At 58.7% G+C, this 57671-nt stretch carries 48 protein-coding genes and 7 pseudogenes; 28 read left to right on the forward strand and 27 right to left on the reverse strand.

Annotated features, from left to right (window positions below; translation table 11 throughout):
* Positions 1-25 precede the first annotated feature (25 nt).
* Positions 26-458, reverse strand: a pseudogene (locus tag AGR2A_RS24975) (IS6 family transposase); the annotation flags it as partial.
* Positions 459-1224: 766 nt separating this feature from the next.
* Here AGR2A_RS24975 and repA point away from each other — a divergent pair.
* The 3 genes from repA to repC all read left to right on the forward strand — a co-directional run bounded on the left by repA (position 1225) and on the right by repC (position 4884).
* Positions 1225-2448 carry a plasmid partitioning protein RepA gene (gene repA / locus AGR2A_RS24980; RefSeq protein ID WP_072492741.1) on the forward strand — a complete coding sequence of 408 codons (1224 nt, stop codon included), beginning with the start codon at positions 1225-1227 and terminating at the stop codon, positions 2446-2448.
* Positions 2445-3473 (forward strand): plasmid partitioning protein RepB, encoded by a 1029-nt coding sequence (repB, locus tag AGR2A_RS24985; RefSeq protein WP_072492742.1) that lies wholly within the window; start codon positions 2445-2447, stop codon positions 3471-3473. Before repA ends, repB begins: the two co-directional genes overlap by 4 nt.
* 196 nt (positions 3474-3669) lie before the next feature.
* Positions 3670-4884 carry a plasmid replication protein RepC gene (repC, locus tag AGR2A_RS24990; RefSeq protein WP_072492743.1) on the forward strand — a complete coding sequence of 405 codons (1215 nt, stop codon included), beginning with the start codon at positions 3670-3672 and terminating at the stop codon, positions 4882-4884.
* Positions 4885-5352: 468 nt separating this feature from the next.
* Here repC and AGR2A_RS24995 read toward each other — a convergent pair whose 3' ends face one another.
* A complete protein-coding gene (locus AGR2A_RS24995; protein WP_072492744.1) occupies positions 5353-5691 on the reverse strand; it encodes a helix-turn-helix domain-containing protein in 339 nt (112 codons plus the stop codon).
* Between the two features lie 2441 nt (positions 5692-8132).
* A complete protein-coding gene (locus tag AGR2A_RS25005; RefSeq protein ID WP_072492746.1) occupies positions 8133-8315 on the reverse strand; it encodes a hypothetical protein in 183 nt (60 codons plus the stop codon).
* A gap of 469 nt (positions 8316-8784) precedes the next feature.
* Between AGR2A_RS25005 and AGR2A_RS30475 the strand changes: the two are divergent.
* The 5 genes and pseudogenes from AGR2A_RS30475 to AGR2A_RS25030 all read left to right on the forward strand — a co-directional run bounded on the left by AGR2A_RS30475 (position 8785) and on the right by AGR2A_RS25030 (position 11930).
* Positions 8785-9089, forward strand: a pseudogene (locus AGR2A_RS30475) (type II toxin-antitoxin system VapC family toxin).
* A 54-nt stretch (positions 9090-9143) separates the two neighbouring features.
* Positions 9144-10187: pseudogene (locus AGR2A_RS25015) on the forward strand (bifunctional transcriptional activator/DNA repair enzyme AdaA).
* 77 nt (positions 10188-10264) lie between these two features.
* Positions 10265-10942 (forward strand): annotated as a pseudogene (locus AGR2A_RS25020) (isocitrate lyase/PEP mutase family protein).
* 329 nt (positions 10943-11271) lie between these two features.
* Positions 11272-11520: a type II toxin-antitoxin system VapB family antitoxin gene (locus AGR2A_RS25025; protein ID WP_072492747.1), complete on the forward strand. Its 249-nt coding sequence runs from the start codon at positions 11272-11274 to the stop codon at positions 11518-11520.
* On the forward strand, positions 11517-11930 hold the full coding sequence (locus AGR2A_RS25030) for a type II toxin-antitoxin system VapC family toxin (protein ID WP_072492748.1): 414 nt from the start codon (positions 11517-11519) through the stop codon (positions 11928-11930). Before AGR2A_RS25025 ends, AGR2A_RS25030 begins: the two co-directional genes overlap by 4 nt.
* A 15-nt stretch (positions 11931-11945) precedes the next feature.
* Here the strand turns inward: AGR2A_RS25030 and AGR2A_RS25035 are convergent, their stop codons facing one another.
* The 3 genes from AGR2A_RS25035 to AGR2A_RS25045 form a co-directional block, all read right to left on the reverse strand.
* The gene (locus AGR2A_RS25035; protein ID WP_072492749.1) at positions 11946-13085 is read right to left on the reverse strand and encodes a site-specific integrase; all 1140 of its coding nucleotides are present in this window, start codon (positions 13083-13085) and stop codon (positions 11946-11948) included.
* On the reverse strand, positions 13085-13372 hold the full coding sequence (locus AGR2A_RS25040) for a DUF7673 family protein (RefSeq protein ID WP_072492750.1): 288 nt from the start codon (positions 13370-13372) through the stop codon (positions 13085-13087). Before AGR2A_RS25040 ends, AGR2A_RS25035 begins: the two co-directional genes overlap by 1 nt.
* Before the next feature lie 225 nt (positions 13373-13597).
* Complete coding sequence (locus AGR2A_RS25045) at positions 13598-14752, reverse strand: site-specific integrase (protein WP_072492751.1); 1155 nt, start codon at positions 14750-14752, stop codon at positions 13598-13600.
* A 122-nt stretch (positions 14753-14874) separates the two neighbouring features.
* On the opposite strand from AGR2A_RS25045, the gene AGR2A_RS25050 reads away from it, so the two are divergent.
* The 6 genes from AGR2A_RS25050 to AGR2A_RS25075 all read left to right on the forward strand — a co-directional run bounded on the left by AGR2A_RS25050 (position 14875) and on the right by AGR2A_RS25075 (position 20827).
* Positions 14875-15810 carry a DUF1403 family protein gene (locus tag AGR2A_RS25050; RefSeq protein WP_072492752.1) on the forward strand — a complete coding sequence of 312 codons (936 nt, stop codon included), beginning with the start codon at positions 14875-14877 and terminating at the stop codon, positions 15808-15810.
* A 3-nt stretch (positions 15811-15813) separates the two neighbouring features.
* Positions 15814-16509 carry an SMC-Scp complex subunit ScpB gene (scpB, locus tag AGR2A_RS25055; protein ID WP_080823499.1) on the forward strand — a complete coding sequence of 232 codons (696 nt, stop codon included), beginning with the start codon at positions 15814-15816 and terminating at the stop codon, positions 16507-16509.
* A gap of 125 nt (positions 16510-16634) precedes the next feature.
* A complete protein-coding gene (locus tag AGR2A_RS25060) occupies positions 16635-17696 on the forward strand; it encodes a L,D-transpeptidase family protein (protein ID WP_072492754.1) in 1062 nt (353 codons plus the stop codon).
* Positions 17697-18017: 321 nt separating this feature from the next.
* Positions 18018-19265 carry a cytochrome P450 gene (locus tag AGR2A_RS25065; protein ID WP_072492755.1) on the forward strand — a complete coding sequence of 416 codons (1248 nt, stop codon included), beginning with the start codon at positions 18018-18020 and terminating at the stop codon, positions 19263-19265.
* A 346-nt stretch (positions 19266-19611) separates the two neighbouring features.
* Complete coding sequence (lspA, locus tag AGR2A_RS25070; protein ID WP_234797292.1) at positions 19612-20133, forward strand: signal peptidase II; 522 nt, start codon at positions 19612-19614, stop codon at positions 20131-20133.
* Positions 20134-20221: 88 nt separating this feature from the next.
* Positions 20222-20827 (forward strand): cation transporter, encoded by a 606-nt coding sequence (locus AGR2A_RS25075; protein WP_072492756.1) that lies wholly within the window; start codon positions 20222-20224, stop codon positions 20825-20827.
* A 137-nt stretch (positions 20828-20964) separates the two neighbouring features.
* On the opposite strand, the gene AGR2A_RS25080 is transcribed toward AGR2A_RS25075, so the two are convergent.
* The gene (locus AGR2A_RS25080) at positions 20965-21372 is read right to left on the reverse strand and encodes a MerR family transcriptional regulator (protein ID WP_072492757.1); all 408 of its coding nucleotides are present in this window, start codon (positions 21370-21372) and stop codon (positions 20965-20967) included.
* A gap of 66 nt (positions 21373-21438) precedes the next feature.
* On the opposite strand from AGR2A_RS25080, the gene AGR2A_RS25085 reads away from it, so the two are divergent.
* The 3 genes from AGR2A_RS25085 to AGR2A_RS25095 are packed head-to-tail and all read left to right on the forward strand — an operon-like array spanning position 21439 to position 24729.
* A complete protein-coding gene (locus AGR2A_RS25085; protein WP_072492758.1) occupies positions 21439-23577 on the forward strand; it encodes a heavy metal translocating P-type ATPase in 2139 nt (712 codons plus the stop codon).
* Positions 23534-24109 (forward strand): copper chaperone PCu(A)C, encoded by a 576-nt coding sequence (locus AGR2A_RS25090; RefSeq protein ID WP_234797293.1) that lies wholly within the window; start codon positions 23534-23536, stop codon positions 24107-24109. Before AGR2A_RS25085 ends, AGR2A_RS25090 begins: the two co-directional genes overlap by 44 nt.
* 2 nt (positions 24110-24111) lie before the next feature.
* The gene (locus tag AGR2A_RS25095) at positions 24112-24729 is read left to right on the forward strand and encodes an SCO family protein (RefSeq protein ID WP_234797294.1); all 618 of its coding nucleotides are present in this window, start codon (positions 24112-24114) and stop codon (positions 24727-24729) included.
* A gap of 191 nt (positions 24730-24920) precedes the next feature.
* Here AGR2A_RS25095 and AGR2A_RS25100 read toward each other — a convergent pair whose 3' ends face one another.
* From AGR2A_RS25100 to AGR2A_RS25120, 5 genes are all read right to left on the reverse strand, one after another.
* Complete coding sequence (locus tag AGR2A_RS25100; RefSeq protein ID WP_080823500.1) at positions 24921-25130, reverse strand: heavy-metal-associated domain-containing protein; 210 nt, start codon at positions 25128-25130, stop codon at positions 24921-24923.
* Between the two features lie 388 nt (positions 25131-25518).
* Positions 25519-26337, reverse strand: coding sequence for an ammonia-dependent NAD(+) synthetase (nadE, locus tag AGR2A_RS25105; RefSeq protein ID WP_139786411.1), 819 nt, complete (start codon positions 26335-26337; stop codon positions 25519-25521).
* Positions 26338-26570: 233 nt separating this feature from the next.
* Positions 26571-29744 carry an efflux RND transporter permease subunit gene (locus AGR2A_RS25110; RefSeq protein WP_072492761.1) on the reverse strand — a complete coding sequence of 1058 codons (3174 nt, stop codon included), beginning with the start codon at positions 29742-29744 and terminating at the stop codon, positions 26571-26573.
* Positions 29741-31177 (reverse strand): efflux RND transporter periplasmic adaptor subunit, encoded by a 1437-nt coding sequence (locus AGR2A_RS25115; protein ID WP_072492762.1) that lies wholly within the window; start codon positions 31175-31177, stop codon positions 29741-29743. Before AGR2A_RS25115 ends, AGR2A_RS25110 begins: the two co-directional genes overlap by 4 nt.
* Positions 31174-31548, reverse strand: a complete 375-nt coding sequence (locus AGR2A_RS25120; protein ID WP_072492833.1) for a FixH family protein — start codon at positions 31546-31548, stop codon at positions 31174-31176. Before AGR2A_RS25120 ends, AGR2A_RS25115 begins: the two co-directional genes overlap by 4 nt.
* 612 nt (positions 31549-32160) lie before the next feature.
* On the opposite strand from AGR2A_RS25120, the pseudogene AGR2A_RS25130 reads away from it, so the two are divergent.
* A pseudogene (locus AGR2A_RS25130) lies at positions 32161-32417 on the forward strand (arsenical resistance protein ArsH); the annotation flags it as partial.
* Here AGR2A_RS25130 and AGR2A_RS25135 read toward each other — a convergent pair.
* Genes AGR2A_RS25135 through AGR2A_RS25145 form a run of 3 tightly spaced genes read right to left on the reverse strand, consistent with a single transcriptional unit; the run spans position 32399 to position 35954 of the window.
* Positions 32399-33424: a TniQ family protein gene (locus AGR2A_RS25135; protein WP_072492764.1), complete on the reverse strand. Its 1026-nt coding sequence runs from the start codon at positions 33422-33424 to the stop codon at positions 32399-32401. The pseudogene AGR2A_RS25130 and the gene AGR2A_RS25135 overlap by 19 nt on opposite strands.
* Positions 33421-34299 (reverse strand): TniB family NTP-binding protein, encoded by an 879-nt coding sequence (locus tag AGR2A_RS25140; RefSeq protein ID WP_072492765.1) that lies wholly within the window; start codon positions 34297-34299, stop codon positions 33421-33423. The genes AGR2A_RS25135 and AGR2A_RS25140 overlap by 4 nt, the downstream gene beginning before the upstream one ends.
* A gap of 5 nt (positions 34300-34304) precedes the next feature.
* On the reverse strand, positions 34305-35954 hold the full coding sequence (locus tag AGR2A_RS25145; protein ID WP_080823502.1) for a Mu transposase C-terminal domain-containing protein: 1650 nt from the start codon (positions 35952-35954) through the stop codon (positions 34305-34307).
* Positions 35955-36062: 108 nt separating this feature from the next.
* On the opposite strand from AGR2A_RS25145, the pseudogene AGR2A_RS25155 reads away from it, so the two are divergent.
* Positions 36063-37130, forward strand: a pseudogene (locus tag AGR2A_RS25155) (RHE_PE00001 family protein); the annotation flags it as partial.
* 39 nt (positions 37131-37169) lie between these two features.
* On the opposite strand, the gene AGR2A_RS25160 reads toward AGR2A_RS25155, so the two are convergent.
* Positions 37170-37637 (reverse strand): gamma-glutamylcyclotransferase family protein, encoded by a 468-nt coding sequence (locus AGR2A_RS25160; protein ID WP_072492769.1) that lies wholly within the window; start codon positions 37635-37637, stop codon positions 37170-37172.
* A 161-nt stretch (positions 37638-37798) separates the two neighbouring features.
* Between AGR2A_RS25160 and AGR2A_RS25165 the strand changes: the two genes are divergently transcribed.
* On the forward strand, positions 37799-38923 hold the full coding sequence (locus AGR2A_RS25165) for an AAA family ATPase (RefSeq protein ID WP_072492770.1): 1125 nt from the start codon (positions 37799-37801) through the stop codon (positions 38921-38923).
* A 341-nt stretch (positions 38924-39264) separates the two neighbouring features.
* Positions 39265-41145: a S8 family peptidase gene (locus AGR2A_RS25170; RefSeq protein ID WP_234797295.1), complete on the forward strand. Its 1881-nt coding sequence runs from the start codon at positions 39265-39267 to the stop codon at positions 41143-41145.
* A gap of 6 nt (positions 41146-41151) precedes the next feature.
* On the opposite strand, the gene AGR2A_RS25175 is transcribed toward AGR2A_RS25170, so the two are convergent.
* The 3 genes from AGR2A_RS25175 to AGR2A_RS25185 are packed head-to-tail and all read right to left on the reverse strand — an operon-like array spanning position 41152 to position 43705.
* Positions 41152-41496 carry a DUF6527 family protein gene (locus tag AGR2A_RS25175; protein WP_072492771.1) on the reverse strand — a complete coding sequence of 115 codons (345 nt, stop codon included), beginning with the start codon at positions 41494-41496 and terminating at the stop codon, positions 41152-41154.
* Positions 41493-42893: a ThiF family adenylyltransferase gene (locus tag AGR2A_RS25180; RefSeq protein WP_072492772.1), complete on the reverse strand. Its 1401-nt coding sequence runs from the start codon at positions 42891-42893 to the stop codon at positions 41493-41495. The genes AGR2A_RS25175 and AGR2A_RS25180 overlap by 4 nt, the downstream gene beginning before the upstream one ends.
* Entirely contained in the window at positions 42890-43705 is an 816-nt protein-coding gene (locus AGR2A_RS25185) for a multiubiquitin domain-containing protein (protein ID WP_187306665.1), read from the reverse strand. Before AGR2A_RS25185 ends, AGR2A_RS25180 begins: the two co-directional genes overlap by 4 nt.
* Positions 43706-43873: 168 nt before the next feature.
* On the opposite strand from AGR2A_RS25185, the gene AGR2A_RS25190 reads away from it, so the two are divergent.
* The 4 genes from AGR2A_RS25190 to AGR2A_RS25205 are packed head-to-tail and all read left to right on the forward strand — an operon-like array spanning position 43874 to position 48073.
* On the forward strand, positions 43874-44218 hold the full coding sequence (locus tag AGR2A_RS25190) for a helix-turn-helix domain-containing protein (protein WP_072492774.1): 345 nt from the start codon (positions 43874-43876) through the stop codon (positions 44216-44218).
* Between the two features lie 4 nt (positions 44219-44222).
* Positions 44223-45185 carry an ImmA/IrrE family metallo-endopeptidase gene (locus AGR2A_RS25195; protein ID WP_072492775.1) on the forward strand — a complete coding sequence of 321 codons (963 nt, stop codon included), beginning with the start codon at positions 44223-44225 and terminating at the stop codon, positions 45183-45185.
* Positions 45186-45201: 16 nt separating this feature from the next.
* Positions 45202-45909, forward strand: a complete 708-nt coding sequence (locus AGR2A_RS25200) for a hypothetical protein (protein ID WP_072492776.1) — start codon at positions 45202-45204, stop codon at positions 45907-45909.
* Positions 45910-45964: 55 nt separating this feature from the next.
* Entirely contained in the window at positions 45965-48073 is a 2109-nt protein-coding gene (locus AGR2A_RS25205) for a CHAT domain-containing protein (RefSeq protein WP_072492777.1), read from the forward strand.
* Between the two features lie 304 nt (positions 48074-48377).
* On the opposite strand, the gene AGR2A_RS25210 is transcribed toward AGR2A_RS25205, so the two are convergent.
* Complete coding sequence (locus AGR2A_RS25210; protein ID WP_072492778.1) at positions 48378-50102, reverse strand: sensor domain-containing diguanylate cyclase; 1725 nt, start codon at positions 50100-50102, stop codon at positions 48378-48380.
* A gap of 401 nt (positions 50103-50503) precedes the next feature.
* Positions 50504-51217: an IS6 family transposase gene (locus AGR2A_RS25215; protein ID WP_080823505.1), complete on the reverse strand. Its 714-nt coding sequence runs from the start codon at positions 51215-51217 to the stop codon at positions 50504-50506.
* A 42-nt stretch (positions 51218-51259) separates the two neighbouring features.
* Here AGR2A_RS25215 and AGR2A_RS25220 point away from each other — a divergent pair.
* The 3 genes and pseudogenes from AGR2A_RS25220 to AGR2A_RS25230 form a co-directional block, all read left to right on the forward strand.
* A pseudogene (locus AGR2A_RS25220) lies at positions 51260-52036 on the forward strand (multicopper oxidase domain-containing protein); the annotation flags it as partial.
* A gap of 31 nt (positions 52037-52067) precedes the next feature.
* Positions 52068-52544, forward strand: a complete 477-nt coding sequence (locus tag AGR2A_RS25225) for a cupredoxin domain-containing protein (RefSeq protein ID WP_072492779.1) — start codon at positions 52068-52070, stop codon at positions 52542-52544.
* Positions 52545-52562: 18 nt separating this feature from the next.
* Positions 52563-52814 (forward strand): copper-binding protein, encoded by a 252-nt coding sequence (locus AGR2A_RS25230; protein WP_072492835.1) that lies wholly within the window; start codon positions 52563-52565, stop codon positions 52812-52814.
* Positions 52815-52852: 38 nt separating this feature from the next.
* Here AGR2A_RS25230 and AGR2A_RS25235 read toward each other — a convergent pair whose 3' ends face one another.
* The 6 genes from AGR2A_RS25235 to AGR2A_RS25260 form a co-directional block, all read right to left on the reverse strand.
* Positions 52853-53182: a hypothetical protein gene (locus tag AGR2A_RS25235; protein WP_139786412.1), complete on the reverse strand. Its 330-nt coding sequence runs from the start codon at positions 53180-53182 to the stop codon at positions 52853-52855.
* A gap of 164 nt (positions 53183-53346) precedes the next feature.
* Positions 53347-53778 (reverse strand): c-type cytochrome, encoded by a 432-nt coding sequence (locus AGR2A_RS25240; protein WP_037094849.1) that lies wholly within the window; start codon positions 53776-53778, stop codon positions 53347-53349.
* 141 nt (positions 53779-53919) lie between these two features.
* A complete protein-coding gene (locus tag AGR2A_RS25245) occupies positions 53920-54354 on the reverse strand; it encodes a c-type cytochrome (protein WP_077546207.1) in 435 nt (144 codons plus the stop codon).
* Positions 54351-55835, reverse strand: coding sequence for a multicopper oxidase family protein (locus AGR2A_RS25250; RefSeq protein ID WP_072492781.1), 1485 nt, complete (start codon positions 55833-55835; stop codon positions 54351-54353). The genes AGR2A_RS25245 and AGR2A_RS25250 overlap by 4 nt, the downstream gene beginning before the upstream one ends.
* A gap of 75 nt (positions 55836-55910) precedes the next feature.
* A complete protein-coding gene (locus AGR2A_RS25255; RefSeq protein WP_139786413.1) occupies positions 55911-56312 on the reverse strand; it encodes a hypothetical protein in 402 nt (133 codons plus the stop codon).
* 70 nt (positions 56313-56382) lie between these two features.
* Entirely contained in the window at positions 56383-57522 is a 1140-nt protein-coding gene (locus AGR2A_RS25260) for a cytochrome D1 domain-containing protein (RefSeq protein WP_225246839.1), read from the reverse strand.
* Positions 57523-57671 lie beyond the last annotated feature (149 nt).

Raw genomic sequence — 57671 nt, forward strand, 5'->3', positions numbered from 1 at the left:
TAGCAAGTTAACCAGAAGAATTTGCGACACGCCCGGTGACAATCCTCTTTGGCGCGAGGGCTTGCTTCTTCAGCAGCCTGATCAGCAATCGCTTGGCAGCCTTGGTGTCTCGACGGGTCTGCACGATCTCGTCGAGAACATATCCGTCCTGGTCGACGGCTCGCCAAAGCCAATGCTTTCGCCCGCCGATCGTTACGACCACTTCGTCCAGATGCCAGATATCCTCTCGCGACGGCGCCTTTCTGCGCAGTCGCTTTGCGTAGGCCGCACCGAATTTCCGGCCCCAGCGCCGGATCGTTTCGTAGGACACGACGATGCCGCGCTCCAGCAGCATTTCTTCCACCAGCCGCAGGCTTAACGGGAACCGGTAATACAGCCAGACGGCATGGGCGATGATCTGCGGTGGGAAACGGTGGTTCTTGTAGCTGATGGTCGGCGTGCTCATCACGTCCGGTTATCCGTCAACCGTTAAGCCACGAACAACGTGACAACGCCCGTCTAGGTCATAGTGACTGGCCCACGTGCCCCTCCGATTTGCCCTGCGAACAACGCTGAACTGAGCGGGCGGATGCTCCCTTCCGTATGATGCCTGCGTAGCGCCATCGTGGCGCTCACGGAGACAAAGCAGATGACACAGGTGGATATCCCTGCGATCGACCTCGCGAAGCGGAGGCTCCAAGTCTGTAGAGCGGATCGCGGCGGGGCGGTTCTATTTAATCGGGTTCTCTCGCGAGCTCGACGATTTTAGCGTTTTTTGAACCAGCAGTTGCCATGCGTTGTCGCGATGGGTTTATGCCACCAGCCATTTCCGGGGCCGTGTTGCAAAAGGGTGTCGCCATAATGTGCGTCTAGTTCCGCCGATCTCTGTGAAACCGTTCGTCAAACGACAAAGGAACAACGCGGCCGATGCAGCGGCGAATCGCGCAGACTGTCCAACGACCGAACATGCATTGTTCTCGCCGATGATGACGGGAGAGAAGCGCATGGACATCATTTATGTGTCGATAAATGACTCTTGAACCAACAAAGATCAAAGCCGGCCTAATGGCTTGAGGGATTGTAGACATTGTAGGATATCTGGATTCTTGTTCCGTTTTTGGTTCAGGGCGCCGGGGCAGCCTTAGGGTTTGTGACCCGTTGGTCTCTGGACGTAAGGCGAGAATCGTGCTGTATCTTTGGCGGGCTTTGGGCGGCAAACCGAACTTTAGCCGCCAAGGGGGCGACATGGCGATAGCGACTAAGATTGAAACGGCAATTGCACAGAAAGAAGATGCAGGTGGCAAGATTGCCCGTCACGCAAGCCTTTTGTCCCAGCAATTGCAGGAATTGCGCACGCGCATGTACCCGCCCAAGTCAGAAAAAAGCCTGCGTTCTTTCCTGACCAACGAAGTTTCGAAGCTCACTTCCATACCTGATTCCACCCTGAAACTCTTGTCGAGCGAGGGGCGCGGTCCGATTCCCGGGCGGCTGGAAAACAATCATCGCGTCTACACCCTGGCCCAGATCAACGAATTGCGGGAGCTTTTCGCAAGCCAGAAGCCTGCCGACGCATTGAGATTCTTGCCCCGGCGCCGCGAGGGTGAACACCTTCAGGTGGTGGCAATCGCCAACTTCAAGGGTGGCAGTGCCAAGACCACGACCTGCGTCCACCTTGCTCACTATCTCGCCTTACAAGGCTATCGTGTCCTCTCACTGGACCTCGATCCGCAGGCGTCACTTTCCGCTCTCTTCGGCGCCCAACCTGAATTTGACGTCGGCGCCAATGAGACTATCTATGCGGCGTTGCGCTATGACGATGCAGAGCGTCGGCCGATCCGCGACATCATTCGCAAAACGTACTTTGACGGCATCGACCTGATACCGGGCAACCTCGAGGTCATGGAATATGAGCACGAGACGCCCAGGGTTCTGGCGCAGAAATCCGGTTCAGGGGCGATTTTCTTCGAGCGCTTGAAACTGGCATTGGCCGAGGTCGATCAGGACTACGACGTCGTCATTCTCGATACCCCCCCTTCCCTGGGGTTCCTCACCCTCAGCGCGATCTACGCCGCCACCAGCATGATTATCACCGTCCATCCGGCAATGCTTGACGTGGCTTCCATGAGCCAGTTTCTGTTGATGATGGGAGACCTGATCAGCGTGCTGAACGAAAGCGGCGCACAACTCGATCAGGATTTCATTCGCTATCTGGTTACCCGCCACGATCCGAACGACGCGCCGCAGTCGCAGGTAGTCGCGATGATGCGTCATCTGTTTGGCACGGATGTCCTCCTGCCAACCTTGATCGAGAGCACGGCTGTAGAAGCAGCGGGGCTTGCGAAGCGCTCCATCTATGAACTCGAAATGGGCCAAATCGGCCGTGACACGCATAAACGCGCTCGCGAGGCGGTTGACGCCGTGAACGAAGCGATCGTGAAACTCATCAATACAAGTTGGGGGCGCAAATGACGGGCAAGTCATCGCGTAAGTCCATCGTGGCGAACTTTGGGCTGCTTTCTGCGGAGTTGGAAAACCGGCTCTCGACCGAGAATTCGGCCCGCGCTCCCCAGCCCGTGCCAACTGCGCGAGTGGGCGCAGGCGTGATCGGTGCGGCGCATCGGGCAATTGACGACATCAAATCTGAACGCGACCGCCTGAGGGCGCTGGTGGAAGCCGGCGGAGGCACGGTCCGCGAACTCGATCCCTTAAGTATCGACCCCTCGCCCTTTCCTGATCGCCTTCCTGACGATGATGCGTCCGATTTCGAGGCTTTCCGGAACTCGATTCGGTCCGAAGGTCAGAAGGTTCCCATACAGGTCCGTCAATCACCTTCGTCTCCTGATCGCTATCAGGTGATCTACGGCCACCGCCGGCTCCAGGCAGCCAGAGACCTTGGAATTCCGGTCAAGGCGATCGAGGTCGAGATTTCCGACATCGAACTTGTTATCGCACAGGGTATTGAAAATGCTGATCGCCAGGATCTGAGCTGGATCGAGCGCGCCCTCTTCGCCCGCCGCATGGATAATGCTGGTGTAAAGCCTCGGGATATCAAGGCTGCGCTGTCTATCGATGACCCCGAACTCGCTCGCATGCGGTCCGTTTACCGTGTCGTACCGACCGAAATCATTGAAGCAATCGGGCGAGCGGGCAAGGTCGGTCGTCCGAGATGGGCGGACTTTGCAAAGAACTATTCTGAAAGGCCGGATCTCCACGATGCATTGAGCAAGGTTTTATCCGGCAGCGCCGAAAGGCGCCTAGGATCGGACCAGAAGTTTCTTGCAGCATTCAATGCTCTTAAACCGAAATCCCCCCCGAAGGAGACTGGCGAGGTGATTGCTGGACCCGCAGGCGAGCAACTGGGCAGGCTTGTGCGTACGGCCAACGAGGTTCGTATTTCAGCGCATAAAGCGTCCGCGAAGGAATTCCTGAGCTTTATTGAATTGGAGTTGCCGGCGCTGGCTGAGCGCTTCAGTCGTGAGAAGTCCAAGAACTGATCGAAGCCGGAAGTGGATTTCGATACGAACTAAGGAAGGAAAGCGCGCAAAAGAAAAAGGCCCCCGAAACGTTGCCGTCATGGAAGCCCTTCTCGTTGTGTGAGAGCTTGAGAATCGCATTTCCATGAATCCTAGTCAAGAGTCTTTGGCACCGTTTTGGTGAGCGTTGTTCTTTTGCCTTTTGAGAGGCGAGGACATGGATGGTGCACAAGTAACGACGCCCTTTGGGCGGCGACAGGTTACCCTTGCGCTTGTGAGGCGGCAAATCGCCACGAGCAGGATCGAGGAAGGTAAATCGGCAAACAAGTGGAAGGTTTTTCGCGACGCATCGGAAGCTCGAGAGGTGCTTGGTCTGCAGGATCGCAGCCTTGCGGTTCTCGATGCCCTTTTGAGCTTCTATCCGGAAAACGAACTGCGCCAAGACGCGCAGCTCGTTGTCTTTCCCTCGAACATTCAGCTGTCAATTCGCGCCCATGGCATTGCAGGCGCGACCTTGCGTCGGCATCTTGCGGTCCTCGTTGATACCGGATTGATTATCCGCAAGGATAGCGCCAACGGCAAACGCTACGCCAGAAAAGGCGGCGATGGCTCGATCGAGCACGCGTACGGCTTCGACATATCACCTCTTCTTATGCGAGCTGAGGAGCTTGCGTGCCTCGCCCAGCAGGTTGCTGCCGATCGGATCGCCTTTAGACAAGCAAAGGAAAATCTGACGATCTGCCGGCGGGATATCCGCAAGCTGATCACTGCAGCTGTTGAAGAAGGGGCAACAGGCGATTGGGAGGGAATAGAGGAGCGCTATATCGCGATCGTGGGAGAAATCCCGCGCAATCCCACCTTGGCTGAACTGGATGACCTCGGTCTCAGGATGAGCAGTCTACGCGAGGATATCGTCAAACTTCTGAATTCTGAAGATTTTTCGTCAAAAATGAACGTCAGTGATGCTCATATTGAGCGTCACATACAGAATTCAAATACCAACACTCCTCATGAACTTGAACCTAGCTCTCGAAAAGAGCAGGGAGCGAAGCCGAATGAGGACAAGCAGCCGCGGCATGTGCCGATCAAGGCTTTCCCAATCGGACTTGTCTTGCGGGCCTGCCCTGAAATTTCAAACTATAGGCCCGATGGCCAAATTCGGAACTGGCGTGAACTCATGACAGCCGCAGTGGTCGTCAGATCCATGCTTGGGGTTAGCCCGTCTGCATATCAGGAGGCCTGCGAGGCAATGGGTCCAGAGAACGCGGCAGTGACGATTGCCTGCATTTTGGAGCGCGGCGGTCACATTAATTCGCCGGGCGGATATCTCAGAGATCTGACAAGCAAGGCGAAGCGCGGTGAATTTTCACTCGGACCGGTCCTGATGGCTCTGCTGCGTGCCGGCGGTCACAACGTCAAAGCCACCGGGTAACATTGGGTCTCATGGATGCGTGCGAGAACAAGAATTGTTCCTCCAGGCAAAGTGAGACCGAACGGACCGTGAATTTTATGCTGAGGGCAGGATATAGTGCTAGTGCCGTCGGTCGAGGAGACATCCTCGGTGAACCCCGAGCCCGGATCGCAGGTGAGGATTGACGCGTAGGATCCTCTTTGAGGGACCAGCACATAGTGCCACGTTCTGTCGCGAACTAGAATGCATCGATGCTAACCACGATGGGTCGATCGCGGACACCCATGAATGTCAGTTCGTCGATACAAGGCGTGCTCGGATGTCGTGCCGTCATTGGTTTCAACATGAGCGAAATCTGCTCCCAGCCCCGACCCCCATAGCCGATCGCTGCGGCGACTCAGTTTGGTAATGTCACGTCGGCATACGGCCGGGCGCTGCTTTGTGACCCGTAGCTATTCTCGCAGGCGCAAGGGCGGCAAGAGTCTCGATCTAAGCCGACCATGCCAGCAGTAAGGCGAGCGAAAAGCCCAAGGCTTCCTCCACCTCCCCTGCCCTTCCACGGCGCGCGTAGCGTTTCTCGATTGGGCTGTCCTTCCCCACCATCAATCGCGGCGTCCACGAGGACTGCCAAGTCCCGTCGTACCGTCGCGGGGCCATGCCGCGGGCGCGGATCGACAGCCGCGTGTTAGACGGGAATGCGATCAGGCCGCGTTTGCCAGATAGCTCGTCGGCTGGATAGAAAGTTACCAGGACGTCAAGTACAGCCGGAACGCGATCTGTCACCCCCGGCGATGGCCGTGCTGCGCATGTCGCCAGAATAGCTTGCATTTATTATGAAATTCCGGCCCGGAGAGTTGCCATTGGCATAGCGCCTTAGGCGCGGCGTCAAAGGTTATGTCTCGTAGCTGGCCTCGTGTTGTCGCTGGTGAGATAATCCAGCTCCCATTCCTTCTTGATGTCCTCGTCAGTCATGCTCGGACCGACCCGTGGCACGACAATTGCTCTGTCGCAGGGCGGCCCTTATTGAACGCGAGGGCATCGAGCACCTGCATGATCTTGTCCTTCTCGTTGTCCTTCCACTAGAAAGGCGCGGTAGGGTCAGGAGCAATCCAACCTAGGCACAATTTGCACCGAGATTACCGCAGATCCCGTTTCGCAACGCATTTCAATGATTGCTATGATATCCATCAGGTTAGCATCGAGGTGCAGCGTCTTCGGTGGACCTCTAATGCGGCCAGCGGCTGCGGTGTGCGCGTTAAGTTCGCTCAGAATTTCGGGAGACAGGGGTTTGGTGATCTCCGCGAGGTCGCATCCTCAATGGGAATTACCGCCCTTGTAAACAGCGCCTATATTCATCTTCAAAAAAGCCGAGATGAGATTGGCAGTTTATCCTCAGGCATTACGAATCCTGACCCCCCACAATGGCCAGAGGCGCTCTGCGGGGCGTGTTTTCTCGCGTCAACCTTGGGGTTTTCGCTTCGAGCGACACACGCAACGGTGGTGAAAGATCGAAATGGCTCCTGTTCATTAAGCGAAAGCCTCTTTTCGTTTTCCTGTTCCGTTATTCAGTCGTCTGGCTGATCCTTGGCGGCGGCATGTCCAGTGAGGGGGCCAAAACTGTTCTCGTAGCAGCTATCATATCTGTGGTAATCCCCGGCGACGATGGCGCGCCAATTGCTGGTTTCGACGTCAAGGTGACGTCGATGATCTTATGGGGAAGAAGATCGGGTTCTCAAGGATGTCGCTGGCCTGGTAACCTCGTTCCGATAACCGAGAGGATTGCATACGACAGGGGTGCAAAGAACGGTGTAGTCGAAGCCGGTACGCCTGTGGCCGGCGTCGGATTTTCGATCTCTGTGCCGAAGTCCAAAGCGAATGCAGGCGTCAGCGGGGTGGTCACTTATTTCTCTGCAAACGAAATGATGTGCGATGGTGGGTACGTAGGCACGACAGGACGACCGTCAAAGCCGTCGGAAAGAGGATCCCGAAACCGTGCTCGGTTCTCGGCATTGATAGACCAGCTATGCTTGGGCGTAAGACGGCGGAACCGCCCGCAGCGTGCACGCGATCAGAGACGTCACCCGCGACGAGGGCGTGTTCAATGTCATCCGGGAGGTCGAATTGGTAGGCAAGGATGCCGTTATACGGTAGATACAACTTCGTGGAGACGGCGCCTTTCAAGGTCTCCATGTCAGTATTCCAGAAGCCGGTGACATCGCCGCCGCGATTCTCGCCAGCGGCCTAGGCTGTGACGATCAGGTCGACTGTTCCGCGTCATCTGAGTCGTGATTGACTCCGCCAAAGCGGCGTCATCAAATCATTCTAGACCGCTTCAAGATCGAATTCCTGAGGAAGCTCTGTGGGGAAGTTACGGCCGACAATACCGTGGCCACCTTCTCCTGCCCTGTATCCATGGCATCGCGGCCGACCAAAAACGGTGATCGCCTTCTTACCGAGGATTAGGACTCACTGGCGGGCGTGAAGTCGCCGAACATCCTGTTCGCAGGCACCGGAAAACGGAAGAATTCAGCTACACTGCAGCCCATTCTGCGGCCATCGCACCTCTCGATCTTCAGGGTGGTGGCTTTGACGCGCTTTACCAACTTCGGGGAATGAAACGAGATCCCCCCTCCCCTTCTCCGCAACAACGGCTTTGCAATATCGCGCAGTTCCGACGCTTTGTGCGCAAGATCAGTGTGAACATTATCTCGTCGGCAGTGCATTTCCGATCATACCCCAAAGCTTTGTTGTCGAAAGCATGGGACTTGCTTGGCGCCTTGAAATTGAAATTGGCTCTGGTCTTATGGGGAATAGGACCGAGTAGCAACGTTGAAGGCAACCAGCCCCATTCCCTGGCGGACCATCCGCAACCTTCCAGAGTTGGTACTCTAGTGTAAAAGAGTATCGAAGTCCCGCCCGGTTACGATCCGGCTCATGCCAGACGGTGGAAAACCTTGTCAGCTGACAAGGTTTACGGCGGTAGTCGTGTCCGGGGTGCACCATCAGAGAATCGAGCACCGGCGAACTTTTCGCATCGCTTCAGTTGAGAATGCCCTGCCAGCTGACAACGTTTCGCAGTGACAATCTGCTTGAGGCTTGTCGAAGTACCACTGTTTCACGGAGTGGTGCGTTTCGGATCAGACGAAAAACCTTGTCAGCTGACAAGGTTTTGGTGCTCGGCCTTGGTCAACAGGCACGCCGTGGCTGGGGCCGCTGGCGCGCCTTTGGACATCCCACGGTGGTGAGCAGCCCATCTAAGCATTAGCGGCTCAGGCGCCGACAGGGTAGGGAATGCCGCTGGAAGCAAGATCCAAGACAGCAAGGTAGGCGAGATCAGAGGTCAGCGCCCACAGCGTGTTGTCGCCAATGCCCTCGCTGACGAAATGGCGTAGTGCCTCGACGAACTGGACGGTCAGAAGTTCGGAGAGTTCACCCCTGGGCTCACATGGCACACAGATGGTGGCCGTCTATAGAGGAAGTTGGCCGAAGCATGGCGTTCAGAACGGATGTGCTAGTCTCCCCGCCGAGCCTTGCATGACAGCAAAACACAGGACGAAAAATTTGAAACAAGAAGTAGCCGCTAGTTTACTTTGGACCCATAATGAAGGAGCACTCAGCGGTACCCTCGCAACTATTTGTCCGTAGTTCGAAATCCGCGCCCTTGCTACATAAGCCTACCGGGCGAGAGAATCGCGCGACTGACGACGTCGAGTGCGCGCTCGAAACATAGGAGGCCCGAGAGCCGGGGACCGAACTTGCTGCGAATTGCTATAGTCGTCTTTCGTCTCCGTCGGGTGTGCATTCGATTTCGGGCTTTATCATCGATGAAAATTGACGTGCTCATAAGTCCATGGAGCTTTGATTTTTCTCGACATGAACGTGACCTCGGAGGCTTGAAAGTATGCTTCCGGATCTCCAGTAATAGCGTGGCTTGCTCGCTATGAAGCCGAACTTGCACTGCCGGAGGTTGCGGTTGCTGTGATCGCTTTTGGTATTCCAAAAATCAGACCGGATCAGCGTGCAGATCGTCCGGAAGAGGGATCTTGTGAGCTGGCGTCGCTGGTTTTCCAACAAGATGTTTTCCCTTCACGGAAGAAGCGGAATTGACCCATGGGATATCACGTTGGAGAAGCTGCGTGGTAGGGCAGGGCACCGGTTGGGTAAACGGACTGAAGCTGTTGGATCGCCGAACCACGGGCGTTGATCCGATCACCCCAGAAAAGTGAATAGACGCTCGAAAATCGGCGGCGTGTTGTTTTTATAATGGCTAGGAATTCCACATGCTATTTGACTTTCCGAACCTGACACACTCTACGCTGCTTTACTGGCCTGAAATAAACGTTCCGATGGTCAAGTCTTCGTGTGTGTCGCTTCAACTGGCGTTTCCTGCGCGAAAAGCTAAGCGCGAAAACCGCACGTTCTCACCCACGATCGGCGAATGCGTTGAGGCTGGATACCGCTCGTGCAAGCGTTGCCATCCTCTTCGGCGGCTGCCCTTGCTGATCCGACAATGCTGCTCTCCGGCATGCTCTCGACATGCGGCCCGACCGTCGTTGGTCTGAAAACCATGTGATCAAACTCGGTTATGACTCCTCAACCGTGCGGCGGAGCTTCAGACGTCAATTCGGAATGACATTCCTTGAAATGGCGCGTCAACGGCGGCTCCGCGAAGGATTCGAGACACTGGCCGTTGACGGGAAAGTTGTTACGACTCAACACGACGACAGCTTTGGATCTGCCAGCGCGTTTCGCGCCGCTTTCGCGCGTCTACTCGGCAATCTCCATCTGAGTTGCAATCGGACAAGTTGCTACGGGCAACATGGATACCGACGCCGCTCGGCGACATGATCGCCGTGAGTAGTCGAAGCCATCTTCACCTTTTGGAATTCGTGGATCGAAAAGGTCTGCCAGCAGAGCTCAAAAAGCCACAGCAGGCATCCAAAGAGAGTATCGGCAGCATGCCTCCCTCGGAGGAGGCCATGGCAGAACTCGCTGAGTATTTTGCGGCCCGCTGCGACAGGTTTTCAACACCACTTGCGATGTCCGCCAGCCTTCACTGAACGTGTGTGGGACGTATTGCGAGAAATTCCATCTGGTGAAACCCGAAGCTACTCCGAAATTGCCCGTCAGATCAATCATCCCACCGCAATTTGCGCGGTTGCACGCGACAATGGTGCCAATCTAATAGCTCTCACGATTGCTGTCACAGGGTCACCGGAGCAGACGGATCTTCGACGGGATATGGCGGAGGCCTCTGGCGCAAGCAGCGGCTGATCGAAATCGAACGTCAACTTAAAACAGTAAATAAGGATTACCCTGCGTAACAGCCCAAATCGAAAAGACCAGTACTTTCGAAGCTTACACAAACCATCGAACCCACTGTTTCTCTACAGTATCTGGGATGCCGGGAGTGCCCTTGCCGTGGAACGCGCTGGGGTCGAAAGGTGTTGCGTCCAGCAGCTGGTCCGTTGCTGCTGCCCAAGGTTATGCAGATGGCCAAGAGCTGCGCTTCGAGGAGATGCTTGCAGTTGTCACTAGGATCTCAAAATCGGTGCAACTACGGGTCACCGTGGATTTTGAGGGTGGGTTTGCTGCCGATCCTGAAACTGTTGGGCAGAACGTCTGAAGGTTACTAAAACTCGGCATTGTCGGCTTCAATTTTGAGGACCAGATCGTGGATGGCCCCGGCCTCTATGGTGTTGATGATCAGGCTGCTCGGATACGCACGGCTCGCCATTCAGCCGATTCTACCAGTGTTCCAGCATTCATCAATGCCCGAGACGTCTTCCTAAAAGCCGATCAGGGAGCCGCACACGCTGATTTAGTCGAGGAGGCGCTTGTCCGCGAGAAAACATATGCGGCGGCCGGCGCTGACCGCTTTTTCGTTGCTGGATTGACAGATGATGCGTTGATCCGCCAAGTCTGTAACGCGGCAACAATGCCTGTTAATTTGATGACAACGAGCAGCAGGGACGTCCATAGGTTAGCCGAGTTGGGCGTGGCCCGCATCAGTTTAGGACCGGCACCATATATCGTTCTCATCTCTGCCGTTGAAAAAGAAGGGAACGCTTTTCTGTAACTTCGAAGGATGCTCTGGAGATTAGTTTATCCTTTAATGCTTAGCAGCCAATTCGCCCATCTGCACCTCATGGACCTGATCGTCGGTCGACGCCTGGCGTATTCGATAAAGCGTTTTGGGGAAAGTTGGTTGGTACATGGCGCATGCCGTGATTTTCGCACGCGTTATTCAGGCGTTTTGCTGTTGGTTACTACGCAGGACGGTAATGCATATTGGCCAAAACCACAGGCCGCCAAATCAGAAACAACGAATAGCCACCAAAATGGCAGATGCCATCTTGATGGCTATTTCGATTTGAGTTACATTAGATCCAGAGGAAGGAGCACTTAATGGTAACCCCGCAACTATCTGTCCGCAGTTCCAAAGCGCGCGACCTTGCCCATAAGCTCGCCCGCCGAGAAAATCGCACGATTGCCGACATCGTCGAGCGCGCGCTCGAATCCTATGAGGCTCGAGAGGCGGGACGTGAACCCGCTGCGAAATTCTATAACCGTCTTTCATCGCAGTTGGGTACGGATATCGATTTCGACAGTATCATCAATGAAAACAGACGCGCTCACAAAGGCGTAGAGCTTTGATTTTTCTCGACACGAATGTGATGTCGGAGACGTTGAAGAAAGCTCCCGATTCTGCCGTCATAGCATGGCTGGTTCGTCACGATGCCGAATTGGCACTGCCGACGATTGCCGTTGCTGAGATCGCTTTTGGTATCCAAAAGATCAGGCCGGATCAGCGCGCTGATCGCCTGGAAGAGGGACTTGTGAGCTGGCGGCGCCGGTTCTCCGACAAGATGTTTGCCTTCACGGAAGAAGCAGCATTGGCCTATGGCGATATCATAGGAGACGCTGCGCGGAAGGGGAGGGGTATGTCGGTTCCGGACGGCATGATCGCGGCGATAGCGCGGATCAATGGTGGCCGGTTGGCAACCCGAAACCTTAAAGATTTCGAGACAACAGGCCTTGAATTGATCTCTCCTTGGCAATTCTGACAGTGAGATCCGATCCTACAATAATCGGGCCGCTCGCCCGCTTCTGCGGGTGGCACTGTTATAGTAGCTGGATGCTTGCTGAACGGATCGATGGCGTGATTGCTCCATCGCCTCTGGGAGAGGGATGCCGCGGTTTGCCGCCTCGGTCAAATACCCTGACCGCAAACCGTGCGCAGAAAACTCCCCGGGATCCAGTCCAGCCATTTCCGCTCGATGTTTAAGGATCGAGTTGATCGACTGCGGATCGAGCGCCCGGCGCGAGACCGCTCCCCACCTTCCGATCCCCCGAAACACGCTTCCCTTGTCGATCCTGGCGGCGGTCAGCCAGGCATTCAATGCCTCGACCGGCCGGCCTGTGAGATAGACGACGTCGTCGTCCTCTCCGGTCGTCGTTTTGGTCCGCCCAAGATGAATTGCCAAAGAGGGAAGGGGAGGGCTGTCTGGCACCTCGATCGGTGTTTCCTCGGTCAGTTGCTCCAGGCGGAGGCCGGCGATTTCGCTGCGCCGGCGACCACCTGACCCAAAGGCGACCATCAAAATCGCCCGGTCCCTGATGTCACGCAAGCTGTCACTTGCACACGTGGCGAGCAGCATTTGCAGGATGTCCCCCGTGACCGCTTTTGCGCTTTTTCGACGACGCTTTCGTGGAACGGCGCGGACCGCGAGCCGGATCGCCTGTTTGAGGGCAGGGGAGGAGAAGGCTCCGGACAAGCCGCGCCATTTGGTCATGGTCGACCAGCTCGCAAGCCGGCGCCGCACCGTATCGGGGGCGTGCGGGCCGATGGATTTCAGGAAGCCTTGGCCTCTGAGGTTCTCGTCAACCTCAGCAGGCATGCCGTGGTCGGGGTCGCTCGCGCGCCTTTCGGGATCCCACAGGTGGTGAGCGACGAATTTGAGCAGTAGCACCTCTGGTGCGGGCCAGGGCAGGGACTGCCCGGTGGCAGCAAGCCCCCAGGCTTCGAGATAGGCGAGATCGGAGGTCAGCGCCCGCAGCGTGTTGTCACCCATGCCCTGGTTGACCAGATGTTTTAGCGTTTCGACATCCTGGTCGGTCAGAAGTTCGGCGAGTTCGTCCCTGCGCTCGATTGGCAGGACCGATGCGATCGTGTCGAGCTCGACGGTGGACATCGCCGCGGATGTTTTCCCTTTCGCCATCAGGCTGTTTCGGCCTGAGGCCGCCAGCGGGCGATGATCTGCTCGATCTCGCTGCGATAGGCGTATGGGTACTCGACATCTGACTGGCGGGCCAGCCAAGTAAATACGGTCGCCATGGCTTCGGAGACGTCTCGATCGACATTGGCGAGATCGATGAGATCGAAGCCGCCATGCACGTCTGCATTCCACCAGGCGAGAATAAAGTTGGCAACACGCCTTGCCTGGCCGGTATCGTTTTTTGCGATGTCGATCAGTTTCTGTAGGGCGAAGCGAACGCGATCTTCCATGTTTTGGGCCTTTGCAGAGCGTGATTTAGCCCAGGTTAAGTGAATTTGCGGCCTTTGTCGATCTACCATCGATAAGGATTACTTATCGGCGGTGAGCCACCGCGGGCACATTTATGAGAAGTACGGATGTGGCTTTTACTTCCCGATTTCAATTGAAGCGCTAAGCTGAAAACCTGACGCTCAATTTTGACCTTACCGCTTCACTGGGAGCAGAGGAGGGGGGGGTCAAAGCCCACTTGCCTTGGTGAGATTGACGCGGAACCGATCTCGCCGGCGCTGATATTTTCGAGTCATCTCGGCAGAAGCGTGACCGAGTTGCTTCTGCACGTAGCGTTCGTCGACCTCGGCGGAAGAGGCCAGGCCGGCACGTAGCGAGTGGCCGGAGAATTTCTCCGCGCGCTCGGTCTCGGTGAGGTCAGGGCGCACGCCGGCAGCCAATGCCGCCTTCTTGACCAAGCGCGCGACCTCTTGGTCGAGCAGTCGATCAGGGCCGACATCCTTGCCCTGACCGGTGACTCGCCGGAAGAGGGGACCGTGCGCGATCCGTGCGAGGTTCAGCCAGGTCTGCAGCGCAACGACAGGGCAGGTGGCGTCCGAGGATCCACGGCCGACTTCCACTTCGCGCCAACCGCGTTTGCCCCGGACCGTGACGACCATGCCCTTGTCTAGGATCTCGACCCAGCCGCGGCTGTCCTTCGTCTGGTCACGACCGACGTCGAGCCCGACGATTTCGGAGCGCCGCAGCCCGCCGGCAAAGCCGATCAGTAGCATCGCCCGGTCGCGCAGGCCCCGCAGTGTGCCGCGGGGCAGCGTTTCGAGCATGGCGATCAGGTGTTCGGGAAGTACCGCTTCCTTCTGGCGAGGAGGGGCGGCATGGGTGTTGCGGATGCCCGCAAGTACCGTGGCGATATGGCGGTCCTTGCGGTCGAGCGGCGTGCCGCGCTGGGCATAGTTCCAGGTTATGGCAGATAGCCGTCGCTCGATCGTCGTGACCGAATTCGGCTTGCGGCCGGCGATCGCCGCCCCGGAAGCGCAGGCAGTGATATAGAGGCCGACGGTCTGCGGGTTAGGCGGCAGGATCTCCAGCCCTTGCCGGCGGCACCATCCGGAAAAATGCTTCCAGTCGGAGGCATAGGCTTTGCGGGTGTTTGCCGAACTGGCGGCCTCGACATAATCGCGGGCCTGATCGGCCAACTGCTCCAGGTGGGCTGGGAAGGCTGCGCGCGTTTCTGGAGGAGGGGAGGGGAGCCCGCCATTGGCCGTCGGCATGCCGGCCGACGTCTGCGGCGCGGAAATGTCACCGTCGGCCGCTGTGCTGAGAGGCGGAGCAGAGCTCGCCTCGAGGTGAATTTCGTTGTTTTGATCGATGATTTGGCTCATTTTCTTATAATGACAGAAATGAACGATAATGGAAGTTTATCGTTCATTATTATTTATCGACAGGCGCGGCGCTTTCCTGCGCAAAACATGGCGCAAACCGCCGTCGCCTGATAAGGTTGCGTATGGTCTCACGTCCGCGAATCGTTCCCGATCCACCCCCGAGCTACCCACCGGTTCCCGGCTGGGCACGTCTCACCGCCCTGGGGGAAGGCACCGGTGACGCGGGTTATTTCGCCGGCGCGGTACTGGCCGCTCTGCACCCGGCGGCCCGCGACGAACACCCGCTTGGCCGCCTCTGGCGTCAGCGACTGGCGCTTGCCTGTGCGACGGCGCTGACGCGCCAGCAAGGCCGGCCGGAAGGGGAGGCAGCCCTACGCGATCACTGGTATCTGACGCCGGCCGGCGGCGATCCCGGTCCGGCCGCCCGGCTGCTCGGCGCCTTTCGCGCCCTGGGCGAGACGCGGGCCGTTCGCACCGAGGAATGGTACACACGCCTTCCAAAAATGTTCGAGCTTGCGGCCGACGCGTCCTTGACGGCGGCGCTGGAAATGGCGGCCGATTATGTGCGCGGGCCTGGCCATGCGGTACGGGCAGCGGCGGCGACCGCGCTGGAGGTTACACGACGCCGGCCGGATGCCCGGTCACTGGCCATCTGGCTGGCAGACGCCGTTCTCGCTAGACGTCTCGGCTGGCCGGCACCGCTACCGCTTCTGGCGAGCGCACTGCGGCCAGGTGACTGGCGGGCGCTGAGAGAAGGCAGGGTGGAAGCCTGGACCGATGCCTGCCATCTAGCGTACGGACGCAGCGGCGCTGCAGCACTGGACATCCATACCGATCTCGGCCGCCGTATGACGCGGTTGATCGACATGGCGTCGCAACTGCGCGGCAAGGATGCTGATGCGACAATCTCGATCCTGATCCGCGAGGACGCGCTGGCGGCAAAGACGGGCAAGGAAACCAGCGACCGGTCGAGCCGGCGGCTGTTCGACCGGCTAGTGACGCTTGGCGGAATCCGCGAACTCACCGGTCGGTCGACCTTTCGGCTCTATGGATTGTAGATCATGGGACGGCGGCCGCGACAGAAAGACAGCCTCGACACCGAGTTGACCGATCTGCCGGCGCAGCTGCGCTGGCGCGAGTGGATGGGCAGGGTCGAGGCGGTGATTTTTGCATCGGCCGAGCCAGTGGACCGCGAAACGCTTGCCCGCCTGGTCGGCCGCGACTGCAGCATCGATCTGTTGATTGACGACATCCGGGAAGAGCTGCGCGATCGGCCCTACGAACTCATCTCGGTCGCAGGCGGATGGCAGCATCGGACCCGCGTCCGGTTTGCCGATGCGATCCGCAGTATCAGCGGCGTCGAGCAGCATGGGCGATCGTTGTCGCAGGCCGATCTGCTGGTGTTGTCGATCGTCGCCTATCACCAGCCGATCACTCGACGCGAGATCTCCAATATAATCGGAAAGGAAGTCAGTCGTGATACGATCGCTCACATTCGATCTTTGGGTTTCGTTTCCTCGGGTCCGCGCAGCCCGCAGCCGGGCGCTCCTTATACGCTGGTCACGACACGAACCTTCCTTTCGAGTTTTGGGCTTGAGACTTTGCGCGATCTGCCCAACGTCGAACTGCTTGAAGATGCCGGCCTGCTGAGCAGGGAGAGGATGTTCGATGGCGACATTCCGATCGCTTCGGACGAACAGGACGAGCAAGCCGACTTCGACGATGAAAGCCAGGATCACCAAGGTTTGCAACGCTGATCGTTACTCTGCATTGGCGGACTGGGGGCTGAGGCTCGCGTGAGAATCGAGATCTACAGGTATTGACCCTGCAGTGGCTACAGGCCGTAGCACGGTTTCGTCACGCGAATCGGGGCCCAGAGTAAATGATCCAAGCAATATTCCATCGGCTGGGGCCGCTCGTCTTATTTGTCCTGCTTGTCGTCGGGCTTAACGGCTGCACCACCATGAGCCTTGACGATATCGGCGATCCGTCGCCCGAGATTCCGGTCAAACTGGTCGGAGAGATGGCGAAGAAAGGGATGACGCCGGAAAGCCCGGTGCTGATACGGATCTTCAAGCAAGAAAGCGAGCTTGAGATTTGGAAGCAGGATCGGACCGGTCGCTACGCGCTTTTGAAGGTGTATCCGATGTGCCGATGGTCAGGAAAACTCGGCCCGAAAACCAGGACCGGTGATCGGCAGGCGCCCGAGGGATTTTATCATGTCTCCTCAGGCATGCTGAATCCCAAATCGCAGTTTTATCTGTCGTTCAATCTTGGTTATCCGAACCGCCTCGAGGCAGCACTGGGCTACACCGGCGAAGCGTTGATGGTTCACGGCGCTTGTTCGTCGTCGGGATGTTACGCGATGACCGACCAGGGTGTCGGCGAAATCTACGCCCTCGTGCACAGCGCGCTTGCCGGTGGCCAGGAGAAGTTTCAGGTGCAGGCATATCCCTTTCGCATGACCTTGGAGAATATGGCGGCCAATCGCGGCGATCCGAACTTCACGTTCTGGAAAAACCTGAAGGAAGGCTACGACGCCTTCGAATTTTCCAAGCAGCAGCCAAAGGTCGCGGCGTGCAATCGACGATATGTTTTCAATGCGGATTTCAACAGCGCCCCCACCAACCCTCTTGGTGCCTGTCCCGCTCTTAAACAGGAGGCCGATCCAGCCCTTTCCGCCAAAGTTCAGCAGGAGGACAAGAAACTGGCCTCGCTGCTGGACAAGGATCCTACCGCAACCATGACTGCCTATGCTGACGGCGGGATGCATTCCAGCTTCCGCGAGCTGCTGAAGCAAAACGGCGCCGACAAGCTGGCTCAGAAGATCTCGACCATCAAGTACCCGATCAGCCGTCCAGACGCGGCGCTGGCGGATCCTTACAAGGGCGAGCCTTGGAAACCTACACTCAGCCGTCCGGAAAAGGGCAGAGACGCCGATTGATAGGGCGCGGATTAGAAAGACGACAGGCGCTTTGTTTTCATTTGCCGGAGGTTACCACCATCGATCCGCTTCGGGCGGATCAATCTTGCGGCCGATACGTTGGGGTAAACTGGGTAGAAGTTGTTGGGCGTCCGGACGATCGAGCCAGGCTCTTCACAACATCCGGCGCTCGGTCGCCAGTTTGGTGCATTGGTTTCAGGGAGAGCCTTATGTACTGCGTGGAACCGACGATCTGGCCTGCGCAAAACCGGCACGGTAGCGGGTAGCGCGGGCGTTCAGCCGTCACCGGTTCTTGTAGCGAGGAAGTTGGAGGCCACCACGATGCCGCACATCCCACATGAAAGGGTATTGGACTCCACTTTTGCCCTGGTGCGCGATCCCTATCGATTCATTTCGGACCGATGTCGGCATCACGGCTCGGACCTGTTCGAAACCAGATTGATGCTGCAGAAAACCATCTGCGTGAGCGGTCCCGAAGCGGCCGCCCTGTTTTACGATGCGAACCGCTTCGCACGGCGGGGTGCCATGCCGAAGGCGATTCAGAAGACTTTGCTCGGCGTTGGTGGGGTGCAGGGCCTCGACGAGGAACAGCACCGCCACCGCAAGGGGATGTTTATGTCGCTGATGAGCCCCGAGCGACTCGAGAAACTCGTGCGTCTCACCGCCGAGGAATGGGAGGCTCGACTGCCCGGATGGAGGTCCAGCAGGAGGATCGTGCTTTATCCTGAGGTACGGGAGATTTTGACGCGCTCCGTCTGTACCTGGGCAGGTGTGCCACTTGCCGAACCCGACCTCAACGCCAGAACGCGGCAGATTGCGGCACTGTTCGATCACGCCGGATCAATCGGGTTCAGGCATCTCTGGTCAAGATACGCACGAAACCGAACTGACGCTTGGCTGACGACGATGATCGAGGATATCCGCAAAGGCCTTATCCGGCCGCCTGATCAGTCAGCCGCCCATATCATCGCCTGGCACCGAGACTTGAATGGCAAATTGCTCGAACCGGACGTCGCCGCGGTGGAGCTGATCAATGTCGTCAGACCGACAGTGGCAGTCTCGGTCTATATCGTTTGTGTTGCACATGCGTTGCATTCACATCCTGAAGTCCAAAAGAGACTTCAGGCGGGAACTGGCGGATATCAGGATCTCTTTGTCCAGGAAGTTCGTCGGCATTACCCCTTCTTCCCGGCCGTCGCCGCGCGGACGCGACATTCGTTCGAATGGAACGGCTATCGGTTCGCCAAGGGGCGCCGGGTCCTGCTCGATCTTTACGGCACCAACCACGACCGGCGAACGTGGGATCGTCCGGATGAGTTCGAACCGGAGCGCTTTCGCCAATGGGACGGCAGCCGCTTCAACTTCGTCCCACAAGGTGGTGGAGATCACCATGCCGGCCATCGTTGCCCGGGCGAGTGGATCGCCATCGAGCTTATGAAGCTGGCAACAGAAATTTTGACACGGCGTGTCAGCTACGATGTGCCGGATCAGAACCTGGAGATTAATTGGTCGCGGCTCCCGGCCCTCCCCGAAGACCGGTTTGTGATCGACAATATCAGAATGGCCTGAAGTGCAGGGTGATGATCATACTCGACGGGGTGCGGCGGAAGGCTGTCGGTATCGTGCAAAATCGCCATACTGATCTTCAGTCAGGCGTCGACGAATTCGCGATTGACCCTGTAGCAGCTACAGGGTGTAGCACAGAATTTAGAACCAGAATCGCGAGATGAAAGCCATTTCAGCGAGCGCTGGGGCCCTAGTTCGCGAAGTTCATCCAGCCGAGCAATATCAGGTCTTGTTCGGGACAAGTCGAGAAGTGGGACCGATTGCAACGACGGTGAGAGCGACATAGGCGTGTAGCGCCTCGCGCTCAAAACCCACTATCGATCAGGCCACGCCAACGAGAGGAATTATATTGCTTACCAACTCCGTTAGACCTCGAGCCATTTGGATTGCAAGCGCTTTTGTAATCGCGCTTCTTTTCGACATTGCGACAAAGTGGCTGATCGTGAATGTGGTCATGGTCCCGCCGCGGACGATCGAGCTTGTGAGCTTCTTCAACCTGACACTGGGTTTTAACACCGGCGTCAGTTTCGGAATGTTCAGCGATATCTTCTTCGAGCGTCCGCTGTTGTTGGCTACCATAAAGACGGTCATAACCATCGGGTTGATCATCTGGGCAATGCGAGCCGATCGGACATTGGAAGCGACTGCGCTCGGCATGATTGCCGGCGGGGCGGCAGGAAACATCTTTGACCGCATACAGCATGGCGCCGTCACGGACTTTCTCGATTTTCACATTGGGACCTGGCATTGGCCCGCCTTCAATATGGCAGATGTCGCGATCACCATGGGGGCAGTGCTCCTCATGGCAGGGTCGATCTTTTCTTTCCAGCCGGCGCACACACCCGGACCGTCTGGTAACAAGAAGCGCTGAACTGAACGTTGTCGATATCCAGCCGTACGCGACGCTGGACCAGTGCATGGCTTTTCCAAGCTACTGCAGAGTGAATGGGGGAACCTGAATGAGCGAGAAACACCGCGAGGACGAAATACAGCTCGACGCCAGAAATGCCTCCGAGCGAACGACACTTATCTGGGTCCTTGCCATCAATCTTTTGCAGGTGATCGTCGCTGGCGTCGTTGGCTTCGTCGCTGACTCGACCGGTCTGCTTGGGGCGGCCCTGGATAACATGGGTGACGCCGGCGTTTATGCCATCAGCCTTTACGCTGTCGGTCGGACGGTTCTGGCAAAGGTGCGTGTTGCACGCCTGTCCGGGATCCTGCTGATCGCTTTGGGCCTGGCACTTTTCGTCGAGGTAGGACGACGGTTTTTTGCCGGCGCCGAGCCTATTGGCTTGGCCATGATTATCACCGCCCTCATCAATGCCGCGCTGAATGTCGCTTGCCTGAAGCTTCTTCGATCGCATCGTGACGAAGGCGTTCATCTGAAGGCCTCCTGGATTTTCACGACGAATGATATGATCGCCAATGCCGGCATTGTCGTTTCGGGCGCGGCGGTGATGTTCTTCGCTTCTCCCTATCCCGATCTGATCATCGGAGTTTTGGTCGCAGGTATTGTTCTGAAGGGTGGCTGGGAAATCCTGGAAGAGGCGAAGGATGCGTCGTAGTGCCTCATAATAGACGACCGACACTCGTTGCGTATCACCAGGCTGGCCGGCGATGGCTCGCCGCTAGAGACTACCGTCACCCCCACTATTCTCAAGCGCCGCTTCATATCGAAGCAGCTTTGCACCGGTCTGGTTCCCTAGTGCTTCGGCGAAAGAGATTCGATGATGCGGCAGTCGGCGACCGTTCCACAGCTGCACTGATCGATAATGTTGTCGAGTTCAGCCTTCAGCGCCTGTAGATCGCGGATCTTGCGTTCGACCTCGGCGCGGTGCTCGTTGGCAATTTCGTCGACCGCCTTGCATGACTGGTCCCGGTCGTCACTCAGTCTCAGAAGACCGCGCACCTGGTCGAGGGAAAACCCGAGGTCGCGCGCGCGGCGGATGAAGCTCAGACGATTCAGATGCATATGGTCATAGGCGCGATAGTTGCCCTCGGTCCGGCCCGGTTCGGGCAGCAAGCCGTTCTTTTCATAAAAGCGGATCGTTTCAACCTTGGTGCCGGTTTTCTTGGCGAGATATCCGATCGTCAGAATGTTTGGCGACATGGCTTGACCCTATAGTTGCTACAGGCCTCATGTAATGCACCAGTGTAAAATTGTCGAGGTAATGTCATGGCTGCTTCAAGCGCGTTGAAGTTGAAGATCGAGGGCATGGATTGCGCTGCCTGCGCGATGAAGATCGAAAACGCGATGAAGCGTTTGCCGGGCGTCAGCGACATCAACGTCAATTACAGTCAGGAAAGCATGGTCATCATGCTGGATGAGGACAGGACCTCGTCGCAGACTGTCGAGGACAAGATCAAGGCGCTCGGCTTCACCCCCATCGCAGCGGGCGCTGACAATCAAGCTGGTGCCAGGCAGCTCCCGGACTATCAGGACCAGGCGTGGTGGAAGGGTAGGAAGGGGCGTCTCGTCATCTTCACAGGCGTGATGTTTGCGATTGCCTGGAGCATCGCCCACCTCTCTCCCGAATGGGGTCAGATCGCTTACTCGGTAGCGGCGCTGATCGCGATCGTTCCATTCGCAAGACGGGCTTTCGTCGGCGCGGTCTCCGGAACGCCGTTTAGCATCGAAACGCTGATGACGGTTGCCGCGCTCGGCGCGTTGCTGATTGGGGCAGCCGAGGAGTCGGCGGTCGTCATCCTGCTCTTTGCCGTTGGCGAGCTGCTCGAAACCATCGCGGCTGGCCGCGCGCGAGCCGGCATCAAAGCACTGATCGATCTCGTCCCAAGAGCTGCCTTTCGCGAGCGCGATGGGGTGGTCGAGAAGGTTGCGGTCGAGGAACTGGCGATTGACGACATCGTCGTCGTGCGGCCCGGCGACCGTGTTCCCTCCGACGGCAAAGTCACTCAGGGCTTTTCCGAGGTCAACGAGGCTCCGGTGACAGGGGAGTCTGTTCCTGTCGCCAAGAATGTCGGCGACAAGGTCTATGCCGGCAGCATCAACACCAATGGCGAGCTTCGGGTGGCGATCAGCCATGTCGCGGCCGACAATACGATTTCGCGCATCATTCATATGGTCGAGGACGCGCAGTCGTCGAAGGCGCCGATGGCACGGCTGATCGATCGCTTCAGCGCCTGGTACACGCCGGCGGCCATGGTCGTTGCGGCACTCGTCATCGTTGTGCCGCCGATTTTCTTTGGCGGCGAGTGGGCGACGTGGATCTACCGCGGCCTCTCCACGCTCCTGATCGCCTGCCCCTGTGCGCTGGTCATCTCGACGCCGGCGGCCATCGCCTCCGGACTTGCGGCCGGTGCTCGCAAAGGCCTGCTGATCAAGGGCGGCGCGGCACTTGAGACGCTTGGAAAGGTCAAGACCGTCGCCTTCGACAAGACAGGAACCCTGACCCGCGGCCGCCCGCAGGTGACGGATGTGTGGGCCATTGTCGGGACAGAAGCCGATGTGCTGGCCCGCGCGGCCGCCGTCGAACGGAACAGCAGCCATCCGCTTGGGATCGCGATTGGTGAAGCGGCGGTCGCAAAAGGCTTATCTGTGCCGGCGAGTTTCGGCGGCGCCAAGGCGACGCCCGGAAAGGCGGTTACCGCGCGGTTGAAGAACGGATTCGTCTCCGTCGGATCTCCGCGATTTGCAGCCGAGCAGGCCGTTGTCGGTGACGAACTTGCCCGGCGAATCACGCACCTTGAAGAGGAAGGAAAGACGGTCGTCGTTCTGATGATGAATGGCCAGATCGAGGGCCTCATTGCCCTCAGGGATGAGCCACGTGACGACGCCGCAACTGCCATCCGGCATCTGAAGGATATCGGCGTCGAAACCGTCATGTTGACCGGCGACAATCAGCGCACAGCGACAGCGATCGGATCGGCGCTCGGACTGGTCGTCAAGGCGGAACTGCTTCCGGACGCCAAGCTCGCCGAAATCTCGCGCCTCAAGACGCAAGGGCCGATCGCCATGATAGGTGACGGTATCAACGACGCCCCGGCGCTCGCCACCGCTTCAGTCGGAGTGGCAATGGGCGGAGGCACCGATGTCGCACTGGAAACCGCCGACGCTGCGCTGCTTCGCGACCGGGTCATGGGAGTGGCGGATCTCATTGCCCTGTCGAAGGCGACGCTTGGCAACATCTGGCAGAATATCGGACTCGCACTCGGCCTAAAGGTCGTTTTCCTCGGCACGACGCTTTTCGGTGTCACCACGCTTTGGATGGCGATCCTGGCCGATACGGGCGCGACGGTGCTGGTGACAGCCAATGCGCTTCGCCTTCTTCGCCATGGCCGCCGGGATATCGAGTAGCAGCAAGTGCAGAATGGAATATCACATGCGTTTTAGCACTATGCTGGTCGCGCTAGCTTTGACTGTTCCTGCAATTGCCATGGCGACGCAATCCAAAGCACACGACTACACGACCGGGCTTATCGTTATCGGGCACCCGTTCGCCCGTGCGACGCCCGCATCGGCGCCGGTCGCCGGCGGATATCTGACGTTGACCAACACCGGAAAGGAGGCCGATGTCCTGCTCTCCGGATCTAGTCCAGTTTCTGAGAAACTCGAGCTTCATCTATCGACCCTCGTTGGGGGGGTCGCCAAGATGCGGCAGATCGAAGATGGCATCGAGATAAAGCCGGGCGAAACCGTGGTCTTGAAGGCCGGCGCGTCGCATATCATGTTCGTGAGGCCAAGGAAACAACTGGTGGAAGGGGAGCGCTTTCCGGCCACTCTCAACTTCAAGAACGCTGGGCCGATAACCGTCGACTTCGCTGTCCAGGGGCTCGGGCCTTCCAAGGCAGCCGAAGACCATGACGACCATAAGCCCAAGGCTGAGTGATCGTGCTGAAGATCGCCCGCACCGCTGCCTGGGGAGGCAGCGCGATCCTTGTCGCTGTGCTAATCGCCGGCTATTACATGGCACCGTCAGGGCGCGAGCACCCAACCCAGTCCACCCATGACCGTGGGATCCCCTCGATCGGGGGGCCGTTTGAGCTGGTTTCGCACAAGGGTAAACGGTTCACTCACGCCGATGTGGCGGGAAAGGCCTATCTGGTCTTTTTCGGCTTCACCCATTGCCCTGATGTCTGTCCGACCACATTGTCCGAGTTGACGATACTCATGGACGACCTCGGGGCGGACGCCGACCGGGTGACACCGATCATGATCACCGTCGACCCGGAGCGCGACACGCAAAAGATCTTATCCGAATATATGTCGTCGTTCGACAGCAGGATCGTCGCCCTGACCGGAACACCGCAGCAGACGGAAGCCGCGGTGAAGGCGTTCAAAGCCTATTACAAGAAGGTGCCGCTGGATGGCGGGGAATACACCATGGATCACACGGCCGGAATCTACATGATGAGCGCAGCCGGCGCATTCGTCGGCACGCTCGATATGCACGAGCCACAGGATATTCGCCTTCGGAAACTGCGGCGTCTGGTCGATCGTGAAAGATGAAGCCGTCGCCGGCCATTGATGCCCTTGGTCTTTATTCGGCCGGTTAAACCTCGCTGCTTGTCACATCGGCGCTCGGCGCAGCGTAGGTTGAAGAACTCAGGGTCCGATGAACGAGATCGAAACGAAGAGACCGCCGGTCCGTCAGGCCGGATATAGAAGAGATCGTCCGGCCTGACGCAGTGTCGGCGAAGTCAGTTCGAGACCTTGTATCCGAGGTCCACGACCGTCTCATGCAGAATGTCCGCGCCGATGATCTCGGGGTCGATCTGAACGATCGCTATCGTGCTGTTGAGCGAGACGTTGACGTCCAGTACGCCGGGAAGCGCACGCAGGCCCTTGTCGACCTTTGCGACGCAGCTTGCGCAGTCCATTCCGACCACATTCATTTCTACAGTTTCCATCTGAAAGCCTTTCAGGACTAAGCTGAGGTCAGTTAAGTTTGACACGTCAGACCTTGCACCCTGTAGCGGCTGCAGGGTCAACCCGCAGGCTCATGATCTCGTGGAAATTTTCGCACCCTTAAATGGTGTGCCGTACAGCCAATTTTCGGCAGAGTGGCATCCGGAAGGCATCGAAGGGCGCTTGAGCCGGCACAATCGCGCCTCGTCCAACGCCTCGAGGAGAGGTGAAAACGTCGCAAACATTGATCAAAGCTGGGAAGCCTCAGATCGAGGTGGTGGTGAGTTGCGCCTCACCTTGATAAAATCAGCCTGCCGGGGCGTCAGATGGCGATAGGACCAGATTATGCTCATGCCTGAGCCATGCGACAGTCGCCGGCGGGCATGTTGGCTACTCCGGCGTGACCGGTAAGGCTCGCTTGTGCGCGCTCGCTGTGTACATGGTGAGGATTCGCTGGCGTGCTAATTCCGCGATCGCCTTGCCCTCGAGAAAATCGTCAATCTCGTCGTAGGTGACGCCGTAAGCGTCCTCGTCCGGACGCAGCGGCGCATTGCTTTCGAGATCAGCGGTCGGCACCTTGTCGATCAGTTCCTGTGGCGCTCCGATATGCTTGGCGATGCCACGAACGCGGCGCTTGGTAAGACCCGAAAGTGGGAGAATATCGGCCGCGCCGTCTCCGAATTTCGTGAAGAATCCCATCAGTGCCTCGGCGGCGTGGTCCGTACCGATCACGAGGCCGCTGACGGCGCCAGCCAACGCGTATTGCGCAATCATGCGCTGACGCGCCTTGATATTGCCGAGGTGGAAATCCACTCGGGCTTCCTCAAACAGTTCGCCTGCCTCACGACGGACCTCTGCAAGCATTGCATCTGCCGCCGGCTTGATGTCGATGGTGACGGTACGATCGGGACGGATCGCCGCCAAGGCTTTCTGCGCATCGGCCTCGTCAGCCTGAACCCCGTACGGGAGACGCACTGCAACGAATTCTGCCGTGTGGCCGTGCTCGCGCAGGCGACTTACAGCGGTCTGGGCCAGCATGGCGGCGGTCAGGGAATCCACGCCGCCGCTGATGCCAAGGACGAAGGCTCGTAATGCCGTGGTGCGCAGATAATCGGCCAGAAAGGCAACTCGACGCTCTGTCTCTGCTGCTGCATCGAAGCTCGGCGCAACGCCGAGTGCGCGGATGATATCGGCTTGTTGATGCAGCAAGGTCGTTCCTTCGTTTGACGAACGCACCAATAGCTAAGCCCAGACGCGGTGACGTCAAGGTTTTTCGCAGAGGTCTATCAATGTCCTTGGTATCGGTCGTCTCTTTCGCGTTCGGAAGGTGGGTTGGAAGGCGCGAAATCTAACGAGGAGACAAGTTTCTGGCTGTGGTCGCGTGGTTGTGAATTCATTTGTGTGACGAAGTGGCCGAAGCCGCGTGAGGCTCCGGCCAAGGGTCACTCAGCAGCCTGCAGATTGCGCCTCTGGTACTCGGTGCCAGAGTGGTCCGCACTGGATGCGGCTGGCAGTCGCCAGCCCTTGATCAGTCCGTAGACGGCCGGAATGACGATCAGCGTCAGCAGCGTCGACGACACCATGCCGCCGATCATCGGAACGGCGATGCGCTGCATGATCTCCGAACCCGTGCCGGTCCTCCACAAGATCGGAACGAGGCCCGCCATGATGGCGACGACTGTCATCATCTTTGGTCGGACGCGTTCGACCGCGCCGACCATGATCGCCCTGTGGAGGTCCAGCTTCGAGAAGGCACGACCTTCCCGCACGCAGGCCTCACGCTGTTCCTTCATCGCGTGGTCGAGATAGATCAGCATGATCACCCCGGTTTCCGCCGCGACGCCGGCCAGCGCGATGAAGCCTACGGCGACCGCCACGGACGCGTTGAAGCCCATCCACCACATTAGCCAGATGCCACCGACCAGTGCGAAGGGCAGGGACAGCATGACGATGACAGTCTCGGTCAGCGCCTTGAAGTTCAGGTAGAGCAGCAGGAAGATCAACGCCAGCGTCAGGGGAACAACGATGGCAAGCCGGGCCTCCGCCCGTTCGAGATATTCGAACTGGCCGCTCCAGGCGACCGAGTAGCCTGATGGCATCGTCACACTCTCGGCGACCGCCTGCTGGGCCTCGGCGACATACCCGCCGAGATCGCGGTTGGCGATATCCACGTAGATGTAAACGGCAAGCTGTCCGTTCTCGGTGCGAATGGTTGTCGCGCCTCGGGTCAGCTTGACGTCCGCGACCTCGCCGAGAGGAACCGTTCCGCCGCCCGGCAGCGATATCTGCACATCCCTGGCGATCGACTGCGGGTCGCTTCTGGATGCCCGTGGATATCGGATGGCAACGCCATACCGCTCGCGGCCCTCCACCGTCTGGGTGACGACCTCCGAACCGAGCGCCATGCCGACAACGTCCTGGACATCGTTGATGGTCAGTCCGTAGCGGCCGAGCGCCGTCCGGTTGGGAACGATATCGAGATAGTAGCCGCCGATCACCCGTTCGGCGTAGGCGCTCGACGTACCCGGGATTGTCTTCAGCACGCTTTCGATCTGACGGGCAATCTTCTCCATCTCGCCGAGATCGGTACCATAGACCTTGACGCCGACCGGCGTCCGTATTCCGGTCGACAGCATGTCGATGCGGGCGCGGATCGGCATGGTCCAGGCGTTGGAGACGCCAGGGAACTGCAGGGCGGCGTCCATCTCCTGTTTCAGGCTTTCGGTTGTAACACCTGGCCGCCACTGTGATTTCGGCTTGAGATTGATGATCGTTTCGAACATCTCCGTCGGCGCCGGGTCGGTGGCGGTTAAGGCACGGCCTGCCTTGCCGAAGACGCTCTCGACCTCGGGGAACGACTTGATGATCCGGTCCTGCGTCTGCATCAGTTCGGCCGCCTTGGTGACGGAGATGCCGGGCAACGTGGTCGGCATGTACATCAGCGTGCCCTCGTCGAGATTGGGCATGAACTCGCTACCGATATGCTGGACGGGCCAGACGGACACCCCGAGGATGACGAGCGCTGCCAGAATGGTCAGCGTCTTCACTCGCAATACGCCGGCGATGACGGGGCGGTAGATCCAGATCAGGAACCGGTTCAACGGATTCTTGTGCTCGGGAACGATGTAGCCTCGAACGAACAGGATCATCAGCGCCGGCACCAGCGTCACCGACAGCAGGGCGGCCGCCGCCATCGAGAAAGTCTTGGTGAAGGCGAGCGGCCCGAACAGCCGCCCTTCCTGCGATTCCAGCGTGAAGATCGGCAGGAACGAGACGGTGATGATCAGCAGGCTGAAGAACAGCGCCGGGCCGACCTCGCTCGCCGCCTCGACCAGGATGTCGATGCGGGGCTTGTCCGGTGGCGCTCGTTCAAGATGCTTGTGGGCATTCTCGATCATGACGATGGCCGCGTCGATCATCGCGCCGATCGCGATGGCAATGCCGCCGAGGCTCATGATGTTCGCGCCAATGCCCAGCAGCCTCATTGCGATGAATGCCATCAGAATGCCGACGGGAAGCATGATAATGGCGACCAGCGCGCTGCGGACATGCAGCAGAAAGGCGATGGTCACGAGAGCGACGACGATGGATTCCTCGACCAGCGTGCCTTTCAGGGTCTCGATCGCCGCCTCGATCAGCGTCGAGCGGTCGTAGACAGGGACAATCTCGGTACCCGCCGGAAGGCTGCTTTTGATGGCGTCGAGGCTGTTCTTGGCATTGTCGATCACGGTCAGCGCGTTGGCTCCGAACCGCTGCAGCACGATGCCGCTTGCGACCTCGCCTTCGCCATTCAGCTCGGTGATGCCGCGCCGCTCGTCCGGCACGAGTTCCACTCTCGAGACGTCGCTGAGCTTGAGCGGCACGCCGTTCTGGCTTTTCAGGACGATGTTCTCGATATCAGGAATGCCCTTCAGGTAGCCGCGGCCGCGGACCATGAACTCGAACTCGGACAACTCGATCGTGCGGCCGCCAGCGTCGGTATTGCTGGCGCGGACGGCATTGGCCACATCGTTGAGCGAGACACCCTGGGCTTTGAGCCGCGTTGGATCGACGACGACCGAATACTGCTTGACGAAGCCGCCGACGCTCGCGACCTCGGAGACGCCTTCGGCCTTGGACACGGCAAACCGTACCACCCAGTCCTGTAGCGACCGCAGTTCTGCGAGCGACAGTTGCTTGGCGACGACAGCATATTGATAGACCCAGCCCACGCCCGTCGCATCGGGGCCGAGTGTCGGCGTGATACCTTGCGGCAAACGGCTCTGCGCGGCGTTCAGATATTCAAGCACGCGGCTGCGCGCCCAGTAGGGATCGGTGCCGTCTTCGAAGATAATGTAGACGAAGGACACGCCGAAGAAGGAGAAGCCGCGCACAACCTTCGACTTCGGAACCGTCAGCATTGACGTCGTCAGCGGATAGGTCACCTGATCTTCGACCACCTGCGGGGCCTGGCCGGGATATTCGGTGTAGACGATGACCTGGATGTCGGAGAGATCGGGAATGGCGTCGAGCGGCAGGGATCGCAGCGCGTAGACGCCGCCGGCGATGGCAAGGGCGGCGCCGACGAAGATCAGAACGAGATTGTGGGCAGACCACGAGATGACGCGGGAGATCATGGCTTGGCTTCCTCGGACATGGCGCTGAGCGCCGAGTTCAGGTTGCTTTCGGCATCGAGGAGGAAGTTGGCGGCCACGACGACTTTGTCGCCTGCGGCGACGCCCTTGGCGATCTCCGTCTTCTCCTCGCCGCGGACGCCGAGCGTCACGTCTTTCGGCTCGAACTTCCCATTGCCCTTGTCGATGAAGATGACCTGGCGGTCGCCGGTGTCGACGACGGCGCTGCTGGGGACGGCGACGACAGGATTCGGGGCGCCCGCCTCGATTTTGACGTCGGCATACATATTCGCAAGCAGCACGCCCTCGGGATTAGGAAGCTCGATGCGAACCTTCGTCGTGCGCGTCTGCATATCGACCTGCGGATAGATCAGATCCACGACACCCTTGAACGTTCTGCCGGGCAAGCTCCTGATGGTAACCTTGACCTCAGCGCCGTTTCGGACCGAAGCCAGATCGTATTCCGGCACGTCGGCCATCACCCAGACGTTGGAGGTATCGGCGATCCGGAACAGTTCGTCGCCGGGCTTGGCCATCATGCCTGTTGTCGCCATGCGTTCGAGGACGATACCGTCGCGCGGGGCAACGTAGCTGATGCTCGCCGGCACTTGACGGGTATTCGCAATGGTGTCGATGACCTCCTGCGGCACGCCGAGGTTCTTCAGGCGCAGCGCCGAACCGGCGTCGCCATTGCTGCGCAAATCGCCCCTGCCGGCGGCATATTCCGACGCCGCAGTCGCGATCTCCCTCGAATAGAAGCGGAAGAGCTTGTCGCCCTTGCGGATGCGGTCGCCCGTCGTGACGTCGGCCACGTCGTCGACAAACGAATCCGTTCGCATCGAGATGATGCTGACAAGACGCTCGTCCAAGGTAACGGTTCCCGGCACCTGGATCCTGCGGCTGATGCTGGCCATTTCCGCGGTCGCCGTCTTGACGCCCGTGCGCTGCAGTTTGCCGAGCGAGATTTTAACCGTCGAGGCGTCGCCCTGATCGCCGTCGAAGACCGGGATGTAGTCCATGCCCATGGAATCCTTCTTCGGTACCTTGGAGGTGTCGGGAAGGCCCATCGGGTTTCGGTAGTATAGGATCTTACGATCCGCAGGATTCGCACCTTTTTTCGCTTCATCCACCGTCTTGTCCGGTTTGGCGGCGACGTCGCTGAAGCTGACGTCCTCGCTTTCCCGGACGGCGACGAACGGTCGACCGTCGTCGACATTCTTCGGCACCAAAGAGAACTGCGGCTGTCCATCCGGATGGCGGTAATAGATGACTACCCCCGTCGGGGCGGTCGCAGAAGCTTTGGGCGTGGCGAGAGCAGGCTCGACGACAACAAGGCCGAGCCGCGCGCCAAGATTGTTGGTGCCAGCCCAATAGCCTCCCCCGCCGAGCAATACGGCGAGGGAGAGCGTGGCTGCCACACGTGATGGCGTGTTCAAGGGGCCGCCTTCAGGACGAGTTCGCCCTGAACCGTGTCGGGTTCGCCCTGGATCTTGGCGGCGAGCTTGAAGCGCCAGCCGCCCGCCATGGTGAAGTCCGTCTTGAAGGCGTAGACACCGGGCTCGGTCGAGGTCGCCGCCTCGACGGGTGTCGTCATCATCTCCATGCCTTCAGGGGCCATGTCCATGCGGGTGGTGAAGATGACGGCGTCGGGAACGGGCTTGCCTGTGCGCTTGTCGATGAGGCGGACGGAGACCAGCGATCCCTGACCTTGTTTCACGTCGGTCGAGACGGGCTGGAATTCGTAGTCCTGCGAGGCTGCAAGGGTCACGGTGGCCGAGCCGGCGATCAGCACGCCGGCGAGGAGCATCGCTCCCGCAGAAAGGAAGGTCTTGTTCATGATGTTCGATCTCGTCGGGACGGATGTCTTGATCGCGTCCTCGGGTCAAAATTGATCGCCACCGGATCAGCGCAGACGCAATTACGCGTCCTGCTCGATCCGCAGGCAAGTTTCAAAATGGCTGGAGATCAGGCTTTCGGAGGTCGGGCCGGAGGCTCGACGAGTGCCGACATCAGTTGCGACGCCGGCAAAAGATCATAGCGATGCGACTGCCAGGAGATGGCGAAAGACCAGCCATGGCTGTGAGGCGCGTGCCCAAGGATCGACGTTGTGCAGACCAGGGCGAGAGGACATCCCTTGGCGCAATCCGGCTTGACAGGCTGCTCGTCAGGGCAGCACGGCATATCTTCCGTCATATGCATACCTGGCATGGCGCTGGCCATGGCTTCCATTGGTGCGCTACCTGAAGACGCCATAGCACTGCCCGCCACCCCGATGCTCATCGGGCCGATAACGACCGCGAGCATGGCGACAAGCAATAAAAACCGGTGGACGCTTCCGAGGAAAGTCATAGCGCAATATTGGCACGATGCTTCAGCGATTGAAAGTGGGGTTCACGGAGATGTGCAGGTGCGGAGAGCCTTACGACCGCTAGGCCGTTGGATGCGGATGATCACCATCCCGAACCAGAGCAGCATCGCAAAGGCGTATCAGGAATTTGACGGCGCTGGCCGAATGAAACCGTCATCCTATTACGACCGCGTCGTGGACGTATGCGAGGAACTGGTTAAGTTCACGCTGTTGACGCGGGATGCCTCCAATCCTCTGGTCGACCGCTACAGTGAACGTAAGGAAGAAGCCGAAAGCTCGAAAAGCGGGTTCAGCTCAAATCGGTCTGATCCAGCCGACGCGAGCCTTGAGCGACCCGAAGGTATGCTTCCAGCAGCGCTCTAAGATCCGCGGTCCGTTCCCGGCGGATGATCCGCATATGCTGCCGATTGCGTTTATCAAGACCCGTCGCGAGATGCTCGATCAATGGCCCATGGCCGCCTGACAGCAGGATAAGGCGTTGCCACTGAGCGCCCGAGACATCTTCATCGACGATCAGCCAGTCGTTTGTGTGATCGGTAAGCCTTTCGAGGCATCGCGCGCGCATAGCGGTCGATAGGCTAGGCAGCGTTTTCGTGGAATAGATGCCGGTCTGACCCGGAATGTTCAAAAGACGCCGGGCGAGAATCTTGCTCGATGGAGAGCCGGTGATCGCCGCCAGCCGCGAGATATCGTCGATACATCGGTCGAGCTGCCTTGCCACTGGGCTGATGGCGATAGCCGATGCGCGTCTGAGATCGTAGCCACAGCGGACACAAAAATGTTGGGGCGCCAGTTCGCTCTGGTCGAAGATTGCGATGCGGTTGCGGCACGACGGGCACCGGTCCCGCAATCGGCTTCCGTGCCTCGTGCAGGTGATTAATGATGCCAGCCGCCAGCGCCGCCGAAAATACGGATGTACATCTTCTGCAAGGCACTGCGGACAGAACTGCAACCATGTCGAGCCATCGCGTCGCCCGTTGCTGCGGAGCGGCAACAGGAGGGGCTTCAGCAGGCCGCGGCACAATGTCATTGCCGTCAGCTTATTTGTCGAAACCCCAGTATTTGAACGGAGCAGGTTGGCGACGTCGCTCGGAAGGCTCAGATCAAGGGCAGCCGACCACATTCCTTGACCCAGGCCGAGCACACGCGCAAACCCGCGCGGTGCAACGCCATTGGCATAGGAAAGCCGGTGCAGCCAGCTTGACAGCAATTCATCGAACTGCGGCGAAACAGCAATGGGCCATCTGTCCGAGACGACGTCACGATATGTTTCCCGGATCCTGATTGTGACGGTAAGACGGTCAGCTGCCGTCATAAGAGGCTCTCGCGCAGGTCCGACGTGCGCCGGTGCGAGATCGGAACATGGCGCAGTTCGTCGATTCCGGTCTTGGTGATGCGTTCCGCCCCGGACAATAACGCTGCGACTGCCGCCTTCGTGACGATCGCGATGATCTCGCCGATCAATCCTTCCGCCAAGCCGAATATTCGCCGCGCCAAAGGTTCGCTCGATAGATCCGAGCTCTTAGCGAGTGGCAAGGCAGCCTCGAGGCTGTCGAGCAGCATGAGAAACGTCTCGTCATACTGCCACCGCGGGACCGCGATCAGATCAAAACGGCTCGACATCTCGCTAGTTGCGTTGACAAAATCATAGACGGCAACCTCGCCGATTAGCACCGGCGAGATGTCGTATTGCCTGCCGATCCGCCGCAGAAACGCGAAAACGCCCTCGATGTCGCGTGCTCTGCCGCGCAGGGCATTGTGGAATTCGTCGAAGATCAGAACCCTCGGTTTGAGGCTGGCCAGCAAGTGATCCAGTTGCTCGGCCTTGCGGCCGACATCCCACATCTCGCCGCCGGGGGCGCGCAGTGCCTGGAGAATGCTGGCATAGAAGTGGCCGAGTCCGGCGCCTTCACGCGTCTGGACGATCCATACTCTTTGCAGAGCGGAGGTTCTCAGGTGTTCGACGGCGAACCGCTCGGCGATCATCGTCTTGCCGTTGGCATAGGGTCCGACCAGCATCAGGCCCTGGGTTCGCATCGACGGAGGTCGTGACAGTAGCTCGGCCATCCGTTGATGACTGTCCTTTGCGACGTCGTGGCCGATCCATCTCGGCGCCCGAATGTAAGCGATCCGCTCCTCCCGATCACGATCGAGATACGGCCGGACATGTTCAAGGAGATGTTCCGACATGCCGACTACCAGTCCTCAACCGGCAGCCGGTTCTTCTGCCGCGCCGGATGCGGCAAAGGAGCCGGATCCTGTGCTTGCATGATTGCATGAGGTTTTGGCGCCGCGGCAGCATGCCGACGGCGCACCGCGTCGCGCAACTGGCGCGTCGAAGGTCTGGCGGCCTCCGCTATGGCCGCTATCTCCCGGCGAAGCGCCACCTTCTCGATGCTCGAGCGATGGTTCGTGGCGCGCCGGCGCATGCGTTCGGCCTTGTGTTCCCATAAAGTCAGCGGCGATGGATGGCCGTCGCGTCGCTCGACGACTCGGAACTGTCGGGTTTCCGGGTCACGGACGTATATGTGGCTGATGTCCCTGGGATCGTATCGAACCTCGAGCTTCCCAAGCCTGTCGCGCTCGGCAACGAGAACGCCGAGCCACGGGGAATAATAGTGTAGGGCGAACAAGCTGATCCCTTGCGGCGACAATTGTCGTTCAGTCCCGGGCAGAAACGACAACAGCACGCGTTCCGAGCCGTCGCCGTCATGCAGACCCGCGCCGCTGCGCTGCCACTCCTTAAACGGCACCTTCAGGGTCTTCGGATTTTCCTGAAAGTTGTGATCGGTGACTGCCAGCGCAATGCAGCGCTCCAACTCGGCAAAGCTCAGGCATGCACGCCGTCGGGAGGGATATTCGTCACGGTCGGCCACCGAGCGCCCTGTCGAACCTGGGTATGTGGCGAGGACCGCGTTTAGCTTCCCCAACAGCCGCTCGACGACACCGCCCTGATGAACCCGGCCACGATCGCGATACCGGATTCGGATGCCGTACTCGTCGCAGCCACGTTGAAAAGCATGTCCCTTGAACTCCTTTGCCGAGTCGGTGACGATCAGCCGCGGCCGGCCGAACATCGGCCAGGCGTGGCTGAGATTGCGGGATGCAAGCCAAGAGTCTTTCGGGCACATCGCCTGGGCCAGACAAAGCGCAACAGACAGGACAGAAGGCTTTTCCAGGGTAAGGCAGAATCCGAGAATGGCCCGTGTCGCCACGTCGGTGACGATCGTCAGATTGGGACGGCCGATGAACACGCCGGCTCCATCGACGACCTCCACGAAATTGATATCGGCTGGGGTATGGTCAATCTGACAGACGTCGAGCGGCTGTGACGCATGGATATAACCTGGCCGTGGCTTGAGCCGCAGCAGGTGCTTCGGGTTGGCCGAGCGTTTCTTCGCAATTTCCTCAGGCGAAAATAACGGCGGGATGCGCCGGGCAACCGTGACATAGGATGGAAGGGGAATGCCTGCCTCTTCACAGCGTGCTCGGATCTCGGCCACCACCGGTGCAAGCGGGGGCGCTTCGAGCGTCAGCCATTGCTCGCGCAACGTCGTGCTGACGATCTCCTCGACCTCGGCCAGAAGCCGTTTGCGCCGCGTGTCAGCATTGCGGGGCAGAAGGGCTGTCACCGTGCGGTCGGCTCGATAGCGTGCGAGAAGGTTGTAGACTTGCCGAGAAGTCAGACGAAGCTCGGCCGCGGCGCGAGCAATAGCAGCCTGTCTCAGGCCGCCATCGTCGAGAACCTTGTCCAGCGCCCGGGCGATTCGTCGCGCCGTAGACCATTGCTCTTCCGAAATCTGGCGAGCCGGCTTTGATAGTCGATCTTGCAATCGTTTCGGCAAAATTTGCTTTCACTGAAATCGTTAGCGAAAAACCGTGCCCTATCTATCAGCCAAGCCTAACAGGCAAATGACATTTTCTGGTTTGAAACGACAAAGTAAAAGCCACACGCGCTCACTCGTCTCGACGAGCGCATTGCCCGCTCTCCCGTCGGCCACGGCTTTCTCGAGCGCGCGCATTTCCTCGAGGCACATGCCTCGCTCTGGGTCGATGGCGAACTCGTCCATCTCGAAGACCTCGTCCTACATGATGCGCTTCGAGATATCCGCGCCCCCACCCACGAACTCACCATCGCCCGCGACATCCTGAAAACCCGCCGTCGCATCGCCGCCCATCCCCCGGCCTGGGCGCTCTCTTCTCAAGGCCTCGCCTCCCTCCGCGGGCAGGCGTGGCCTGCAGCATCATTGGGTGGAGACGGGGAGGGTTTGCCGGATGGGAATGTTGAGGTCAGCGACACTCGGGCTGGGGTAGGGGAGACGGAGGATCCCGACATTGATGGTCTGGGTGATGCGTTTGCCGCGATCGATGCGGTGCTCGCCCGGTCGGAGGCCGCGATCGAAGAGGCGAAGAAGCCGGGGCGCGCCAAAAACGCTCCGGAAAAGGATCCCTTCGTCTACGATCTCGATTGGGATGAGGACGAGCGGCTGGAGGAGTGGCGGGCTGTGTTGGCTCGCGCCCAAGATCTGCCGCCGGTGTGCCAAGCGATCGTGGCGCTGGATGCCTGGAATGAGATCGCCGTGCTCCAGCACGCCCCCTGGCTCGGTCGGCTGCTGGCCGCCGCGATCCTGCGCGAGGGCGGCGTTACCACCGGCACCCATCTCGCCGCGATCAATCTTGGGCTCAAAGCTATTCCCGTCGATCAGCGCCGGCATCGAGATCGGGAGACGCGGTTGCTGGCCATAGCAAGGGCGCTGACGGTTGCCGCCGAGACGGGGCTGAAGGAGCATGACCGGCTGGTGCTGGCACGGCAGATGATGATGCGCAAGCTGGAGGGACGACGGACGTCGTCCAGGCTGCCGGAGCTCGTCGAACTCGTCATGGCGCGGCCGCTGATCTCGGCCGGCATGGTCGCCAAGACGCTTGAGGTTACGCCGCAAGGCGCGCGGCGGATTGTTCAGGAACTGGGCTTGAGGGAGATGACGGGGAGGGGGAGGTTTCGCGCGTGGGGTGTGGTTTAGATGGATGCCCTGCAGTCAAACTCGAACTAAAGGCATGACTCAACTGGACAGATCATCGGGCAGGCTGGCCAGGTAGACGCGATATGTCTCTGGAAGGCCGTGATGGGCAGCGCCGTTTCGCAAGTGGGTCAAATAGGCAAGATTCGGAAGATGTGAGCCTTCCTGCGGTGAAGCGATATAGGTCTCAGCATCCATCGCCACTCCATCCAGACTGATCGTCACGGTCACGCGGTTATAGGCGTTTGCCAAAGGCTCCCTGTCTTGACGATAGCCTTCATTCTCGTCGAGCAATGCGAAATCTCTATCGGTGAGCTCCCAAACCACGCCCCAGGTGTCGTGGTCATTTTGCGGCGCGAGCGACGAGACGCCGCAACCGCGTTTTTTCGATCGCCTGGGAAAACAAAGGACATGGTCAGCCAGATAACCCAGGCCGACGAACTTCGCATCGGGGCAACGCTCCATCATCTGAGCCGGGTCCATGTTGGACCCGTATGCGAAGTAGAGCATGCAGTCTCCTTTTCGTGCTGACCGTGGTCAATTCTATCGTCCATAATATAGCGGTTAAATTTCAACATGTTATGGTTGATATGGAAGAAATTTACCTTTCGTTATTGAAATTTCGTCCACTTTAAGGGAGACTTGAAACTGGCATACGAGGACCTCCACACATGACGACAGCAAAGGCGGATCTCGACTCCGACATTATCAGCCTTGCGCGCCTCGCGCTCGCAGGCCGGGCTCAGGATATCCAAATGCTGGTCCAGCGCATAGCTCGCAAGACGCGCGCGGATAAGCCGGAGCTTTCCAGTTCGCTGACTGCGCTCCTTCGCGAAGCGCCATCGAAAGAAACTCCTCTTCGTCGTATGGCAGAGGTGCCAATGCCGGTAGATTCCGATTCGCGCCTTCACCTCTTGAAGATTGAGGAGGTGATCGAGATCGACCACCCTCCGATCCTTGCCCCGGCGGTGTCGTCGGCGCTCGGCCAGCTGATCACCGAGCGCGGTCGCCTTGAAGCGCTTGACGCGGCCGGGCTGGATCCGACAAGGACCGCCCTTTTTGTCGGCCCGCCTGGTGTCGGCAAGACGCTTGCCGCACGGTGGCTGGCTAAGCGGCTCGGCAAGCCCCTGATGATCCTTGACCTTGCTGCGGTCATGAGCAGCTATCTCGGCCGTACCGGCGCAAATCTTCGTCAGGTTCTCGACTACGCCAAGCAGGCGGATTGCGTGCTTTTGCTCGACGAGCTCGACGCAATCGCGAAACGTCGCGACGACCGCGACGAGGTCGGTGAGCTCAAGCGGCTCGTCACCGTGCTTTTGCAACAGATTGACGATTGGCCGGCCTCCGGTTTGTTGCTTGCCGCTACCAATCATCCAGATTTGCTCGATCCGGCCGTTTGGCGGCGTTTCGAAATGAAGGTCGAGTTTCCTATGCCTGAACCACAGGCCATTCATGAACTTGTCCATGACCTGCTCAAGCCCTACGAACATAAGGCCGACCAATGGGCGAAGGTCCTTGCGGTTGCACTTCACGGACAATCGTTCAGCGACATCAGGCAATCGGTGGAGCGCGCCCGCCGGGCAGCTGCGATCTCCGGAGATGCGCTCGATACCCATTTACGGTCCCTGATTTTACCCGATCAGCTTTCCAAGTCGGAGCGCATCAATCTTGCAACCATGTTGGTCGACGCAGGGCTTTCCCAGCGAGGCGTGCAGAAGTTGACCGGCGTCGCTCGAGACACGGTGCGCAGCCATTCGCAGCCTGAAGCGACCCCGCGTAAACGAAAGGGTACATGATGGCGAAACAGAATTTTCTCTTGGGAAAAGGCGAGCGCCTCGTCTCTTCGGTAACAGGCGTCAGGGGCGGGGCTCCCAAACAGCATCCCTATACGTTTTCGGAATCTCGGTCGCGTCTGGCGCCAATGCTCACGCGCGCTGTCTCCTTCGTTGACCGGTTGCCAGCGGCAGCGTGCCCGGACGACAAGGCCGTCTTGTCCGTTGTTCTTAATCCGGAGTATATCGCAAAGTCATTCTATCCGAAGGAACTCTTCCAACAGGTTGGCGTCGAGGCGGTCGGGAGCCGCACTCGGTCAATCACGCCGCAAAAGCGATCGCTTGGACGCCCGTCGGAAGAGACCTTGACGACGGAAATCTTCGTGATGGGTCCGCGAGCATCGTTACGCAGCTGGAGCTCGGCGCTTCCCCAGTGGAACAACTTGTCCCCCGCGACAAACGGGATCATCGCCATCGAGGAGATCGGTGCTCCTGACGCCGATGACAAGTTGAAAGGGCATCTTCCAGAGACGGGCAATGTGACTTTCGAAGCGGTCCTGCATACAGACGAGCTTCTCGGTGAGCAGAAGATCGTGCACGCCTTTCGGACATATCTTGCGGAGCTGGGTATCGCAGCTCCTATGGACAACCGATTTTATGCGGGTGGCCTTTGCTTTGTCGAGCTCACCGCGCCTGCAGAACGCGCGGAGGAGATTGCGACCTTCACTGCGGTCCGTGCACTCCGGCAGATGCCCACGCTTCGTGTGCTCCGGCCGACAATTCGAGCGGCCGCGACCCCTTCGCCTCAGATTCAATTTCCTTCAGAGGCAGCAATGGATCCGGGTATCCGGGTCGCCATTTTTGATGGCGGTGTGCCAGACAATCATCCAATCACGGCCTGGACGACGCCGATTGATACGACGGGTGTCGGCAGCTCGCATGAGGATCTCCGCCGCCACGGCGTGCACGTGACATCGGCGTTTCTATTCGGGCACATCGATCCGACCAAACCAATGTCGAGACCATACGCACCAGTTGAGCACTATCGCGTCCTTGACACCGATCCCAGCCAGGATCCTGAAGGGCTTTATGAGGTTCTGTACCGGATCGATCAGACACTTCTCAATCGGCAGTTCGATCTCGTCAATATCAGCCTCGGGCCGCATCTCCCTATCGAAGATGACGACGTTCATGCGTGGACTGCGGTGCTCGACGATCGCTTTGCACGAAACGATACCTTGGCAACAATCGCCGTCGGAAATGACGGCGAACGGGATGCGGCACTCGGGTTCAACAGGATCCAGGTACCCTCCGACTGTGTCAACGCGATGGCTGTTGGCGCTGCAGACAGCCCTGACGCAACTTGGGCGCGGGCTCCTTACAGCTCAGTCGGTCCGGGTCGGAGTCCGGGCCTCATCAAGCCCGATCTCGTCGACTTCGGCGGATCGCTGCAGCGGCCGTTTTTGGTCGCAAGTCTGGATGGAATGCCGCAGCTCGAAGTTACCGGTGGAACGTCTTTTGCGTCGCCTAACTTGTTGCGCGTAGCCGCCGGCGTTAAGGCGCACCTTGGCGCCAACATCGACATGCTCGCGGTAAGGGCCCTGCTCGTCCATACGGCAGAGGAGACATCCATCTCGGCCGAGGAAGTCGGCCGTGGCCGGGTCGCCAGGACGATGGATGATATCCTATTGTGCGACGACGACACCGTCAGGGTCATCTATCAGGGGACCATTTCTGCCCGCAGCTATGTGAGAGCTCCGATCCCCGTTCCAGCCGCGGAAATGGACGGCAAGGTCAAGATAACAGCGACAATCTGCTACAAGACGCTGACGGATCCCCATCATCCGGGCAACTATACGCGAGCCGGCCTGGAAATCGCATTCAGGCCAAAGGACACGAAGCGAAAAGAAGACAATAAGCTACATGCCGACACGCAGAGCTTCTTTGGCAAGGCTCAGAAGGGACTGACGGAAGGGGATCTTCGGCGTGACGCCTGGAAATGGGAAAATACGTTGCACGGCTCTGTCGGATTTCTTGGTAAGAGCCTGCGCAACCCGGCCTTCGACATTCACTACAACGCCCGTCTCGAGAGCCGGGATTTCGAACCGGAAGACGAATTGCGTTATGCCTTGGTGGTTAGCGTCAAGGCGAAGCGCGTTGCGGATCTCTACGATCAGATCGTTCGGCGATATCAGACGCAACTCGAGCCGCTGCGTCCGGTCGTTGAAATTCCGGTCCGTAGATAGCGTCTATCATTCACACCACCGTATTTTCCCATTTCGAATAAAGAAATGGGAGCGGCAACCGACCTGCCGCCAGACGGAAGGGTGGAGCGTGCCCGTGCCGTCCTTTTCGATCTTCGCGCGCCAGACCGCCTTCTCGTCAGCGATGAGGTTCATTTCCAGGACGGCGCCGCAGCCGCAGGGGCATATCATCGACGCCTGCCATGGATCTCCATCTTCGTTCAGGATGTAAAGGGTTTTCGGGGCAATGAAGCGTGGCATGCTCCCCTCTCGAACCACGCCGCGATAGGGGCGGCGTAGCGCGACGCGAAACATCCCAGCCAGATACTGTCCAGCATCCGAAAGCCAGCTCATGCGCGCGGCTCCGAAAGTTCCGGCAAGCCTAGCAGCGGCGAAATCTTCCCATGACCGAGCCAGGGTCTGAGCAGCGAGCAATTTTCCTGCTCTTCGTCCGCAGTCAGACGCAACTGGCCCAAGCTGAACTCTATCGAGCCGACATCGCTGTTCGGCATCTGGCGGTAGGGATGGATCCTTGCGAGGAAGTCATTCACCGCCAAGGCTGCCGCAAACATGTTGATGCTGATCACGGCGGGCCGGCTGACGCTCAAGCCACGGAAATACTTGTCGCGCACCTGCTGTGCTTCCGCCTCCGGATCGGTGTCGGCCAGACCTTCCTGCGCGACTGTGCGAAGCGAGATCACATCGCGGGAAATAAGGCTCGACCGTCCCGGGACGATGTAGTGGATCGTGCCAAGGATGTCGCGAATTCGACCCATGGCATCGCCGTCGCCAACGGCATCGAGCATAACGCCGATGTCGAAATACGGAATGATATGGTATGTCGAAACCAGGTTTATGGCAAAGCGGCCGGTATGCGTGTCGACGCAACCGAAAACGACGTCGCACACCGAGAGAGCATGGATCGCCGCCGGTGACATCAACGTCGACGCAACCTTGATGATCCGCGTTGGAAGCTCCGTTGCGATCGCTGCTGCTTCAGCCACATCGACCTTGAACCGACCCGCGCGGGCATCGGCGAGGCTGCTGTTCAGAATCCGGTTCAGATTGCGGTCCTCGACGGTATCGGGGTCGATAATGACGATTTCGCCGAAGCCGAGACGGATGAGCTGTTCAAGCAAGGGGCTGCCGGTTCCGGAAATGCCTACGATGCCGGCGCGCAGCCTTGCGAGTGTTGCTGTTGTTCCTTCCCCGAACGCCTGATCCTGAGATCGGGCGAACGGAGAACAGCGATTGTCGGTAATTGCGGGGAAGAGCCGAATGTCTGGTCCTGCAACGCTGATTATGTCGATCGAGCACATTTCGTCGCCCTGCCAAAGATAGCGGCCAAAGAGGCGACCGCATGGCTGCATGACGACGCTACCATGCGGAATGTCGGCGCCAACCCAGGAGCGGACCACCGGCAGAAGCTCGCGATCGCCGACATCGTCAACCTCGGAGAACTGCGGGAAGTTGCCGGGGTGGCAATGGACCTTCACCACACTCAGTCCGAGCTCTTCTGCATGATCGAGATGAGGAATGATCAGATCGGTCGGCCAGGAGATGCGGTCGTCGAGCCTTTTGCACTTGCCATGATCGAGCAAGATCACGTCGCGAACGGAAAGGCGATAGCGGCCTGAGTGACTGCTGCCCCCGCACACAAGGAGGGCGGCGGCCTCAAGGCCGTCACCGGGGAAGAGGTGATCGTATAACAACGCGTGCTGCTCGACCGACATGCTGAGGGTCATGTTCATCGGGAAGCCTCCTGTTCGAAGATCTCCTCGATCAGGAAAACGTGGGTTTCCAGGCAGTCGACGCCGGGCACCCACAGGTTTGCACCAGAACGGTGACGCGACCAACGCTGGAAGATCCTGCCTTCGATCGGCTGTTCGACCTGCGTCTGCGGGATCTCGCGCCCGTCGATGCGGGACAGCTTGGGGTAGACGTAGAGCATGTCGAGCGGGGTCATGGGGTAGCCCTGTTCGATGCGGATCGCGAGCGACACGCTCTTGTGGTCGAAGCAGGCGGGCACCGGGAAGTCATGGAGGATGGCCCAGGTGGAGCCATCCCTGACGATATCGAAGCGGTGGCCATAGGCCTCCAGGAAGGCCATGTCGGCGTCCAGGAGCGGCGCATCGCGCCGCCCCTGAACTTCACCGTCGGTCTGCTCCTTGCGGATCGCACGGAACTTCTCGGTGCCCGGATGACGAAGGTCAATCTTCTCGTCGAGATCGATCTTCTGCGGCTTGTGGCCGGCGAGCTTTACGCGAAGCGTGTAATTCTCGGGCGGCGTCAGGCCGGCAAGGATGAGGACTTCGCGGCCGGTGATGTGCGGCTTGTCCCAGACGAACGACGTGTCGTTGATCTTGAAGCGATAAGCCTTTGCCAGCGGAGGGCGCTTGCCTTCCTTCGCGTAGGCTTCCAGTTCGACGATCTCGTCGAGGATATCTTCAAGAAGTTCCTCGATGCGGGAAGTCGTGCGTTCATGTTCAATGCTGTTCATTTCTAAACCTCGTGGGTTGGGTTGTCTGCTGACCACTCCACCACGGCTGGTCAGTGGCTGCATCATCATTCAAGCGCGCTAAGAATGTCAAGCAGGAAATTAGCGAGCTTGATATAATGAGCAAATGAAACGCATGCTTGACTTATCAAGCGTCGGAGATAGAATGTGTTGCGCCGCGAAATCCAAAGGCAACGTTGGCGCCCTAAGCGTTGCCGATGAAAGAGGAGAGTCGTGAAAGTAACCCTTGGAGAATATCTCGGGTCAATCCGCACCGATAGAAAGCTTACTCTTCGTGGAGTCGAAGAGGCGACAAGCAAAGAAGTCTCAAACGCTTATCTAAGTCAGATTGAGAACGGAAAAATTCAGAAGCCGTCCCCAAACATCCTATATGCCCTCGCAAACCTATATGGCGTGGACTACGACAAACTGATGGAATTAGCAGGTTACATTACAACGACACGTACCGATGTTGAGCGCCATGGGAGGGCGGCGACTTTCTCTGAATTGAACTTGACGCAAAACGAGGAGGCCGAGCTGCTGAAATACCTCGGGTATCTGCGTTCAAAGAAGGATTGACCAATTGAAACCTGACGACAGTTCGCTCACCCAGGGCGAGTATGCAGCAATACATCGCGCGGCGACCGATCTGTTGAACAAGGCAAGCGCATGGGACCGGCTACCTACGCCGGTCCCCGACCTACTCAGCGCAGCAAAGCTGCACGTCGCCCCAATGAGCGCATTCGATCCGCGTTCGCTTCTGCGACACGCCCGCGAATTCGGCGAGCGGGCGGCAAAGCTCGTGAAATCGGCGATCGATAAAGTCAGGGGTATTTTCGATGTCCACGGGGACCTCATTCACATCGATACGACGGTCAACGAATCGAAGCAGAATTTCCTGAAACTCCACGAAGCGGGCCACAAACATATCCCCCACCAGACTGGTCTGTTCCGATGGATCCAGGACTGCGACAAGTCGCTGTCGCCGGAAGTATCCGACCAGTTCGAGCGCGAGGCCAACATCTTCGCGACGGTCGTATTGTTTCAAGATCGTCGCTTTGCGGAAATGGCCGCTGACAGCACGTTCGGCATCAAAGTTCCCCTTGCCTTGAGCAAGAGGTTCGGCGCGTCTGCCTATGCGTCGATGCGAGAATACGTCCGGCGAAGTGACCGTGCCTGCGCGGTGATTGTTCTCAATCCAGCAGACATTTGCCCGGTACTGGGCATGCGCTCCGAGCTTCGGCGGGTCGAACTGTCGCCACTCTTTCAAGGGCGTTTCGGTGATCTGAAGCTGCCCGAATACATCGACCGGTTAAGTCCACTTGCGCAGTTCATTCCGCTCGGGGGCAAGAGAATGTCCAGACCGGGGACTTTGCCTCTCGAGGACAAGAATGGGGACGTGGTGGAGTTTGTAGCGGAAGGTTTCGGCACGCCGTTCAATACCTTCATTCTCATCCATGCGAAGGCTGGCCTGGGGAAGTCCTTTGTAATGCCGTCTCTTGTCAGCAAGCCTACCCGTGCGCAAGTGGCGCGCTTCGCCAAATAGTCGTTACAGCAAGAAAATGAAATCTATCAGTGAAGCATTCGACAGTTTTGCGCACGCACTGCGGGTCAACACCGAGCACCTTATTCGGGCTCCTGAACTTATGAAGATCGATCCGCAGGAAGCCGCAGGCAATCTCGATCAGGGGCTGTCGTCTATCCTGAACGGCTTCCATAGCATTTACGACGCTGCAAACGATGACCCGCGAATCTCGTTTGCGTGGAACCGGGAGCCGACTACCGCGACGCTCCTCGCAATACGCAACGCTCGCCACCACAATCACGCACATAGAGTCCGAAGTCTGGAAGGCTACTTTACCAGAGCCGGTCGTGCGCATCTGTCGAGAGACTACGTCCTTGTAACCTATGGCGAGGGTGACGGTGAGGCGCCATTTTTTGTCCAGGCCCTCTCATGGTCGGACATCAGTGACCTTCTCGATATGCCATTTGACATGACGCGTTTGAGCGCTGCTAAGGTGGGCGCGATACGGGCCTATCTTGGCGCCGATTGCATCGCTACCCATATTGCTGCGCAGACTTCGAACACGCCTGTTTTCTTCGATATGCTGCCGCTTATCGTCAACGCAGCGAAGGCCGCGATTGCTGTGATAGAGCCCTACCTTGAAATTTACTCGATGGAGGGTGAAGGGTTCAAAGAGCATTTCGAGGAGGTCGGGGTGATCGACACGAGCGTGCTCAACTTTCGAGTTTGCACGTTCCGTCTCTGATGCGAAAGTGCCCACTGGCCTAAAGTCCTTCGATCGTGCAGGCGGTGCGTAAGCCATGACGTTAGCAGACTATTTCCCAACATCCGCCAAATCGTTTCCAGACCTTCTGCCTTGGCAATTACCCTTCGATTGGATCGGGAGGGGATCGGCTTTCGCTGGCGCCGTTTTGGACTTGCAGATCAAGCTTCAAGAGAATGGCGCCCAGCTGGATGCATTTTGTATTGCCCTTCGAACGGACATAGAGCTTCAAACGGCACGTCAGACTGACCCAACGGTCGCCGCGATGGTCGACGGCTTCCGCTTTGTCACCTCTCAAGTGCAGATCTGTCGGACGATGGCATCAGGCCGTATGCGGACATGTTACGACTGGCTGCTCTGGTCTATTTCTCGAGAGCACGTTTTCGGTCGGACTGAAAACCATGCGATGTACGCGCTTCCGCCCTACCCAGGTGCCACAGGAGCGATGAACGAGCTCGCGCTCGAAGTCGCAGTTGATTGGGTCTGGGCGGCATACATTGTCGCGCACAAGTTTGGTGGTCTTGATGACCACTGCACGATGTTCTTCGAGGCTGCGGTTGCGATCGGTCTGAAAGCAGGTTCTGGCAAAGGAACTATGGCGTTGACCACCATCGCCGCTTACTCGGCTGCGAGGAAGCTGGAGGCTACGCAATTGCCGATCAAAGCTTTGTTGAAGTTTTTAGAGGATCCCGACACGCCCGCGCGGGAGAGAGCTCAAATTCAGGTTGCGATGTCGACACACGCCGGCTTCTATACCGATACACACCCGGTCGAATGGGCACGCCGGACACTTTCAGATTTAAGATCGGAGTTGAAGGAGCACGAACCGCTGCAGCTTCTTGGGGTCACTTTGGTAGACCAAGAGGCCTGGGTTGCAACACGGGCAGAAATCCAGTCGGAGATCCAGGCACTTTCCAAGCTCTACCGCTCCGGAGGTTCGCGGCAAGTTGCACGGGTCGCTCTGGATTCGCGTGTCCTCCTGCTGCATCCGATTATCTATGCGCTATGCAAGTTCGGTTCGACCGAAGACCTGATGACGGTTCTGCATGCATGGTACGCGGAGCCCGACTCATCCCCCGCTGACGCCGATATCCTTTTCGTATGTCCCAACCATGGAGATGGGGTTGCTTATGTTTGGCCCGATGATCGTCATTTTGCATCCAATAGCGCGGCCGAATCTCTTGAAAAGGCTCTGATCGCAAACTCAAATGCGCTCAACGAGTATTTCCGCGGGCCACAAGGAGATCGGCAAATTAGGGTAGATGAACGGCTGAAGACTACCCCGGCCTTCGAATTCGGCCCTGAGATCTGGGCGGCGATGGGAGATCACTACAGACTATCGGAATTAGCCGATAGGCTGCCGCGTGGCTGGGTCCCGCGATCTGTCGTGGTAATGCCGGCCCACCGTGACCCATTGCAAGCCATGATCCTTGACCGCCTTGGCTGGATCGCCCCCTTGGAAACGTCTCTAACCATCTCCGACGACCTTAGGCCTATCAGGGTTCTTTCGATTTGGACCGGGTCAACGCACACCACTGAGGCCGAGGTGGAGGTCCTGATGCGCGTCGCGGCTACCGCTGGCTGGCGTGCGAAGGTGACGTCAGGAGAGCTTGATATGAGAGCGTTTCGTCAATTTTACGAGGATTCCGAAGCCGACGTGCTGTGGGTCATTGGGCATGGCGAACAAACATCGGACGACGCGAGCCAGACCGGTATCGTGATGGAAGATGGCACTATGGCGTCGCTTGCTGATCTTGCAGAATTTAACGTGCCTCGCACGGGGCGCCGGCTGCTCGTCTTGAACATTTGTTCGAGTGCGACAGCGCAGACGTTTAACGGAATGGCTCGGTCGGGCCTCGCTCAAGAACTCGTCTCTCCTTCGCAGCAGGTTATCGGCCATCTGTGGCCGATCGACTATTATGCCGCCTTGGCCTTCGGTAGCAGTCTTGCCATGGCGCTGACCCGCCTGCCGCCGGCTAATGCCTTGAAAGAAGCCTTGCTCATGATGCGCGATCAAGGTGAATTGATACGAGTGTTGCAGGAGATATCACCGGATCTGCAAGCTATTCGGCGGCTCAATGGGCAGCGGGCAGCCGAGGTCATGGGAAATGTCTTATCTTGGGGGTGCCCCGTCATTCTGACATAGTTCTTGATAAGGCAGCCCAAGGAGCGAAAGATTTCTGCTTTTCAGTCGCTTACGAATTTCCCTGGGCTGGCTGACGGTTCGAATCCGTTCAAGGCGAAGACGCCCAAAAGGGTATTTTGTTGAGCGATATGCGGCTCGTGCGTCACGACCGCTTTGCACCTTCAATTCGGTAGTAGAAGCCATCGTGGCAGACACTTGAAAGCAGATGCTCGCGAGGTGCTATAAGCCTTTTCCGCCACTTGCAGACATAGATATCAGCAAATGAGTTAGTCGTAATGAGCCGCATGGTCGGCGCTGCTGCGGGCTATGCAATCATGACCTGATCAATCTGGGCGGTTACCGATGAATGCGTGGGACCTAACTCGCTGCGGGTTCTATTTCGTCCCGCACTCTTGGCTTCGTAAAGATGCTTGTCTGCTCGTTCATAAACGGTCGTGAAGGCATCGACGCTAGAGATAGCTGTGATGCCCATGCTCGCCGTCACAGGCCCTGCGAGACCCGGAACCGCATTGGCGACGGTCGCAGGGATTGCCTGGCGGCGAAACTCGGCCTGTGCATCCACGTCCTGACCTCGAAGGAGAAGTATGAACTCCTCGCCACCAAGGCGATACGCGCGCACGTTCGACCCTGCCTTCAGTGCGACGGCTACAGCCTTAAGTACCTCATCTCCGGTGCTGTGCCCGTATCCATCATTGATCGCTTTAAAATGATCGAGGTCGATGACTGCCAGCGCGGTGAAACCAACCTCGCGAAGCTGCTCGAACTGCCGCTCGATCGCCCTCCTGTTGAGCAGACCTGTCAGCGGATCGGTTTCAGATAGCCGTTCAAGGAGATCTGCCTCGTTGCGCACACGATCTCGCTCCCGCCTGATGGTGACGAAACGTTCTGCCACGCCAAGCGTCGTGAGAAGCACTTCAAACATGCACCCGAAATAGAAGAGGACCATCGCGTCCGCGCTGTGCAGCCAGGGGCTTACCCCTGTCACCAGTCGTACCAGTCCGACCAGTGCCAACGGCGCATAACCGATGGCCTGGAACCTCGCAGCACGGCTTCCTCTCAGCAAGGAATCGACCATCGCACAGACGAAGGCAGCCAGTATCGGTCCAAACGCCGCCGTGTAGACGACTGATTGCACCGGGCGTGCGACGAAGGGGAAGGTGGCGTGAAAGACGCTCAGGAAGACCGCCCATGCGGCACAATAGGGTAGAATGCGCCGCAGCAGGGGATGCATCATGCCGGGCTCAATAAAGCTATATGTGAACATGGCGCCCGAGCTGATCGTAACCCCGAAGAGCAGTGTCGTCATCCAGCTCAGCGTCATTGCTGGAGGATCGAATAAAGCGACCGATAGACCAGATGTAACAACTATCGTCATCAGCAGCGATGTTGTGAGGACCGAGTGCCAGAGGACGAAGGGTTCACGCAGGGCTCGGTAGAATGCTGCATTGAAGATAAGAGGCATAACGAGCATGCCTGCGAGTCCGGCAATCAGCAGCAGGAACCGCAAATCGGCAGCGCTAGCGCCTGAGTCAACAGGGGAAAGATACGCATTCTCCAAAGTCATTTTGTGGGTGGGCAGGTCAACTGCCGCGATCACCTGCCTGGTCGCTAGAGTGACATCTGGCAGATCCGCTTTAAAGTAGCCGCCAGCCATTGAGCTGCGCAAGGCGACCGCAGGAAAGGACGTCTGACGAACCGCGCCATCTTCGTCGATCGCCAAGAGATGCAGCGCGTCGAACGCACTCCGACGTGAAAGCAGATATCGAACGGGTGCCTGGACAGGTGGGATGTCGAAGCGGAGGAGTACTCGTTCGGCATCAATGGAGAATTCTTGATTGGCGCCAGAGCAGGACCATCTGTGTTCATCGCGGGCCACTGCGACGACGTTTTCCGAGAGCGTGGCGGTGGCCCAGCATGACGTGCGAATGTTGTTGGAATCGCTTGCATCGGCAACGTTTGCACATGATTGTGCCAGCATCACCAAGAGCAGATATGCCGTTAACTTTCTAAAAAAACCGCGCGAAACCATTGGCTTTACGGTAGTGGAGAAAGGTTTTGATGCCGTTAAGGAGGCATTGTTTGATCTGTGCTTGATAGAGGACGCGCGCTCCCAGACATCTGATTTCCTAAAGCCCGATCCCGGATTTTAGCATCCTTCAATGTCGGCCTCTCTTTAAGCTGACGTTGAAGCGGACCGTCGACTGTCGCCCCTACATCAACCATTCCCACGAGAAAGTCGTAGTCTCATATGTAAATTCGGCGCGAATGTATTAACCAAACGACGGGTCCGCGGTTCGTATCCCTTCAATGCGAGAGCCCAGCCACATAAGCGAAGCATCTTCTTCCGGGCAGTCCTTCTGGTGCATCCTCTCCGGACGGTGGCGTCGCCTTAACCGAGTTTGGGATGCGGTAGTCTCTTCGACCTGAACTTCACGCATCAATCGACAAAGCGACTTCCCGCCAGGTCGAGATGGCGTGAGTGCGAAGCTGGCGATGGTCTGCGGCGGTCAAGTCTTTGCGGTGAAGAAGGAAGAGATTGGCGATCTGGCCGTGAGTGGAGACGAAACGCTGGCATTGCCGCGCGGACTTGAAGCGCATCATGCGCCGCTCTCGTCGTCGCACAGCAAGATGGGAATTTTCAGCCTGGTTGTTCAATCCCTTGTGCGAGCGATGTTCGACCTTCGGCATCAAATCCGCCTTCGCAGCCGAATAGGAACGCAGCTTGTCGGTCAGCATCTCGCGCGGGGCGATACCTTGACCCTTGAGCAGTTTGCGCATCAGACGCAAGGCTGCTGCCTTGTTCCTTCGGCTTTGCAAGAGGGCGTCGAGAACGTAGCCGTTGGCATCGACGGCGCGCCACAGCCAGTATTTCTTTCCCTTGATCGTCACCACCATCTCATCGAGCTGCCACTTGTCGGCAAACTGGCCTCGTGAGCGGCGTCGGAGCTGATTGGCGAACTTCAAGCCAAATTTCGCCGCCCATTCCGAGACGGTCTGGAATGAGACGTTGATGCCGCGCTCGGCCAACAGATCTTCGACGTCGCGTAAACTGAGCGGAAATCGGAAATACAGCCAGACCGCATGGGTGATGATCTCGGCAGGAAAGCGGTGGCGTCTGAAGTGGGCGGCAGGGAATTCGGTCATGACAATCCGAATATCAAGTCGGCTAAAACAGGCGGTTAAGGCGACGCCACCTTCATGCCGGTGGATCGGGATTTCGTCTTCCTGCTCAGCGCCTATGACATCGATCCGGGAACATACGTGCCCCGGATCATGGAAATGACCGACTTCAACCTCTGGACGTTCAACACGCGCGTCTTTCCAGGGATCGATCCGCTCGTCGTTTCCAAGAACGACAGGGTTCGTGTTCGCGTCGGTAACCTGACGATGACGAACCATCCAATCCACATGCACGGCTACGATTTCGAGGTGACCTGCACCGATGGCGGCTGGGTCAGGCCGGAGGCGCGCTGGCCCGAGGTCAGCATCGACATCCCTGTCGGTGCGATGCGCGCCTACGAGTTCGACGCGAAGTACGTCGGCGACTGGGCGATCCATTGCCACAAGTCGCATCACACCATGAATGCCATGGGTCACGAGATCCCGACATTCATCGGGGTCGACAAGAAGGAGGTTGCAAAAAAGATCAGGCAGATCCGTCCCGAATACATGCCCATGGGGACGGCCGGCATGGCGGATATGGGCGAAATGTCGATGGAAATACCGGAGAACACCGTCCCCATGATGACCGGGTGGGGTCCCCACGGCCCGATCGAAATGGGCGGCATGTTCTCCGTGGTGAAGGTCCGCGAGGGTATCTCAGCGGGCGACTACAGCGATCCGGGTTGGTACGAGAACCCTCCCGGCACGCAGGCGTGGGAATGGACCGGGAGCTTGCCCGAGCCTGTCAAAGCGAAAGATGCCAAGACACAACTTCCGTCTGGCCATTCCAATCACGGTTAACTTCCTCCCAGAAACGACAAAGGAAACGATTATGAAACGCATTCTAGTTGGTCTGCTACTCTCAACGTTTGCCACCGCTGCTTTTGCATCCGGTTCGCATGAGGGCGGTCATGGCGAAATGGCCGTTGGCGAACCCGGTGAAAAGGCCAAGGCGTCCCAGACCATCCGTGTCACGATGAAGGAAACGGATGACGGCAAGATGATCTTCACACCAAGCACCTTCAAGGTCCGCCAGGGCCAGACCGTTCGCTTCGCGATCAAGAATGCGGGCGAGGTCGATCATGAATTCGTGCTCGACCAGGAAGACAAGATCATGGAGCACAAAGCCGTGATGGAGAAATTCCCGGAAATGGAACACGAGGATCCGAACGCCATTCGCCCCGCGCCCGGAAAATCCGGCGAGATCGTCTGGAAGTTCACCAACGACGGCGTGTTCAAGATCGCCTGCCTCGTTCCCGGTCACTACGATTCCGGCATGCACGGCGACGTCACGGTCGCGAAGAAATAAGGAGCAACAGAAATGACGATGAAAGCTATCACAAGAATCACACTCGCCGGCGCCGTCGCCTTCGCCTTCGGCACCGCCGCCTTCGCGCAGGAATTCACCAGCGGCACGGTCAAGAAGCTGGACGAGAAGGCGAAGAAGGTCACGCTCATCCATGAAGAGCTGAAGAACCTCGAGATGCCGGCCATGACGATGGTATTCCAGGTCGCTGATGACGCGATGCTGGAAAAGCTCAAGGTCGGCGCAAAGGTCCAGTTCGTTGCGGTCAAGTGAAGCACAGGGCCGCGCTGGATGCAGCGCGGCCCCGTTCCTCATGAGACCGGCAGGAGGCAGAAGGTGCGCCAGAGATCCTGCTTCCAATCCCCCGGCTCGGGCGAATCCGACAGCATAAACTCTGATTGGCCGATCATGACGGCCTTCGGCGCGGCGCATCGTACCTTTGCAAGGTGGGCGCTGTGGTCGATGAATCTGATCTGACCCTCGGGTCCGCGCTCCGTGAGCGCGACTTGCACATCGAAATTATATTCCGGGTCAAGAGAGGTTGCCGCGACGGTCACGGACAGGCTGATGGTCGTTTCATCCGCGAAATAAGACGTATGAAACGGCTGATCCTCTTGGGCATTTGACGCCGACACCAGCAAAGCCTGAACGACAAATGCGCATGTTATGCCAGTTCGCATTGCACACCCCTCCCATAGGCGACTTGGCCGCCTCATCCTATCACACCACAACTCCACTCGCAGCCGCCCGATTTCCTCAAACCCGCCTCGACAGGTCTGGCAGGGTATCTCGCCGCCAATGCTCCTCAATTGATGCCGTTCGCCCGCTGAAGCTCGCGCACATAGGCCACGATCGTAGCGACGTCGGCCCTCGTCAGACCCGGCTGAGGAGGCATGTTTCCGAATTTCCAGTGATGCGCGCGCACGCCGTTGGCGACGGCCATTTCAAAGGCGTAGTCTCCGTGGTGAGAAGGTTCGTATATCCGATGGATGAGCGGCGGGCCGGCATCGGTTCCGGCCGCGTTCTTGCCGTGGCACGCTGCACAGACGGCGTTGAAAGCTCGTTCTCCCATCTTTGCGGTGTCGGACAATGACGAAGGCACGACAACCGACAATGCCGTCCCCTGGCCCGATACTCCTCTTCTGGCTTCGTCTTCCGATCCGGTTCGATTCCAAAGCGCAAAGCCCGCAACCGCTGCCGCGGCGACGAGCAGAGCGAAGACGTTTCTCTTGTTCATTTGTGAATCCTTATGTCTTTAGGCCGCCGAACACCCTCTCTGCCGCCATCAACTGCCGAACCCGTCGGCATGAATGTGGTGGTGGGGCGGCGCGCGATGGCGATGTGGGGCCACGAAATTGTTTTCGTGGCCTCCGGCGTGTCAGCCGTTCGAGATGCGGCGTTGGTAGTCTGCCTCTCGCTGCGGCCAGGTACTCTTGATGTAGTCGAGGACAGCCTCGATCTCGGCGGAGGTCAGAGCCTCCCGAAAGCCGGGCATGTCACTCTCGTAGCCACCGCCAACCACCGCGGCGGTCCCATCGGTGATGATTGCGAGGAGCTGCCTGTCCGAATGATGCCAGGTGTGACCGGTCTCGTCATGCGGCGGCGCCGGAAGGCGGCCGCTCGTGCCCGGGCTGCGCCAGTCGGGCTGGCCTTCGAGTTTCGTGCCGTGACAGCTCGCACAGTTCGCTAGATAGACTGCCCGGCCAAGGGCGATGCGATCGCTCGCCTCCTGACCGGATCGTCCCTTTCCGACCAAGATCGCACCGGCCGCCGCCAGGAGAGTTGCGGCGACCGCGATCCAGAGCGGTTTCATGCAGCGATCCTGAACTCGGTCATCATCCCGGTGGCCAGATGCGGCATATGATGGCAATGCAACATCCAGCTCGCGGCCTCGCCGGCATCAAGGGCAACAGTGACCATCGACATCGGCGGTATGTACACGGTATCGCGGCGCGCACCTTCGAAGCGTCGCCTGTTGATGCCAACAACCTGGAATGCATGCCCATGCAGATGCATCGGGTGCCCCATCATCGACATATTGTGGAACACAAGTTCCACCCGATCGCCGCTCGTTGCGGCAACCGGCCGATGCTTGCCCCATGTTGCTCCGTCGATGGTCCAGACATAGGGCTGCATCGAGCCGCCGAGCATGATCATGTGGCTTCGATCCACCGGACGGGCGGCAAGCGTGTCGACAGCGACCAGCCGTGACTCCTGAGACAAGTCCGTGTCGAAGGCCGGGGCGTCATTCGCTGAAAGGGAATCGATCCTGTCGATCGTGGCGCCCGCGGGGGCGAGAATAATGCCGGTCCTTTCACGTTCGCCCTCCCTGAGCGCCAGAATCGGCCATGCGCGGGTCTCATTTGGAAGGTCGATCTCCAGGTCGAGGCGCTGCCCCATGGCCAGCCCGAACCGCGAACCCGCGACCGGCTGGACCTCATGCCCGTCGACGGCGACGAGCCGGGCTTGTGCTTCGCCCGTGTCGATCCAGAAAACGGTGGCTGCGGCTGCGTTGATGACACGGAGGCGAACCCGGCCGCCGCGTTCGACCTGAACGACATCGGGATCGGACAGGGTTCGGTCATTGGCGAGATAGGCATCCCAGTCGTAGTCGTTGAGATCCATCGCCATGTTACCCATATCCATGGCCATCGAGCCCATTCCCCCGGCCTCGCCCTGGTTCATTCCAGGCATGCCGCCATGGTTCATGCCTTGCATCGCGCGTGACATGCCGGCAGCGCCATGTCCATCAGCGCTTGCGCTGGTGATCTCTTCCAGCACTTCTTCCGGTGTCTTGAACGCGAAGTCGTGCAGGAACAGGACGACTTCCTGCCGATCGGCGGATAGGTCTTCTGCCCTCCGGACGATCAGCGGCGCGGCGAGCAATCGCATTTCCTGGATCGGCACATGGCTGTGCATCCAGTGCGTTCCGGGCTGGGGCGCGAAATCGAAGCTGCGCGTTTCACTGGGCTGAAGAAGCGGCTGCGGCATATCCGGGACGCCGTCCTGAGCGTTCGGGGGAATCTGGCCGTGCCAATGAATGATCGTGGACTCGGCGAGATCGTTGGTCAGATCCACCCGAAATCGCTCGCCCGGATCGAGGAGCAGCCCCTGCCCGTTGGGACCAGCAAGTCCGAAAACGGTGGCCGGTCGATTGTCTATATCGAGCGTGCGGCTGGTGGCGGCCAGGCGGATCGCAGCCGCGTCCTGGCCGTAGGCCCTGATGGGGAAATGGGATGCAGCAAGCATGGCTGCGCTGGCGGCGAGGAAGCCGCGTCGTGAAAAGGTCGTCATATTCGTCACCTCGGGACGATCTGTCCCGCCTGAAAGGTCCAAATGGATCGCAGCGGGATCAGCCCCGCCGCAGGCTCAGAGGAGGCGCGATATAGGAGGGCGATCATTCCGGCCGGGAGCTGCCGCAACGAAGACGGCATCCGGCGGGAAGGGATATTTTTGCCGCGAGCTGATTTGCCTTGCCGAAGTACGCACAACCGGAAGCCAGGCCGATATTCCGGCGCAGGCGAAGGCGCACAATCCGGCATCTGCTTTGCAGGATTTCCCTTCGCTGCAAGCGGCCATCGAAGAAGAGGCTTGCTCCATGTGCTGCGTCAGCGCGGCGCGTTCCAACATCCCGGACATGCGGGTCTCGTGTGCTTGAACGGCAAAAGAAGCAGCGGCAAGCGAGATGGTTGTAACAATGATAAGCAACGCGCGAAGCATGGGCAAAGAATAGAGCCTCGCCGACCCTTTGTCCATTGATGAAGCCTGCATGCCGGCCGTCCTGCTCATAGGTTTGAGGCTTAGGTCGTGCGGGGCGGCGAAGCGCCGCCCCGACGTTGCATCACTGCGCCTGATAGGTGACGCCGTTCGGTCCCTTGCCGACAGCATATGTCTTGACCACGGACTGGCTGCCGACGTCGATCTGGGAAACGGTCCCGGCCACGATGTTGGTGACGAAGACAAAGGCTCCGTCGGCAACGACCGTCACGCCGTGAGCGCCCTTGTCCGTCTGGATGGTCTTCACGACATTCCCGCCTACGACATCGATAACCGAGACCGTCTCATCCGGCTCCGTTTCGGTTCCCTGGTTCGCGACGTAAACCAGCCGGCCATCAGGCGTGGCGTAAACCTGGATGGGCGAACGGCCGACATTGATGCGTGCGATCACCTCGCGCGACTGCGTGTCGATAACGGCGACCTTGTTTTCATCGCGCAGCGAGACATAGACCCGCTTTCCGTCAGGTGTGAAGCCGACCTGGACGGGCGCAACGCCTACCTTGATCCTGGCAACTTCCGAAAGCGCCGTTGTGTCGATAACCGAAACAGTACCGTCCTGGACATTCGCGACATAGATGGCGCTTCCATCCGGGCTCATCCGCAGGCCGTGGGGGTAGTCGCCGGTGCCGACCGTGGCGACGACCTCGCCCTTGGCAAGATCAACGACCGACAAGCTGTCGTCTTCGGAATTCGAGACGTAGGCGCGATTGCCTTGCGCGTCTGCGATCACATGCGCAGGATGCCCACCCACGGGGATCGACGCCTTCACGCCGGAGGAAATATCGGCCGCGTCGAGGACGATCAATTGGCCTGCGACAGCGGCATCACCATGTCCGTCGCCGCCATGGCCAGCCCCATTGGACGCATGAGCGTCTTCAGCTTTGCCGGCGACCGGCAGGCCCACCGCCAGCACCAAATCTTTTCCCGATACGAACTGCACGTTGTGGGGCGTGATCGGGACCGGAACGATGTCGATCTTTTCCGTGGTAAGGTCGATGCGGCTAACGGTGTTGCCAAATTCATCGGCCGTATAGACGAAGCCGGTTGCAGCAGGCTCCGCTCGGACGGTGGCGGCGAACGGAATAGCAAGCACCAGGGCCGATGCCGTCGCGAAGGCCAGCATGGCCGCACGTCTGCGAATCGCGGTTGCTGTCAGGACTGCCGCGGTGATGGAAATCGAACGGGTCGAGTGGGTCTTTAACATGGTATTCAGCTCCTCGGCTCGCAGCCTTGCGGGCTGCTCGAGCACATCTTGAGGTGAGTTTGAAAAGTGGCCCGGCGTGCGGATACCGAAGACTTCCTCGCGTGCCGCTGCCTACCGATTTCGGCAAGGTCCGTGCATGGCCCTTTCTG

Source organism: Agrobacterium genomosp. 2 str. CFBP 5494 (genome assembly GCF_900013495.1).
GTDB lineage: Bacteria > Pseudomonadota > Alphaproteobacteria > Rhizobiales > Rhizobiaceae > Agrobacterium > Agrobacterium pusense.

Excerpts from the sequence above, each read along its gene's own strand:
- repA (WP_072492741.1), top strand. The coding sequence starts at position 1,225 with ATGGCGATAGCGACTAAGATTGAAACGGCAATTGCACAGAAAGAAGAT.
- repB (WP_072492742.1), top strand. The coding sequence starts at position 2,445 with ATGACGGGCAAGTCATCGCGTAAGTCCATCGTGGCGAACTTTGGGCTG.
- repC (WP_072492743.1), top strand. The coding sequence starts at position 3,670 with ATGGATGGTGCACAAGTAACGACGCCCTTTGGGCGGCGACAGGTTACC.
- AGR2A_RS24995 (WP_072492744.1), bottom strand. The coding sequence starts at position 5,691 with ATGCAAGCTATTCTGGCGACATGCGCAGCACGGCCATCGCCGGGGGTG.
- AGR2A_RS25025 (WP_072492747.1), top strand. The coding sequence starts at position 11,272 with ATGGTAACCCCGCAACTATCTGTCCGCAGTTCCAAAGCGCGCGACCTT.
- AGR2A_RS25035 (WP_072492749.1), bottom strand. The coding sequence starts at position 13,085 with ATGGCGAAAGGGAAAACATCCGCGGCGATGTCCACCGTCGAGCTCGAC.
- AGR2A_RS25040 (WP_072492750.1), bottom strand. The coding sequence starts at position 13,372 with ATGGAAGATCGCGTTCGCTTCGCCCTACAGAAACTGATCGACATCGCA.
- AGR2A_RS25045 (WP_072492751.1), bottom strand. The coding sequence starts at position 14,752 with ATGAGCCAAATCATCGATCAAAACAACGAAATTCACCTCGAGGCGAGC.
- AGR2A_RS25050 (WP_072492752.1), top strand. The coding sequence starts at position 14,875 with ATGGTCTCACGTCCGCGAATCGTTCCCGATCCACCCCCGAGCTACCCA.
- scpB (WP_080823499.1), top strand. The coding sequence starts at position 15,814 with ATGGGACGGCGGCCGCGACAGAAAGACAGCCTCGACACCGAGTTGACC.
- AGR2A_RS25060 (WP_072492754.1), top strand. The coding sequence starts at position 16,635 with ATGATCCAAGCAATATTCCATCGGCTGGGGCCGCTCGTCTTATTTGTC.
- AGR2A_RS25065 (WP_072492755.1), top strand. The coding sequence starts at position 18,018 with ATGCCGCACATCCCACATGAAAGGGTATTGGACTCCACTTTTGCCCTG.
- AGR2A_RS25075 (WP_072492756.1), top strand. The coding sequence starts at position 20,222 with ATGAGCGAGAAACACCGCGAGGACGAAATACAGCTCGACGCCAGAAAT.
- AGR2A_RS25080 (WP_072492757.1), bottom strand. The coding sequence starts at position 21,372 with ATGTCGCCAAACATTCTGACGATCGGATATCTCGCCAAGAAAACCGGC.
- AGR2A_RS25085 (WP_072492758.1), top strand. The coding sequence starts at position 21,439 with ATGGCTGCTTCAAGCGCGTTGAAGTTGAAGATCGAGGGCATGGATTGC.
- AGR2A_RS25090 (WP_234797293.1), top strand. The coding sequence starts at position 23,534 with ATGCGCTTCGCCTTCTTCGCCATGGCCGCCGGGATATCGAGTAGCAGC.
- AGR2A_RS25100 (WP_080823500.1), bottom strand. The coding sequence starts at position 25,130 with ATGGAAACTGTAGAAATGAATGTGGTCGGAATGGACTGCGCAAGCTGC.
- AGR2A_RS25110 (WP_072492761.1), bottom strand. The coding sequence starts at position 29,744 with ATGATCTCCCGCGTCATCTCGTGGTCTGCCCACAATCTCGTTCTGATC.
- AGR2A_RS25120 (WP_072492833.1), bottom strand. The coding sequence starts at position 31,548 with ATGCTCCTCGCCGGCGTGCTGATCGCCGGCTCGGCCACCGTGACCCTT.
- AGR2A_RS25135 (WP_072492764.1), bottom strand. The coding sequence starts at position 33,424 with ATGACGGCAGCTGACCGTCTTACCGTCACAATCAGGATCCGGGAAACA.
- AGR2A_RS25140 (WP_072492765.1), bottom strand. The coding sequence starts at position 34,299 with ATGTCGGAACATCTCCTTGAACATGTCCGGCCGTATCTCGATCGTGAT.
- AGR2A_RS25160 (WP_072492769.1), bottom strand. The coding sequence starts at position 37,637 with ATGCTCTACTTCGCATACGGGTCCAACATGGACCCGGCTCAGATGATG.
- AGR2A_RS25165 (WP_072492770.1), top strand. The coding sequence starts at position 37,799 with ATGACGACAGCAAAGGCGGATCTCGACTCCGACATTATCAGCCTTGCG.
- AGR2A_RS25175 (WP_072492771.1), bottom strand. The coding sequence starts at position 41,496 with ATGAGCTGGCTTTCGGATGCTGGACAGTATCTGGCTGGGATGTTTCGC.
- AGR2A_RS25180 (WP_072492772.1), bottom strand. The coding sequence starts at position 42,893 with ATGAACATGACCCTCAGCATGTCGGTCGAGCAGCACGCGTTGTTATAC.
- AGR2A_RS25185 (WP_187306665.1), bottom strand. The coding sequence starts at position 43,705 with ATGCAGCCACTGACCAGCCGTGGTGGAGTGGTCAGCAGACAACCCAAC.
- AGR2A_RS25200 (WP_072492776.1), top strand. The coding sequence starts at position 45,202 with ATGAAATCTATCAGTGAAGCATTCGACAGTTTTGCGCACGCACTGCGG.
- AGR2A_RS25205 (WP_072492777.1), top strand. The coding sequence starts at position 45,965 with ATGACGTTAGCAGACTATTTCCCAACATCCGCCAAATCGTTTCCAGAC.
- AGR2A_RS25210 (WP_072492778.1), bottom strand. The coding sequence starts at position 50,102 with ATGGTTTCGCGCGGTTTTTTTAGAAAGTTAACGGCATATCTGCTCTTG.
- AGR2A_RS25215 (WP_080823505.1), bottom strand. The coding sequence starts at position 51,217 with ATGACCGAATTCCCTGCCGCCCACTTCAGACGCCACCGCTTTCCTGCC.
- AGR2A_RS25225 (WP_072492779.1), top strand. The coding sequence starts at position 52,068 with ATGAAACGCATTCTAGTTGGTCTGCTACTCTCAACGTTTGCCACCGCT.
- AGR2A_RS25230 (WP_072492835.1), top strand. The coding sequence starts at position 52,563 with ATGAAAGCTATCACAAGAATCACACTCGCCGGCGCCGTCGCCTTCGCC.
- AGR2A_RS25240 (WP_037094849.1), bottom strand. The coding sequence starts at position 53,778 with ATGAACAAGAGAAACGTCTTCGCTCTGCTCGTCGCCGCGGCAGCGGTT.
- AGR2A_RS25245 (WP_077546207.1), bottom strand. The coding sequence starts at position 54,354 with ATGAAACCGCTCTGGATCGCGGTCGCCGCAACTCTCCTGGCGGCGGCC.
- AGR2A_RS25250 (WP_072492781.1), bottom strand. The coding sequence starts at position 55,835 with ATGACGACCTTTTCACGACGCGGCTTCCTCGCCGCCAGCGCAGCCATG.
- AGR2A_RS25255 (WP_139786413.1), bottom strand. The coding sequence starts at position 56,312 with ATGCAGGCTTCATCAATGGACAAAGGGTCGGCGAGGCTCTATTCTTTG.
- AGR2A_RS25260 (WP_225246839.1), bottom strand. The coding sequence starts at position 57,522 with ATGTTAAAGACCCACTCGACCCGTTCGATTTCCATCACCGCGGCAGTC.